Here is a 56,865-nt window from a genome sequence, read left to right on the forward strand (position 1 = left end):
TGCGCGGCACCGAAGGCGAACCGGTGGCCGATGCGCGCCGCACGCCGCAGATGGAAGCCTTCCGCAATGGCGAGCGCCACCTGCTGCAAGCCGCCCAGGGCGGCACCCTGGCCACCGTGCCCGACCTGCCCCGTGAGGTCGACGCCCACACCACGGCTGACTACATCCGAGCCGTGATGAATGGCGAGCGCCCGGTACCTTTACCCATCGCCCTGCAACTGGAACACATCTTGCAGGAGCTTTACCACCATGATTCCAATGTCCACGCCACCGCCCTCTGAATACCTGCCCGGCTCCGTGGCGCTCGTGGGCGCGGGCCCCGGTGATCCGGAGTTGCTCACCATCAAGGCCGCCAAGGCCATCGCGGCGGCCACCGTGCTGCTGGTCGATGATCTGGTCAGCGATGGTGTGCTGGCCCATGCATCCCCCAAGGTACGCATCGTGTACGTTGGCAAGCGCGGCGGATGCAAGAGCACGCCACAGGCCTTCATCGAGAAGCTCATGATCATGGCCTCGCGCGAAGGCGAGGTGGTGGTACGGCTCAAAGGGGGCGATCCATTCATCTTCGGGCGCGGCGGCGAAGAAGTGGAGCACCTGCGCGAAGCGGGCATCGAGGTCAAGGTGATCAACGGCATCACGGCCGGCCTTGCCGGCCTCACCTCGCTCGGCGTGCCGCTCACCCACCGCGAACACGCCCACGGCGTGGTCTTCGTCACCGGCCATGCCAAGCCTGGCGACACCGGCACGGACTGGAAAGCCCTGGCCGCCACCGCACGCGACGCCAAGCTCACGCTGGTGATCTACATGGGTGTTTCCAGCGCAACGCAAATACAAGCCGATCTGTTGACCGGTCTGCCCGCCAGCACACCGTTGGCCATCATCCAGCACGCCACCCTGCCGAATCAGCGCCACGCAGTGACCACGCTGGGCGAGTTGCGCACCACCATCGAGCACGAGCAACTAGGCAGCCCTGCCGTGATTGTGGTGGGTGATGTGGTCAGCGGTGTGGCGGCGCTGGCGCAGCCCGCTGCGCGCGCCCGCGCCGCTTGAATTGGCTCACCCCCGCCGCGCTTCGCGCGACCCCCTTCAAGGGGGCGATACCAGTGGCCCGGCAAAGCCGGTTCCACAGTATCTCTGGACTGGGACACTTCACTCCGGAAAGGCTTGGGTACACCTCGCCGCGCTTAGCGGCGCCCCATGCACGGCCACATCCGCCCGTTACACTGCGCGCTTGGAAAGGCCGAGAGGTTCGCGCCTGCCCAAGCTTTGCGGAGAGTTCGCCATGATCGAAAAACTGGTCGACCTGACGCGCAGTCATGGCGCTTTGCCGCCCGGGCGCGGCATGGTCACGGGCGTGATCGCGTTGTCGCTCGCCATCCTGTGCTTTCTGGGTGTGCTGGCTTTTCACTTTCCGCAGTACCTCACCACACCCGAACTGCGCCGCAGCTACGACGTGACCCTGATGCGCCAGTTGCTGTTCTGGTCGTTGGTGCTGGCCGGCGCGCTCAGTCTGGTGAACCTGGTGTTCCGCCGTGCGCCCTGGCTGGCGGGTGCGGCCTTCGCGCTGGTATTGCTGTCGGCCCTGCTGGGAGGGCATCAGGTAGAGGTCGACCCGAACTTCCCTGACCACACGCCCTACATCGGACTGGACTGGTTCATCCTCGATCTGCTGGGCTCGGCGCTGATCTTCATCTTCATTGAAAAGCTGTTCGCCCTGCGCAAAGACCAGCCGGTGTTTCGCCCCGAATGGCAGACCGACTTTCAACACTTCGTCGTCAACCACATGGTCATCGGCTTCATGCTGCTGGCCACCAACCTGCTGGTGCACCGCCTGTTTGGATGGGCGGCCGACGACGGCATACGCGGCTGGTTCGGCGCGTTGCCGTTCTGGGCGGGCCTTCCACTCATCGTGCTGGTGGCCGACCTGGTGCAGTACTGGACCCACCGCGCCTACCACGAGGTGCCTGTTCTCTGGCGCCTTCACGCCGTGCACCACAGCGCCAAGCACATGGACTGGATGGCCGGCTCGCGCCAGCACCTGATCGAGATCCTCATCACCCGCACCCTGGTGCTGGCTCCCATCTTCCTGTTGGGTTTCTCCAAGGAAGTGATCGACGCCTACATCATCATCGTGGGCTTCCAGGCGGTGTTCAACCACGCCAACGTGAGCGTGCGCCTGGGCCCGCTGCGCTACCTCATCGTCACACCCAACTTCCACCATTGGCACCACAGCCAGGACAAGGAAGCGCTCGACAAGAACTACGCTGCGCACTTCGCGTTTCTGGACCACCTGTTTGGCACCGCCGTGAAAAGCGACAAAGCCTGGCCTGAGCAATACGGCGTGCTGGGCGACTACGTGCCTGACGGCTTCTGGAAACAGATGAAGTTTCCATTCACCTGGAAAGGATGACCCCATTCATTTCACGGGATGAGGTCCCAGGCCCTGCGGGCAGGTCTCCTGTGCTTCATCTCCCAGGCAGAGCAGCATGAATTTGATGGTCGTGCGGGTGCTTCAGGAAGCGGATGCACGGAATAACAACTCAGTTCCATCCAGCACAACGGTATCGGGCTCGGTCGATGATGGCGACAGGCGCTGGGCGGCGACCGCTGACTTTGGCACCTGTGCGCAGGCCCTACACTGCCGCCCATGCAAGCATTTGATGTGGTGATCGTGGGGGCCGGCGCGGCCGGTCTGTTCTGCGCGGGCGTGGCCGGGCAGCGGGGATTGAAGGTGCTGGTGATCGACCACAGTGACAAAGTGGCCGAGAAGGTGCGCATTTCCGGCGGCGGGCGCGCCAATTTCACCAACCGAGACATCGACGTGCGACAGCCGCACAAGCACTTTCTGAGCGAAAACCCCAACTTCTGCCGCTCGGCCCTCTCACGTTACACACCGGCCGATTTCATTGAACTGGTGCAAAAGCACGGCATCGCCTTCCACGAAAAGCACAAGGGCCAGCTCTTCTGCGACCGCTCGGCGGAAGACCTGATCCAGATGCTGCTGCGCGAATGCGAAGCCGGTGGCGTGCAGCGCTGGCAGCCCTGCGCGATCAAGGCCGTGCGTGTCAACGGCGATGCGATCTACGAGATCGACACCGACCGCGGCACCGTGACCAGCCGTGCTGTGGTGATTGCCACTGGCGGCCTGTCCATCCCCAAGATCGGCGCCACCGACTTCGGCTACCGCATCGCCAGACAGTTCGGATTGCGGCTGGTTGAGCCCCGCCCCGGTCTGGTGCCGCTCACCTTTGACGGCGATGCGTGGGCACCCTATGCAGACTTGGCTGGACTTGCCCTGCCGGTTCAGATTGAGACAGGGGCCAAGAAACAACGCATGGCCTTCCTCGAAGACCTGCTCTTTACCCACCGAGGTCTCTCAGGTCCGGCCATCCTGCAGATTTCCAGCTACTGGCGCGACGGCACACCGATCCGCCTGAACCTGGCACCCGAAGTGAACCTGCCCGAAGCCCTGGCGCGCGCCAAGGCCACGTCGCGCAAGCTGCTCGCCAACGAGCTGGCCCACCTGGTGCCCAGCCGCCTGGCCGACGCCTGGGTGCAGCAAGACGCCGACTGGCAACGCCCGGTGGCCGAAACCACAGACAAAGCCCTGGCACGGCTGACCGAGCGCTTGTCACAGTGGGAAATCACCCCCACCGGCAGCGAAGGCTACAAAAAGGCAGAGGTCACCCTGGGCGGCGTGGACACGCGCGACCTTTCTTCCCAGACCATGGAATCCAGGCAGCCCGGGCTGTATTTCATTGGCGAGGTGGTGGATGTGACCGGCTGGCTGGGCGGCTACAACTTCCAGTGGGCATGGGCCAGTGCACATGCCTGTGCGCAGGCGATCGCTGCATAGGCCCTCTTTTTGCCCCAGTTTCGGCCGCGCAACCCCTTGCCGAAGGCTGCCGAAGGGCTATAATCCAAGGCTTTGCTGGCAAATACCCGTCTGCCAATACTAGTTAACGACGGGACTTTTTGCGGAAATGACGCCCGGGCCCGATCTTCCTGGTCATCCTCTTTCCGCGCAATCTGGATCACTTTCGCCAATGACGACCATCCGTGTAAAAGACAACGAACCCTTCGACGTCGCCCTGCGCCGCTTCAAGCGCACCATCGAAAAACTCGGCCTGCTGACCGATCTGCGCGCCCGCGAGTTCTACGAAAAGCCCACCGCCGAGCGCAAGCGCAAGAAAGCAGCCGCCGTCAAGCGCCACTACAAGCGTGTGCGCTCGATGCAGTTGCCCAAGAAGCTGTACTGATCATTGCTCAGACCAACAAAAAGCCCGCTCGGGACGCCGCAGCGGGCTTTTTGTTGTGCTTTTACACCCTTGTGACAGGAGTGGGTTGGAGCTGCCATGGATATCCTCGCCTTGACCGACCACCTGCTGCGGGGTGCCGTCATGGCCCTGGCCGGGCTGTTGGCCGTGCTGCTCTGGCGCCAACGGCCCAAGGACCCGGCGCCCCGCCTGGCCGTGGTGTTGCTCCTGTGCCTGGTCTTGCAGACCCTGGCCGCAAGCCCGGACCTGGCCGCCAGGATGCCACTGCCTGTGCTGGCCGTCCTGGTGGGTGTGTCGGTGGCCAATGCGGTGCTGTTCTGGGGCCTTTCGCTGGCGATGTTCGATGCCGATTTCCGCCCCGGCCCGGGCCTGCTGGTCGCCTGGGTGGGCGCCTTTGCGCTGGGCGTCTTCAACGTGCTGCTGGGCTGCGAGGGACGCACCGAGTCCTGGGCCATCGCAGCAGCGGCCGTGCAGCGCGTGCTGCCCCTGGTCTGTGCAGCAGGTGCGGTATGGGCCGCAGCGCGCCACTGGCGAGGCGATCTGGTGGAACTGCGGCGCCAGTTGCGCCCCCTCATCATTGCTGCGGGCGCCGGCTACTCGCTGCTGCAACTCACCATGCGGCTGGGCCAACCCCGTGGCGAACTCACAGGCGCCTGGGCGCTGACGGACACCGCCCTGATGGCCGCTGTACTGACGCTGGTGGCCCGGCACATGCTGACACTGTCTCCCGCTCTTGTCTGGTTTGCCCAACCAACACCCCCTGAGCGGGGATCAGCGCCGCAACGCGCCCCAGAGCCCCCACCTGATGCCGACGACGAGCTGGTGGCGCAGCGCCTGCACCGCGCCATGCACATAGACCACATTTACCGCGAAGGCGATCTGAACATCGCCGCGCTGGCCGACCGGTTGAACTGCCCGGAATACCGCTTGCGCCGCGTGATCCGGGAGCGCCTGGGCCACGGCCACTTCACGAGCTTTCTCAACAGCCACCGCATTGCAGAAGCGCAGACCATGTTGACCGACCCCGTCCGGCGCAAGGAACCGGTGCTGGCCATCGCCATGGCCGTGGGCTTTCAGTCCATAGGGCCATTCAACCGCGCCTTCAAAGCCGCCACGGGTTGCACGCCCACGGAATTCCGCAGTCAGCGACTGGCCGATTCCTGAAATCGGCTGGCCGCCAACGGTTGCTTTCAGCTTTCGGCGAGACGCGCCGACCTTGCATGGCGATCCTCTGCCTCGCCGGTGGCCTTCGCCACTGCAAGGAAACCCGGATCATGCTTCGCCCGCATCTTTTTCAACGCATTCACTGTCACCGTTTCAATCTGCACCGGTTCACACACGGCTTGACCGCCTGCGCCCTGGCACTGGGTCTGAGCCAGGCTGTGGCCGGCACCGGCTTCACCCGGCTCGCCACGGACGCCAGCCCGGTGACCGTGCTCTACCCCAGCGACGCGCCCGAGCAACCCATTCGCACCGGCTGGATGCACACACCTTTGGCACAAGATGGCCCGCCAGCTCAAGGTAACGGCCGACTGGTGGTGATCTCGCACGGATCGGGTGGCGGCCCCTGGGTGCACCTGGACCTGGCGCGCCGACTGGTGGCGGCCGGTTTCGTGGTGGCCTTTCCCCAACACCATCGCGATCACAGCGGCGACAGCAGCGACCCGGGCCCCAACAGCTGGTCGCTTAGACCCGACGAAGTGCGCCAAGCGATCGACGCGGTGCTGGCCGACGGCCGCTGGGGCGGTCTGGACGCCAGGCGGGTGGGGCTGTACGGAGGGTCCGCCGGTGGGCACACGGCGCTGAGCCTGGCCGGTGGCCGGTGGTCGCCGGCGCGGTTTGAGCGCCATTGCAACGAGCACCTCGACGAAGACTTCGCAGCCTGCTCAGGCCTTTACGTCTCCTTGAAGGGCAATGGGCTTGATGGGCTCAAGCGTTGGGGCGTGCGCCGGGTGATCCAGTGGCGTTTTGCCAGCGATGAACGTCTGCGCGAAGATCACGACCCGCGCATCGGTGCCATTGTGGCAGCGGTGCCGTTCGCTGCCGACTTCGACCCCGATTCCCTCCAGCAACCGCGTGTGCCGCTGGGCCTGGTGAACGCCTTGCAGGATCGCTGGCTGAAACCCCGATTCCACGGTCTGCGGGTGGCACAGGCATGCGTTCCCTGCGAAGACCTGGGCACGCTGCCGGACGCTGGACACAGTGCCATGCTTTCTCCCCTGCCACCGCTGGGGAACAACCCGTTGGGCGATCTGCTCAGCGATCCGTCGGGTTTCGATCGCGAGCACGAACTTCCGCAGGTAGACGCCCGCATCGTGGCCTTCTTTCAACGCCACCTGCTGCCTTGAAGCCCGTGTCAATCCCACCGGCTTCAGGCTCCAGCCAGGCGTTGCGCCAGCGCCTGCGCCGCCTCGCGCAAGGCGGCCTCGAAGTCGCTGCGCAGGGGGTGCGCATCACGCCAGCGTGGTGTCATCACCGCCACCTGAAAGGGAATGGCCGCCGTGAGCGGGCGCACCACCAGCCCATCGCCCGCCATGGCCAGTGCCGTCAGGGGATTGACGATGCCCAGGCCCAGCCCCTCGCGCACCAGCGCACAGACCGACACCGCGCTGGCTGTTTCCAGCCGCAATTCGCGCCGCACGCTGGCACCTTCGAACAAGTCATCGATCTGCAGGCGGTAAGGATCGGCCGGCGACAGGCTGATGAAGGGCTGTCCTTCGAAGTCGGTGGGGTCCAGTCGGGTGCGAGCGCACAGCGGGTGCGATGCTGGCAGCACCGCCACCTCGTCGGCCACCATCAGCGACTGCCAGTCGCATGCGCTGGGCGGATCGCGCCGTTCGCTCAGCCCTAGGTCAAATCGCTGTTCAGACATCGCCGCCTCCAGTTGCGGCGAGTCCAGCGGCAACAGACTCACCGCCGCTTCGACCTGACGACCAACGAACCGGCGAATCGCGTCTGGCAAAAGGGCATGGGCCAATGCAGGAAGGCAGGCCACCTGCAACCGGCCATGGGCATAGCTGCGCAATGCCAGGGCGGTGGCCGCGATACGATCCAGCCCCAGGTACGACAAGCGCACCTCCTCCATCAACGCCAGCGCCCGTGCCGTGGGCTGAAGGCGGCCCTTGCGGCGGTCGAACAGCACCAAACCCAGCACCTGTTCCAGACGTGCGATTTCGCGGCTCACCGTGGGCTGAGAGCTGTGCAGCAGTTCGGCAGCGTGCGTGACGTGCCCTGCCTGCATCACGGCGCGAAACACCTCGATCTGACGATGGGTCAATTTCATATCCAGAATGAATACAGTTTCAACAACAAAGCATTTTGCAACATGGGCGTAAAAGCGCATCATCCGGCACATGAACCCCTTTGACCCCGTCACCCTCACCCGCTTGGCTCAGGAGCACGGCACCCCCCTGTGGGTGTACGACGCGCCCACCATCCGGGAGCGCATCGCCGACCTGCGCGCGTTTGACTCCATTCGTTTTGCTCAAAAGGCCAACGCCAACACCCACCTGCTGCGCCTCATGCGCGAACAAGGCGTGGTGGTGGACGCGGTCTCGCGCGGCGAGATCGAGCGCGCGCTGGCCGCTGGCTACACATCCACCCCAGCAGCCTGCGGCGCCAGCGGCATCGTCTTCACCGCCGATCTCTTCGACCACGCCACGCTTGACACGGTGGTGCGCCACAACGTGCCCGTGAACGCGGGATCCACAGACATGCTCGACCAGTTGGGAGCGCGCTCACCCCGCCACCGTGTGTGGCTGCGCATCAACCCCGGCTTTGGCCACGGCCACAGCAACAAGACCAACACCGGCGGCGAACACAGCAAGCACGGCATCTGGCACACCGAACTCCCCCGGGCCCTGGCCGCCATCCAGCGCCATGGGCTGCACCTGGTGGGCCTGCACATGCACATCGGCTCTGGCGTGGACTACGTCCATCTGCAGCAGGTGTGCGCGGCCATGGTGACACTGGTGAAAGACAGCGGTTGCACGCTGGAAGCCATCTCGGCCGGTGGCGGCCTGTCCATTCCCTACCGAGAAGGGGAAGCGCACATCGACACCGCGCACTACTTCAGCCTGTGGGACGCAGCACGGCGCGACATCGCCACCCACCTGAAGCGCGACGTGCACCTGGAGATCGAACCCGGCCGGTACCTGGTGGCCGAATCCGGTGTGTTGCTGGCCGAGGTGCGGGCCACCAAGTGGCAAGGCGACCAGCACTTCACACTGGTCGACGCCGGTTTCTCCGACTTGATGCGCCCGGCCATGTACGGTGCCTTTCACGGCATGAGCCTGTTGGCACCGGACGTCGGGCGGCGGCCATTGCGGCACACCGTGGTGGCCGGACCGCTGTGTGAATCGGGCGACGTGTTCACACAGGAAGAAGGCGGCGTGGTTCTGACCCGCGAACTGCCCGAGGCACACGTGGGTGATCTGCTGGTGCTGCACGATGCGGGTGCCTATGGCGCATCCATGTCCAGCAACTACAACAGCCGCCCGCTTGCCGCAGAAGTGCTGGTGGATGGTTCGCATGCGAGGCTGATCCGGCGGCGCCAGCGGTTGGATGAGTTGTTGGAACTCGAAAAGGTATAGGGTCTCCCCCCTGCGCCGCTGACGCGGCTTCCCCCCTCCGTGGCGCGCCTGAAGGCGCTTCGAGGGGGGACGGCATCTTGGGCCGGCAAAGCCGTCCCGTGCTGCCCCTGGATGGGAGCCCCTCTCGCCGGAGGGCGTGTCGTCTCGGAACCGCAAAGCCGGTTCCTCGGGTGCCCTGGTCTGAGTCCCCGCACGCCTACTCCCTTGCGCGACAATTGGCGGTTCATCTGAACATTCAACGGATTTGCACCATGAGTCTCAAAGCACAGATCACTGAAGACATGAAAAACGCCATGCGCGCCAAAGACACGGAGCGTCTGGGTGCCATCCGCATGTTGACCGCTGCCATGAAGCAGAAGGAAGTGGACGAACGTGTGGAACTGGACGATGCGATGGTGGTGGCCATCGTGGACAAGCTGGTGAAGCAGCGCAAGGACTCCATCGCCGCGTTTGAACAGGCAGACCGCCAGGATCTGGCCGACAAGGAAAAGGCCGAAATGGCTGTGTTGCAGGCTTATCTTCCGGCGCGCCTGTCCGCTGAAGAAGTGGCGGTCGAAGTGCGTGCCATCGTTGCCACGCTGGACGCTGAACTCGGGCGCCCTGCCGGCCCGGCCGACATGGGCAAGCTCATGGCCGCTGCGAAAGCCAGCCTGGCCGGCAAGGCCGACATGGGACAGGTGTCTGCAGCCGTCAAGGCTGCACTGGCCCGCTGATGCGGCAGCAGGCGCGCCGAGAATGTCTCATGGACGGGTCGACTTTCTCGATCATCCCTCGCAACGATTGATGACGTCGTGCGGATGAAGAAACCCGTTATCGCCTGTGGCCAGGACATCACGGGACGCAAAACTTCGACCAGCGTGCACCCACTACCCGGCTGAACCGGTTCCCCAGTAACCTTGATCGGCGCTTCTCCGTGTGTGTGGTGGCAATATGCAGAGCAAACAAGGAGCATTTGTGGACTTCCCGATCAAGAAAACCGATGCCGAGTGGCGCGCGATCCTGGCGGCCAAAGGGGCCGAGCCTGTGGCCTTCGAGGTCACGCGGCAGGCACATACCGAACGCCCGTTCACCGGAAAATATGAAACCGTCTGGGCTGATGGCAGCTACCACTGCGTCTGCTGTGGCAACCATCTGTTCAACGCCGGTACCAAGTTCGATGCGGGTTGCGGCTGGCCCAGTTTCTGGAACGCGGTACCCGGTGCCATCACCGAAATCACCGACCGCAGCCATGGCATGGTGCGGGTGGAAACCGTGTGCAGCCAGTGTGGTGCGCATCTCGGTCATGTGTTTGAAGACGGCCCTGCGCCCAGCGGTTTGCGCTACTGCATGAACTCCGCCTCGCTGGAGCACACCCCGACGGTCGACGAAGGCTGACGCAGCGGGTCAGAGGCTTGTCGTCCAGGCCACGAACGCGCCGATGCCGGTGCCCAGCGCGAGCCCGGCGATCACATCTGAAGGGAAATGTGCACCGGCATACACCCGGGCCCAGCCGGTGGCCAGTGTGATCGCGAGCACGCCGCCCAGCACCCACGCCGGTGCCCCCAGATGCAGCAAGAAACCGAACACACACCCCATCACGGTGGCGTGCGTGCTGGGAAAGCCGGCGCGCAAACTGTGGTTGAGGTGGTTCGGGCTCAGCCCCACGGCAAAGGGGCGCGCCGATTGCCAGCGAGCCGACGTTTTCTTGCTCAGCACCTGCACCGCGCCTCCGGTCAGCACGGCGTGAAAGGCCACGCTGAGTGCGTCCATGCCCTGGAAGGCCCAAAGCGCCAGTACCGCCGTGAGCGGCACCCAGCTCCAGTGCGAAATGCCCTTGGCCACAGCCAGCCAGCCCGGCGACACGGCATGCCCGGCGCCCATCCAGGCAAAAATCCGGGCGTCGTGTCGGCGCCAGGTGGGCAGGCTTTCCGGGGTCGAGGCGTGAGAAGCAGGGATGGGCATGGGGTGTGGAGATGGCAAGTGGGCGCTTGCGCGAAAAGCGCCGCCGCATGGTACACGAGGGATTTCAGCCTTCTGGCCGAGGCGGAATGGCGCTTTCAGGCACGGCACGCAATAGAGATTGCTCAAGGGTGACGTCCCTCGGCACCGGCGATGCCTGAGCTAGCGCCATCCAGACGTGCAACGGCAAGCGGGGCATGGCCCGCCGGGGGGCCTCCCGCAGCACATCCAGGCGGTCCTCCCGGGCCACCATCACGCCGCATTCGGACGGAATATCGTCAGGCCCGCCCACGGGACGCCCCCGCGCGTCGAGCCCCAGCACGTACCAGCAAGCGCCGGCCATGGCAAGGTAAGCGGCGCGCTTGGCCGGCCTTTTCAGATCGCCCAGCAGATCGGCGCGGCTGACCTTGATCTCGTGCACCACCGGTTCCAGGTAGGCCTCGACCGTGCTGCGCCGGATCGAGAACACATCGGGGCAGGCCATGCACCAGGTGTGGTCGGGCGTTGTCTGCAGGGTTTCGGCTTCGTGTTCAAAAACACTCGCCTGCAATGGCGCGTCGGACGGCACCCCCGCAACTGTGCCGTCTGCTGGCGCGTCCTGCAGCAATGCCCGAGGCAGTGGCACGCGCAACGCAAGTCCGCGCCAGGCGAGTCGCCCTGCTCTCGCCATGGCCACCGCCACCTTTACCACCAGCGCTTCATGCGGACTGCGCGCCGCCTGATTGCGGGCAAAGGCTTGGGCAAGCGTCCGGACGCCGGCATCGGTCAGTCGCAGGGTTTCATGGCCTTCAGCCGAGCGCTGGCGCTGCACATGCCCGGTGGCAATCAACTCCACCTCCAGCGAGTCCTGGCAGGGCCAACCTGCGGAGCGGTAAATCTCGCGAAGGCGCTGGTGGTGGCGCCGGTTCAAGGTGGGCAGGATCGGATCCATGAGCTGACTATATATCCAGTACCATCCATGGCACCATGCCAGTGGCACCAACCGACGAACTGCTGCCCATGCCCGACGGCGCTGACGCGCCCCTGGGCGAAGTGGCGGTGCGAACCCTGTGCGATTTCGCCGCCCGCAACGGTGATCTGGACCTGCGCTTTTCAGCTTCACCCAGCGGCCAGGAAGGTGTGGCCGGTCACAACACGGTGGCCGCCCGGCGCGGCCCGGCTTACCAGCGTGAACTGCCCTTGTCTGCGACCTGGCGGGGTCTGCGCGTACAGGGCCGTGCCGACGGCTTCGACAACCAGGCGGGGCGACTTGAAGAGATCAAAACCCACCGCGGCGACCCGGCCCGCATCAAGCCCTCACAACAGGCATTGCACTGGGCGCAGGTCCGGGTGTATGGCTGGATGCTCTGCGACCAGCTCGGCCTGACCGAACTCGACATCGCGCTGGTGTATTTCCACATCGACACCGGGGTAGAGACGCCACTGCTGCAGCGCCACCAGTCTGACGATCTTCGCGCTCACTTCGAGGGCCTGTGTGAACGGTACATCGCCTGGGCGCGCAGCGAGTCGCTACACCGCTTCCAGCGAGACACAGCCTTGCGCGCCCTGGCGTTCCCGTTCCCATCCTTTCGGGCCGGCCAGCGCCCGCTGGCCGAAGCGGTGTACCGCCACCACGGTGCGGCACGCACGCTGTTGGCGCAGGCCCCCACCGGCATCGGCAAGACCGTGGCCACGCTTTTTGCGGCGCTCAAGGCAGCACCCGCCGCGAACACCGATCAATTGCTCTATCTGACCGCAAAAACCACCGGGCGAGCTCTGGCGCTGGACGGCCTGCGCCGCCTGGGTATGGCTGTCTCCGGCGCCACGGTGCGCGTGCTCGAACGCGTGGCGCGCGACAAAGCCTGCGAGCACACCGACAAGGCCTGCCATGGCGAGTCCTGCCCACTGGCACGTGGCTTTCACGATCGCCTTCCCGCCGCCCGGGAGAATGCGGCCCGCACCGGCTGGCTCGACCAGACCAGCTTGCGCGACGTCGCCCTGCGGCACCAGGTGTGCCCATACCACCTGGGCCAGGAAATGCTGCGCTGGAGCGACGTGGTGGTTGGCGATTACAACCACTTTTTCGACCTCCATGCGCACGCCTGGGCGCTTGCCGTGGACGAAGGCCGCCGGGTGGCCCTGCTGGTGGACGAAGCGCACAACCTGATCGAACGCGCACGCCAGATGTATTCGGCTGAACTGCATCCCGCCACCCTGGCCGCACTGCGCCTGAGTCCGCCGGCAGGGCTGGGTGCGTCACTGGACCGCCTGCACCGGGCCTGGGGAACTGTGGCCATCGCTTCTGGCGCTGAACACGCACTGCTCGATGAGCTGCCCGAAGGATGGGTCACCGCCCTGCAACTGCACAGCACCGACCTGACCGAGCACCTGGCCCGCGCCGATGACGCCGCGCACCCGGTCGATCCACGCGTGCAGGCCTGGTTGTTCGAGGTGCTGGGGTTTCTGCGTTTGGCAGAAAACTTTGCCGACCACTCCCTGGTGGAACTCACGCGCACACCCCTTACCGGGCGGGCGCGCAAGCCCCGCGCGGCGATCGCCATCCGCAACCTGGTGCCCGGCCCGATGCTCGCCGCGCGCTGGAGCGCAGCGCAAGCGGTCACCCTGTTCTCTGCCACGCTCACGCCCATGAACTACGTGACGGACCTGTTGGGCCTGCCCAGCGATACCACCCGGCTCGATGTGCCCTCGCCCTTCTCCACCGAGCAGCTCGCCGTGCGCGTGGCACCGCACATTTCCACCCGCTGGCGCGACCGCGCCGGCTCGCTCGATGAGCTGGTGATGGCGATCGCCACGCAATACCAGCACACGCCGGGGAACTACCTCGCCTTCTTCAGCAGCTTTGACTACCTGCAGCAGGCACTGGCACGCTTGCAGTCGCTGCACCCAACGCTTCCGGTCTGGGCACAGTCACGCGCCATGAACGAGCCGGAGCGTGAAGCCTTCATAGCGCGCTTCACCGAAGCCGGGCAAGGCGTCGGCTTTGCGGTGCTGGGTGGTGCCTTTGGTGAAGGCATCGATCTGCCCGGCCGGCGCCTGGTGGGTGCCTTCATTGCCACGCTGGGCCTGCCGCAGGTGAACCCGCTCAACGAACGCCTCCGCCAACGGCTGCAGCGCCGGTTCGGACGGGGCTACGACTACGCCTACCAGTTCCCCGGGCTGCAAAAAGTCGTGCAAGCAGCGGGTCGGGTGATCCGCAGCGAAGATGACCGCGGCGTGGTGTTGCTGCTGGACGACCGCTTTGCACGAGGGGACGTGCGCCGACTGCTTCCTGCGTGGTGGCATGTTGAAACCATGCCGAGCTCACTGTAGGCCATGCTCGCCGGGCAGCTGACCGTCAGGCGGAACGGTCAGCAAACAGCCGGCTCGCCAGGATGTCCGCGGGCATGAGGGTGGTGAGGTCATCGCGCGTGAGCGCACGGTCACGGTCCACAAACAGGCGGCTGGCCTGACGCAGCCGTGCGCGATCCAGCGCGTTGCGCACGCTGCGCGCATTCGCAAAGTGCGGCAGCGGGATGCGGCGCTGAACGTAACTTTCAAAAGCTTCGCGCGCGCCTTCGCCGAAGCGGTAGTTCATTGTGCCCAGCATGCGGTCGGCGATGTCCAGCAGCTCTCCCTGGTCGTAATCAGGGAAGTCGAGGTGGTGCGCGATACGCGACGACAAACCGGGGTTGGACTTGAAGAAGGTGTCCATGCGGTCTTTGTAGCCCGCCACGATGACGACCAGGTCGTCACGCTGGTTTTCCATCACCTGCAACAGGATCTCGATGGCTTCCTGGCCATAGTCTCGTTCGTTCTCGGGGCGATACAGATAGTAGGCCTCGTCGATAAACAGCACGCCGCCCATGGCCTTCTTGAGCACTTCTTTGGTCTTGGGTGCCGTGTGACCGATGTACTGGCCCACCAGGTCGTCGCGTGTGACGCTCACCACATGGCCCTTTCGCACATAACCCAGCCGGTGCAGGATTTCCGCCATGCGCATGGCCACCGTGGTCTTGCCGGTGCCGGGGTTACCGGTGAAGCTCATGTGCAGCGACGGCGTTTGCGCCTGCAGGCCCAGATTGAGCCGCAGCTTGTCGACCACCAGCAGCGCCGCAATGTCGCGGATGCGCGCCTTCACCGGCGCCAGCCCGATGAGGTCGCGGTCCAGCTCGTCCATGACCGCCTCGACCTGGCTCTGCGACAGTACCTCGTTGACGGTGCGTGCCGCTTTGTCAGGCGCGGCAGCTGGAGCCGGTGCGGCCGAGTCAAGAGCTGCGCCTGGGATGTGGTAACTCGGTGCATTCATGGCAAGCCTCCGGAGCGAGCTGTCTTCATCCAGAGATGCCGCGGAACCGGCTTTGCCGGGCCGCTGGCATCGCCCCCTTGAGGGGGAGCGCCGCAGGCGCGCGGGGGTGTCCTCAAGAATACCTTTCGGACTCGGGCGTGTCGGTGGCGTAGCTGTGCACCGTGTAGCGAATGGAGCGGCCTCCGACCTCTTGCCGCGAGAGGCCGAAGCCCGGCTCGGTGGCAGGCCGGTTCACGATGAAGCTCATCACGATCGACTCGGTGTTGCGCGTCGAGTCAAAAGCCATCATGCGGATGTAGTGGTTGGGGAACGTCTTGCGGCAGGCGTGCAACTCCACCATCACGCCGGCGGCGTCGTTCAGATCGAACATCGGGTTGCCGAACATTTCCCAGTAGGTGTTGCGCGGGTGTGGATCATCGGTGTATTCGACGCTCCAGGCGTAACCTTTCTTCAGACCGTATTCAATCTGCATCACGATCTCGGCGTCGGTGAGGTCGGGGAGAAAGCTGAACTGGCCCTGCGTCAGGCGGCCGGTGGGGTTGGTCATCATGGTGGTTTCTCCTTAGGCTACCGATGGCGTAATGGCGTAGTCCGACGTGTCGGTGCTGGTGTAGTTGAAGCTGATCTCGCCCCAGGTGTCGAGCGCGGCCTTCAGCGGGCTGCAACCCTCTGCGGCTTTGCGCAGGATGCTCGGGCCTTCTTCCAGGATGTTCTTGCCCTCATTGCGCGCCTTCACGATGCATTCCAGCGCCACGCGGTTCGCCACCGCACCGGCCTGAATGCCCTGAGGGTGACCGATGGTGCCGCCGCCGAACTGCAGCACCACGTCGTCACCGAAGAGATCGATCAGCTGATGCATCTGGCCGGCGTGGATGCCGCCCGAGGCCACCGGCATCACCTTCTTGATGTCGGCCCAGTCCTGCTCGAAGTGATTGCCTCGCGGCAGGTCCACCTTGGTCACGCTGTTGCGGCACACGTCGTAATAGCCCTGCACCGTGAGCGGGTCGCCTTCGAGCTTGCCCACTGCGGTGCCGGCATGGATGTGGTCCACACCCGCCAGCCGCATCCACTTGGCGATCACGCGAAAGCTCACACCATGGTTCTTCTGGCGCGTGTAGGTGCCGTGGCCAGCGCGGTGCAGGTGCAGAATCATGTCGTTCTTGCGCGCCCAGTTGCTCATGCTCTGGATCGCCGTGTAGCCGATCACGAGGTCGATCATCACGATCACGCTGCCCAGTTCCTTCGCAAAGTCGGCTCGCTCGTACATGTCCTCCATCGTTGCGCCGGTCACGTTCAGGTAGCTGCCCTTGACCTCGCCGGTGGCAGCGCTCGCCTTGTTCACCGCGTCCATCACGTACAGGAAACGGTCGCGCCAGTGCATGAATGGCTGCGAGTTGATGTTCTCGTCGTCCTTCATGAAGTCCAGCCCACCCTTGAGACCTTCGTACACCACGCGACCGTAGTTTCGACCCGACAGGCCCAGTTTGGGTTTGGTGGTGGCCCCTAGCAGCGGACGACCGAACTTGTCCAGGCGCTCGCGTTCGACCACCAGCCCGGTGGGCGGGCCCTTGAAGGTCTTGACGTAGGCCACAGGAATTCGGATGTCTTCCAGCCGCGCGGCCTTCAGCGGTTTGAAGCTGAACACGTTGCCGATCAGGCTGGCGGTCATGTTGGCGATCGAGCCTTCTTCGAACAGGATCAGGTCGTAGGCCACCCAGGCGAAGTACTCACCTGGGCGCCCCGGCACCGGCTCGACCTTGTAAGCCTTGGCGCGGTAGCTGTCGCAGGCGGTCAAACGGTCCGTCCAGACCACCGTCCAGGTGGCCGTGCTGGATTCACCAGCCACCGCTGCTGCGGCCTCCACCGGGTCCACGCCGTCCTGCGGGGTGATCCGGAACAGGCACAGCGTATCGGTATCCTTGATCTGGTAGTCGGGCACCCAGTAGCCCATCTGGCGGTACTTGAGCACGCCGGCGCTGTAGCGCTTTTTGGCATCGGTGATGATGCTGCTGGTGGAATCGGTCACGTCGTCTCCTCTGGGGTGGGTTGTGAAACAGGTGGGATGGAGGAACTATAGAAACGACTTCAGATAAGGTAAATTCAAGTTTGATACCAATTCAATTAATATTTACTGAATTGAAATGCACGCCGAGTGGCAACGGACAGCCAACGACGAGAACGAAATCAGGTGACGTGGCGCATGCATACGCTTCGTCCTGCTGGACCAGCGGCGCCTTGAGCGCCGACCCGTCCCGTTTCCGGACCCATCCCAAGCACATGCAGGCGCATCCCCTGAATATGTGAAACAGCGGGGTTCGCTCCCATCGAGTGAGGATGTGAGCGTTTGACTGCCGTCCCAGAATTGCCATGGCAGGGTCTCCGCCGCTCTGCACGCCCCTTCAGAGCGGACCCAAGGAGACGGACCATGGCCACAGACAAAAGGCCTGCACCCGGTAACCCGGACGCTGCCAGCGCGACGGACGAACGCGAGGGACTGAGCAACGCCAGCGTGTCCATCGATACCGCCATGCTGTCCCGGCGCTTCCTGCCCAGCATCGATCTGATCGACACCAACGAAAGAGAGCTGGCAAGCCTGAGCGACGACAACAAGCAGCGCCTGTTGGCCACCCGTGTGAGCGACGTCACCCACTTCAGGGTAGGGCTCGGCACCTTGCACGAGCATGCCAAGATCGCTCGCGAGCTGTTGCCTGAAGTGCGCGCGCTGCCCAGCCAGGTGCGAGGCATGCTGCTCAACCCGGACCGCAGTCCGGCGCCGCGTGTGAGCGTGCAGCCCACCTTGCCGCACCAGAGCTCGCCCCTGGGGCGCGGTGTGCTGACCGACGAGCTGGGCGTGTTCACGCTGGCCCTGCCCCCTGTGACCGAGGCGCAGCGAAAACAGTGGCTGGCCGAAGGCCTGGGGTTGCGCATCACTGGCGCAGACAACGCCACCGCCAGCGTGGTCGCCGTTCTGCCCGGCCAGGGCCGGCAGGCCCTGGGCGAACTGGTCATGTCTCGCGCGCTGCGCCCCTTGCCGCAAGGCATCATCGGCGCGCTGATCGATCTGGTGGAAGACCTGCCCGGCGTGACCGCTGGCAAGGACGTCGGTGGGCACCCGATCCCCACCGTCAAGGTGCAACTGGGCCACGACGCCTGCGGCATCACCTTCGAGCAGGACACCGCCGTGCGCCGCTTTCCCTACAAGATGCTGGTTCGCCTGATCGAACCCCGCACCACCACCGTCAACCGCGTGTTCATTCCACGGTTGCCTGGTACCACGGGCGCACCACCGACCACCGCACTGGCCATGATGGTCCCGGACTGGAACCCCTCGCTGACACTGGCACTGGGTGCTTCCACCACGCGCTTTGTCGAACGCCTGCCGGTGGACAAACCGATCAGCGTCGACGGCTTCCGGGACCAGCTCATCGGCGTACGGGGCAATACCATTGGCGCGGAACGCACCGTACCCATGGCCGGCACGCTGGGACTGGGCTATGTGCTCAATCTGGCACAGGTATGGAAGTTCCAGGGCCTTGCGCTGGGCAACCTGCTGTACTCCCTGCCACTGGCTCCCGGTGAGCAGCAGCGCATCGCCATCTCCGAACGCGTGGCCAGCGCTTCGGTGCGCGAAATAGAGCAACTCGACATCGCTGAACGACAGCATTCCTCGCTGCGCGAGGACGCGTCGTCACAGGCCGTGTTTTCCTCGGCTTTCGAAGAACATGTGGCGGCCTCATCAAGCTACCGCAACGAGGCGCGTTCGTCCAGCTGGGGCGTGGCGGGTGGTATCGGCGCCATTCTGGGCCCGGTGGCCATCGGCATCGGGGCCGGGGGTGGCGGCGGCAAAAGCAGCAACAACGGCAGCACCCGCAGCGCACTGGATGGCGCACGCAGCTACACCAGCACCGCCGCCGAAGACATGCATCGCAGCGTGGAGCGACAGGCCTCGGCACGCCGCAGTGCACAGCGCTCGTCGATCCGTCTGGCCACCGAGACCGATCGCGAAACGGTGACCACCAAGGTCATCACCAACCACAACAAGGCCCATGCACTGACCATGCAGTACTGGGAGGTGCTGCGCAAGTTCATCAGCACCACCGAGGTCGAAGGCGTCAATCTGGTGTGTTTCGTTCCGCTGGACGTGGTGCGATTCCTGCCGGCCGGGCAGCAACTGGAGCTCACGAACACAGCGGGCGTGGACACGCGCAGCGAGGTGCTTGCCCGCTACGCATTGATGCACCGCCACAGCGATGTGATCCAGCCCAGCCTGCCGCAACGCCACCGCGAGGGCTTGCGACTTCTGGAAGACTTCGCCGCCAATCCGCGATCGAACGTCAACATCGCTGGACCGGCAGCACAAACCATGGTGTTTTCCTTGCGGGGTCGCTTCATACCCTACGAGCGCTTGTCGGTGCGCGTGCTGCTGCGCGGCGGCAGGCAACTGGGGCCAGTGCAACTCGATTCACCCCTGACCGTGATTCCGGGCAAGCAGTTCGGCACGCAGATCGAGTTCGTGGGTGAGCTGCGGCGATTGCGGGAAGAGGGACCGATGGTGGGCATGACCGGCTCATTGCTGATTCCGGATTCGGTGGACCCAAGCGAGATCATCGCCTTTGAGATCCGGCGCTGGTTCGACACCCTGAACTACCCGCTGGACCCCGCCAAGAACCCGCAGTACCAGGCCCTGCTCGCAATCCAGAACCTGTTGCCGGGTTTCAATCCCGCCTCTATCGAAACCTCGGTTCGCCTCACGCCGGCCCAGCTTGAAGCCGAAATTGGAGGGCCAATGGTCACGACGTTTCGTGCCTTGCCCAACGGGGTGGCACCATCGCGCGCCGCCGATGGCCTGAGCAGCCTGGTCGAGCTTCCACCCGGGGGACTGCCGATTGCCGCCGTCGAAACCAACCCCAGCCTGAGTTTTCGCGACCTCATGAAAATCGAACGTACGCTGCAGCATGTGGTGCGCCATACGCTGGTCTATTCCAAGGCTGTGTGGTCATCGCTCACGCCTGAAGAGCGCGTGGTGATGCTGGAGGGTTACACCATCGGCCTTCCGGCCAGCGGACTGGACGCCGACGGCATGACCGACCCGAGCCAGCACGTGCCCTTGCTCAACTGCATCTGCAACCAGGTACTGGGTTACTACGGCAACTGCATGGTGATGCCCTTCTCCATCCCCGCTTCGCTGGCGGTGGCGCTTGCAGGCGATCCCGATGCCGAAGATGCCGAAGACCGTGAGCCGCTCACCACTGCGTCGGTGCAGGATGCACTGACCCAGTTCCACCGCGAGGCCTTTTCGCCACCCCAATCGCACTTCACCTTGCCCACCCGTGGCGTGCTGGGTGAAGCCGTCCTCGGGAACTGCTCCGCAGCAGAAAAGATCGATCTCACCCGCTTCTGGAACTGGCAGGACTCACCCGCAGACGAGGCCACAGCCATCGGCAACGTGGGATTTCGAACCAACAACCTCGCGGGCCTGAGCGCCGCTTCTGCCCTGGCTGCGACACCCACCATCGTGAACAATGTGGCGGGTGATGGCGGCAGCAATGGACTGGGAGCCCTCGCCCAGGCCCTGGCCACTGGCGGCGCCGCAGCGCAAGGCTTCTCCACCGACTTCCTGGGTCACAGCGTGCTCACAGCCCTGGGCGGCAAGACCATCGACAGCGCCGAGGCGGCACGCAAGGACGCACTGGCATCGGCCACCCAGATGGCCGACAAGGCACTGGCTGCGAGCGTGGACGTGTTCAAGTCGAAGACGGCAGCAGAAAAAGCGTCAGACGAAAAGAAGGCGGCTTCGTCACCTGTCGATGCGGCGCTCAAGGACCTCAAGGAAAACGCGCCGTCCTACCTGATCGCCGCCGGCAATACCGGCGACCCCACCAAGGCCTTGCTGTTTGCCGCCAGCAAGATTGGTGCGCTCACCGGTGGCGCCGGCCTGCCCAAAGACAAAGCCGAGCTGCTGCTGGCCGCCTACGACAAGAAGGAAGGCGGCAACCGAACACCGGCGAGCACCGCCTGGCTCACCGCCCTTGGCCTGATCTGAGGAGAACACCATGCCCGAGACCCAACCCGCTGCATCTGCGGCCACAGCCAGCGACCAGGCGTTCACCAGCATGATGGACGTGCTGATCGAAATCATGCGTTCGGGGGTGCGCCCCGACGTGCTCGAAGCCCAGCGCATCCTGCTGCAGCGACTGGCGCACCAGGGCGACGTGTTCCCCGCACGCATACCGGCACCGCTCAACATCACCGAGATCGGGGGTTACCTGAATCTGCTGGAGCGTGCCGGCCTGCACGAGACCCGCGCTTCTGCCGTGGCCAGTGCCCTGGGGGTGGCCGCGCCACCGCCGCAAAGCGTGTCCCTGATCGGCTCAACGCCAGTGGGCTTTGTCGACATCGGCAATGACCGGCCACCCGGCCCTGCACACCCCAGCGTGCTTCCCACGCTCCATGTGCGCGCCGACTTTGCCACGCCGCTGATGGAGGCGCGCGCTCAAGTGCAAGCCCTTGGATGCCAATTGCCACTTCGCGCGCCTCGCCCCGCCCTTCCCGCCAACCTCCCGGGGGCCGAGCCGACCGGTCTGGACGAATCACTCTTGATGGGTGTGCTCGGGCGACGGCTGGCAGTCTTTCCTGGCAACGTGCTGCACGATCCGACCGTGGACGCCGTGGTCATCGCGCGGCCTGAGTCGCCCGATACCGAACCCTTCCGGGCCGTGGCGCGGGAACTGGGTGAAGGGGCGCTGGTGCCAGAGGCCCGCTGGGTGGCCCTGCGCGCGTCAAGCACTGCTGTGGCCATTGATCCCGCAGAGGACCGCCGGTATGTGGATCTGGCCCCTTTTCTCTCGCAGGCCGGCTGGATCCATCCTTCACCCCTGGCGCTGCCGACATCGCTGGGCCAGGCAGGAACGCTGACGCAATGGATCAACCTCACAGGCCTGATCGCGGGTGAAACGCTGCTGGGCGACGAACTCGCGCTGCTCTACCCGCCGGCGATGATCGCGCGCTCTGCGCTGGCGGCTTTCATTGGCTGGCGCTGGAACGGTGATCGATTTGCCGCGCCCGCCTGAGATGGCATCCCACAAGGGGTCTGTGGTTCAGGTGGTGGCAGCGTCTTCGGACTCGTCGCCTTCTTGCAGGATCGCTGAAATCAGCACCTGGTCGATGCGACGGCCGTCCAGAACCAGCACCTCAAAGCGCCACCCCGCGCAGTCCACCTGCTGATGCAGGTCGAGCAGATCACCGGCCACCGTCTGCATCAGGCCGGCCACCGTGTTGTACCGGCCCTTGTCTTCATCTGGCAGTTCATCGATGGCCAGGCGGGACTTGAGTTCGGCCACAGGCATCGCGCCGTCGACCAGCCAGGCCCCGTCCTCGCGTTGGGTGGCCCAGGCATCGACCGATGCCTGTGGTGAAAGTTCACCCGTGATGGCCTCCAGCATGTCCAGCGGCGTGAGCAGCCCCTGCACCACGCCGTACTCGTCCACCACCAGGGCCATACGGGTGGAACGTTCGCGGAACTGTTCCAGCAACTCCATGCCGCTGAGGGTCTCGGGCACGAACACCGCTGGCTGCACATGTTCGCGAATGGCCCCGTTCACGCCATCGGCCTGCAACGACAGCAAGTGCGGCAAATGGATCACGCCCACCACATCGTCAAGGCCTCCTCGGCAAACCGGGTACCAGGAATGGCCCGTGGTCCAGGCCTTCTGCACGGCAATGTCGATGGTGTCCTGTGCATCGAGCCACTTGATTTCCGAATGCGGCACCATGATGGAAGTGAGCTGCCGGTCATCGAGCAGGAACACATTTCGCACCATCTGGTGCTCGTGCTCCTCAATGATGCCGGCGTCCACACCGTGCTCCAGGTGCGCCTGCAGCTCCGCTTCGGTCACGTCCTTGGGGGACTCTGAAGGAATGCGCAGCAGGCGCAGCACCAGATTGGTGGAAAGGGCCAGCAAGGCCACAAAAGGTTTGGCCGCGGTGGCCAGAAACAGCACGGGGCGTGCCATCCATCGTGCGATCTGCTCGGGTGCACTCTGACCGATGCGCTTGGAGACGAGTTCACCGAACACGATGGTGATGTAGGTCACGCCAATCACCACCACGGCCGTACCCAGGGCATTGGCGACCCCTGTCGACATGCCCCAGCGCTCGAAGGTGAGACTCAGTCCGGCGCCAAACGCACCTTCGCCCACGATGCCGTTGAGCAGGGCAATCGTGGTATTGCCCATCTGGATGGTGGAGAAAAACTGGGTGGGGTTGTCCTGCAGCCGCATCACGGCCACGGCGCCCTTGTCTCCGCTGGCCGCCAGCGTTTCGATCCGAACGCGACGACTGGACACCACAGCGATTTCCGTCATGGAAAAGACACCGCTGAGCAAGGTCAAAAAGGCAATCAGCAATATGTCCATAATTTGTGGATGGCACTTTACATGATCGGCGACGTGCAGGGCTGCGACGAGGCCTTGGGGCAACTGCTGGAAAAGGTCGGGTTCTCGCGCAGCAGGGACACGCTCTACCTGCTGGGGGATCTGGTCAACCGGGGGCCACTATCGCTGGCGGTGCTGCGCCGCCTGACCGCACTGGAAGGTTCGGCACACTGCCTTCTGGGCAACCATGACCTGCATCTGCTCGCCACCGCCCAGGGCGTGCGCAAGCCGCACCGCAGCGACACCGTGGGCGACATTCTGAGCGCGCCGGATCGCGGCGCATTGCTCGACTGGTTGCGCGCCCGTCCCATGGCCATGTTCGAACACGGCTGGCTGATGGTGCACGCCGGCGTGCTGCCGCAGTGGGATGTCGCGCTGACGCTGCAGCTGGCTGGTGAACTGGAAGCCGTGTTGCGAAGCCCGGACTGGGTGGACTTCCTGCACCACATGTACGGTAACGAGCCCTCGCAGTGGCAGGACGATCTTGCAGGGGCTGAACGCTTGAGGGTGGTGGTCAATGCCCTGACGCGGCTTCGTTTCTGTTCGGCGCAGGGCGTCATGGAGTTTGACAGCAAGGACAGCGCAGCCACTGCGCCTGAGGGATACATGCCCTGGTTCGACGTCCCGGAACGCCGGACCAGAGGGGTGTCGGTGGCTTTCGGGCACTGGTCCACGCTGCAAGGCGCAGGATCCGCAGGCGTGCTGCCGCTGGACACCGGCTGTGTGTGGGGAGGTAGCCTGACAGCAGCCCGCATCTCATCGCCTGGCAAGGTCAGCGAGATCATCTCTATGCCCTGTGCACAGACTTGTAAACCTGGCATGAACTGAGGCAATGCAACGCCTTCGACGCGCGCTGCCAGAGGGATTCAGCGCTCGCTCTGTTCGATGGCGGGATGCTGCTGCGGCTCCTCCGCCACTGCGGGCTCTGGCGGCGCTGCTTGCACCTCGGCACGCTTGAACAGGGCGGGGACCTTCTTGCGGCTCTTGATGTTGGGAGAGGCGCTGCGCGCCGCTGGCCGCTGGGATTGCTCCCACGATGGCGGCTGGGCATCCGCTGCGATGGTCGGCTCGTAGGGCTTGTCAAACAAGGGATCTGCGGGCGGGCGTGGTGCTCTCGGAGCACGTGGCGGTGGCGCTTCACTGCGCGGTGCTCGCGCTTCTCGCGCCGGTCGCTCGCTGCCTTCGCCCTGCTGCCATGCACGCTGCCCATCGTTGAAGTGGCCAGCTGGACGGCGGTCGGCTTCGAGCTCCAGGGCTTCAAGTTCGAGCTTCTTGCCCAGCAGCTTTTCAAGATCCCCCATGAGCCGGGCATCTCGCCCACTCACAAATGACACCGCCAGGCCCGACGCACCTGCGCGACCGGTGCGGCCGATGCGGTGCACATAATCTTCGGCGTTGAATGGAATGTCGAAGTTGAACACCGCAGGCACATCCTTGATGTCCAGGCCGCGCGCGGCCACATCGGTGCACACCAGCAGGTCGACCGCGCCGGACTTGAATGCGTCGAGGGCTTTCAGGCGTTCATCCTGGCTTTTGTCACCGTGCAGTGCGGTGGTGTTGAGGCCTTCACGCTCCAGCGAGCGGGCCAGGCGCGCGCAACCCAGCTTGCTGTTGACAAACACGAAGGCCTGCTTGAGGCCGCGATCGCGAAGGATCTGCTTGAGCACGGCGCGTTTGTCGTCGTCGTCCACGCGGTAGAAGTGCTGCTCCACGGTGGAGGCTGTGGCATTGGAGCGCGCGACCTCGATGGTCACCGGGTCTTGCAGGTAGCTGTTGGCCAGCCGCTTGATTTCAGGTGAGAACGTGGCCGAGAACAGCAGCGTGGTGCGCTGCTTGGGCAGATACGAGAGGATGCGCTGCAGATCGGGCAGAAAGCCGATATCGAGCATGCGGTCGGCTTCGTCGAGCACCACGTACTCGACCTGGTTGAGCACACAGTTCTTGGCCTCGATGTGGTCCAGCAGGCGCCCTGGCGTGGCCACCAGCACCTCCACGCCCTTCTTCAGTTCGGCGGTCTGAGGTTTCATGTCCATGCCACCGAACACCACCATGCTGCGCAGGTTGGTGTACTTGGCGTAGAGCTTCACCTGCTCGGCCACCTGATCAGCCAGTTCACGCGTGGGCAGCAGCACCAGCGCACGCACCGGGTGGCGTGCGGGCGACGTGGAACTGTTGTCGTGCTTCATCATGCGCTGCAGCAGCGGCAGTGTGAAGGCGGCGGTCTTGCCGGTGCCGGTCTGGGCTGCGCCCATCACGTCACGGCCTTGCAGCACCACGGGAATCGCTTGCGCCTGAATCGGCGTCATGTTCTCGTAGCCCATTTCGGCCACGGCCTTCTCAAGCAAGGGAGAGAGGGAAAGTTCGGAGAAAGATTGGGTCATTGGCTTCAAAGTTAGCCCGTTATTGTCTCACTTTGACGATTTTTCGCTGAAAAGCGCTCTAAATGACTCAAGCAGAACCGCCCCGGTCGCATTGGAATCGTCTCCGTCCGGCCACAGCCTGGGCGGCGAGTCACATTCCGAAGCAGGGAATGTCAAAGACTTTTTGAACTGAACGTGTCACAAGCCTGCACGCTGCCCGTCTGCAGACCGGTGTTGAACCAGCGCTGACGTTGCGCACTCGTCCCATGGGTGAAGCTGTCGGGCACGATCTGGCCCTGACTCTTGCGTTGCAGGGCGTCGTCACCGATGGCCGCAGCCGCGTTCAGCGCTTCCTCCACATCGCCAGGCTCCAGGATGGCGCCGGTTCTGTGATTGTGGTGGGCCCAGATTCCGGCGAAACAGTCGGCCTGCAACTCCAGCTTCACACTCATGGCGTTGTATTCGCGCTGGCTGACACGACCGCGCATCTGGTCCATCTTGCCGGTGATGCCCAGCAGATTCTGCACGTGGTGACCCACTTCGTGCGCAATCACGTACGCCTGCGCGAAGTCGCCCGGTGCGCCCAGCTGGCTGCGCAGCGTGTCGTAAAAACTGAGATCGATGTAGACCTTCTGGTCGCCCGGGCAGTAGAACGGCCCCATGGCCGACTGGCCGGTGCCACACGCCGTTGGCGTGGCACCCCTAAAAAGCACCAGGCGCGGTTTCTGGTAGGTGGATCCAGCCTGCTGGAACATGGGGCCCCACACATCTTCGGTGCCACCGAGCACGGCGGCCACGAAACGACCCATGTCGTCGGTGGGTGCCTGCGTTGGCCCGGGGGCGGTCTGGGACTGTTCGGTCGGCGCCACCAGATCGCCACCGCCGCTGAGCGCTCCCAGGATGGTGATGGGATTGATGCCGAATATCCAGCCCGCCACCAATGCGACCACGATGGTGCCCAGCCCGATGTTGCGGCCGCCACCACCGCGCCCCCCGCCACCGAACATGCCCCCTCGGCCGGTTTGCGAACGGCGGTCTTCCACCTGGTCAGACTGGCGGTTTTTTTCCCACTTCATGGACGCATTCCTCGGGTTGGGTGCCAGTTGTACTCATACCGTGGCGCACGGGGCAACGCCAGCCTCGCCGGGGCGTTTGCCTGAGCTCTTCAGGCCTTGGGCAATGTGACGCCGACCTGGCCCTGGTACTTGCCGCCGCGGTCGCGGTAGCTGGTTTCGCAGACTTCGTCACTCTCGAAGAACAGCACCTGGGCACAGCCCTCGCCAGCATAGATCTTGGCCGGGAGTGGCGTGGTGTTGCTGAACTCCAGCGTCACGTACCCCTCCCATTCGGGCTCGAAAGGTGTCACGTTGACGATGATGCCGCAGCGCGCATAGGTGCTCTTGCCCAGGCAGATCGTGAGCACGTTGCGCGGTATGCGGAAATATTCCACCGTGCGCGCCAGCGCAAAGCTGTTGGGCGGAATGATGCAATAGTCGCCGTGCATGTCGACGAAGCTCTTTTCGTCGAAATTCTTCGGGTCGACCACGGTGCTGTGGATGTTGGTGAACACCTTGAACTCGGGCGCACAGCGGATGTCGTAGCCGTAGCTGCTGGTGCCATAGCTGATGACGCGCTTGCCGTCGACCTCGCGCACCTGACCGGGCTCGAAGGGATCGATCAGGCCGTGCTGCTCGGCCATGCGCCGAATCCATTTGTCGCTTTTGATGCTCATGGGGAGTCATTGTAGGGAGATGCACGACATGAAAGTCCGGTTCCTGCAACGCCATCGGCATTCTCTGACGCTCAGGCTGCGCCAGCCTTCCAGAAATGGCCTCACAACTGCTCATGTATTTTCAGTAATTACTGAAAATTCAGACGGAACTGGCTACATTTCTGGCATGTCACTGCAAGAACACCTCCCTCCTCTGAACCGCGAGTTCGTGGCCCATTTCGGCGAAATGGGCAGCCGATGGGGCATCAACCGCACCGTTGGCCAGATCTATGCCCTGCTGTTCATTTCGTCGCGCGCGCTCAATGCCGACGAAATCGCCGAGACCCTGGAGTTCTCCCGATCCAACGTGAGCATGGGCCTGAAGGAACTGCAGGCGTGGCGCCTGGTGCGCCTGCGCCACCAGCCGGGCGACCGGCGCGAATATTTCGAAGCTCCGGCCGACGTATGGGAGATTTTCCGTGTGCTGGCGGAAGAACGGCGCCGACGCGAGGTGGAGCCCACGTTGTCGATGCTGCGCACGGCCTTGCTGGAAAAACCCACCAACGATGCCGAACGCCATGCGCAGGCCCGCATGCGCGAAATGCACGACCTGATCGACCGCCTGATGACCTGGTTCGACGACGTGCAGAAGCTCGCGCCGGAAACTGCCATGCAGCTGATGGGTATGGGCACCAAGGTGACACGCGTGCTGGAACTGAAGGACCGTCTCACAGGCAGGTCGTCCAAGCGCACGGAGCCGCCACCGGAACCGTCGCTGGACGCCGCCGCCTGATTGCCTGATTCTCTGACACGCCCAACCGGAAAACCCCCATGGACGCCTTGATCCTGTCGCGCATGCAGTTCGCGGCCAACATCAGCTTTCACATCCTGTTTCCCACCATCACCATCGCGTTGTGTTGGTTCCTGTTGTTCTTCCGGCTGCGCTTCATCAAGACGCGCGATCCCGCCTGGGAAGAGGCTTATTACTTCTGGACCAAGGTGTTTGCGCTGACCTTCGCATTGGGCGTGGTCTCCGGCATCGTCATGAGCTTCCAGTTTGGCACCAACTGGCCCGGCTTCATGGAGCGCACAGGCAACATCTCCGGCCCGCTGCTGGGCTACGAGGTGCTCACCGCGTTCTTCCTCGAGGCCAGCTTCCTCGGCATCATGTTGTTCGGCCGTGGACGGGTGTCGGAACGCGTGCACCTGATCGCCACGTTTCTCGTGGCGTTTGGCACCACCATGTCGGCATTCTGGATCCTGAGCCTGAATTCCTGGATGCAGACACCGGCCGGCTTTGAAATCGTGGACGGTCAGTTCATCCCCACCGACTGGTTCGCGGTGGTGTTCAACCCCTCGTTCCCCTACCGGCTGGCCCACAAGCTGCTGGCCTCTGCACTCACGGCATCGTTCCTGATCGCCGGTCTGTGCGCCTGGCAGATCATCAAGGGCAGCGCCACCGCCGGCACCCACAAGGCCATGCGCAGCGCCCTGGTGGCCGCGGCCTTGGTGATTCCGGTCCAGTTTTTCGCGGGCGACCTGCACGGCCTCAACACGCTGGAGCACCAGCCCGCCAAGGTGGCGGCCATGGAAGGCATCTGGGAAACCGAATCCGGTGCCCCGCTGACCCTTTTCGGCATCCCGGACCAGGCCTCCGGCACGACCCACTACGCGATCAAGATCCCCAAGCTCGCCAGCCTCATCCTCACGCACGACCTCAACGGCGAGGTCAAGGGAATCAACGAATTTCCAGACGCTCACCCACCGGTTGCGCCGGTGTTCTGGGCGTTTCGGGTGATGGTGGGCGTGGGCACGCTGATGCTCGCCGTGGCCTGGTTCGCCGCCTGGCAGTTGTGGCGCCGGCGTGGGCAAAGTGCCAGTGGCAAGGTGCAACTGCCACGACCGCTGCTGTATGTGCTCGCGGGCATGACCTTCTCGGGCTGGGTGGCCACGCTCTCGGGCTGGTACGTGACTGAAATCGGTCGACAGCCCTTTGTGGTGCACGGCCTGCTTCGCACCAGCGAGGTGGCGACCCAGATCGCGCCGCCCATGATCGCGCTCACCCTCACCGCCTACCTGATCGTCTACGGGCTGCTGCTGGTCACTTACATCGGGGTGCTCAAGTACATGGCCGAAAACCCCTTCAAGCACGCCCCTTTGCCCGGTCACGAAGCCGACCTCGGCAAAGCCGGCGTCTGAAGTCAGGAGCATCCGATGAACATGACCTGGGCCGAATGGCTTCCCCTGATCTTTCTGGCCGTGATGGGCCTGTCACTGCTCGCCTACGTGGTGCTCGACGGCTACGACCTGGGTGTGGGCCTGCTGCTACCGCTGGCGGATGATGCACAAAAGGACATCATGATCGCCAGCATCGGTCCGTTCTGGGATGCCAACGAAACCTGGCTGGTGCTGGGCGTGGGCGTTTTGCTGGTGGCGTTCCCGTTTGCCCACGGGTTGGTGCTGCAGGCCCTGTACCTGCCGGTGGCCGTGATGCTGATCGGACTGATCCTGCGAGGCGTGGCGTTCGACTTCCGGGTAAAGGCGCCACTTGCCTACAAGGCGTTCTGGAACCGGGCGTTCTTCGCTGGTTCGCTCCTGGCCAGCAGCGCGCAGGGCTGGATGCTGGGCAGCTACATCACCGGCTTCGACAAGGGCCTGCTGGGTCTGGCATTCAGCCTGGGCATCGCCCTCACGCTCCCGGCGGCCTACACACTCCTTGGAGCGGGCTGGCTGATCATGAAGGCCGAGGGTGAGCTACAGGAACGTGCGGTGCAATGGGCCCGGCGCGTGCTCTGGCCCATGGGTTTTGCGCTGGTAGCCATCTCCGCCGCCACCCCACTGGTGAACCCGGCAGTGATCGACAAATGGTTCGGCTTTCCCGAGGTGTTTGCTCTGCTGCCGGTGCCGCTGAGCTGCGCCGTGGCGTTCTTTGCGGTGCGCTGGGTGGTGACCCACCCGGACGTGGTGAAGGCCGGCTACGGCTGGGTGGTGTTCGTGGCCACGGTGCTGATCTTCGTGCTGGCCTTCTTCGGTCTGTCGTACAGCATCTACCCGGACATCGTGATCGGACAGATGACGGTGTGGGAAGCAGCCATTGCGACCGAGTCGCTCACCGTGATCTTCGTGGGCGTGGCGATCACGCTGCCCGTGATCATCGGCTACACCATCTTCATGTACCGGGTGTTCTGGGGGAAAGCGCGGGCATTGACGTATGGCTAGGAACACCCCCCTGCGCCGCTGACGCGGCTTCCCCCCCTCCGTGGCGCGCCTTCGGCACTTCGAGGGGGGACGCACCTGGTGGCCCGGCGAAGCCGGTTCCACAGGTGCCCTGGATAGGGACATTTCGCTCCGGAAACGCTGCATGTTCTTCCCTTGCTGGCGAGCCTGCACTTTTCCAGGATGGGTGGGTTGGGTGCGCGGGCGCAGGGACGATTCGCGGTTGCCACAGAGCCTGTGTGCCAATCAAGGTATTGACGCAGTCACGGCAGCGTCCACTGAAAGCCGCCCGCGAGCTGGACCGGAGAACGGACACCCGGCCCACCCGCCCCGCCACAAAAGCCACTCACAATAAGTCGCACCAAAAAGAACGTGCGAGACAAGGCGACAGGGAAGTCAGCCCCCAGCCACCACCGTCTGAACCACAACCCGGTCATCCCCCAGCACGATCAGCGCGAACAGCAATTCATCGAGGCTGTTGGCCTGAGAGGTTTTGCGGGCCAGCAGCGGTGTGGCGTTGGGATCGAGCACCACGAAATCGGCTTCGCAGCCGGGCTGCAGGTTGCCCACCACACCCTCGAGCCCCAGCGCCCGCGCAGCGCCTGCGGTGTGCTGCCACCACAGCTGCCCGGGGGACAGGCTCAGGCCGGGTTTGGTCTGGTTTTCGCGGCCCACGTAATAGGCGGCCAGCATGGTGTGGAAGGGCGAGAAGCTGGTGCCACCGCCCACGTCGCTGGCCAGGCCGTAGCGCATGCCGGCGGCGTCGGCCGCGAGGTAGTCGAAAAAACCGCTGCCCAGGAAGAGGTTACTGGTGGGGCTCACGGCGGCCACGGCGCCGGTGCGGGCCATCTGGGCACGGTCTTCTGCGTCCAGATGGATGCAGTGGGCGTACACCGCGCGCTGACGCAGCAGTCCGAAGTCGCCGTACACACCGAGGTAGCTGCGCGACTGCGGGAACAGTTCGTTGGCCCATCGCACCTCGTCGAGGTTTTCAGCCACATGCGACTGGATCCACACATCGGCGTATTTCGCGGCCAGCGCGCCAGCGCCGCGCAGCTGTTCGGGCGTGCTGGTGGGCGCAAAGCGCGGGGTGATTGCGTAACCCAGCCGGTCCACGCCATGCCAGCGCCGGATGAGCGCCTCGGTGTCGATCAGGCTTTGCTCGGTCTCGTCCCGCACACCATCAGGGCTGTGGCGATCCTGCAGGACCTTGCCGGTAATGAATCGCAGACCACGCGATCGGGCCTCATCGAATGCGGCGTTCACCGATGCCACGTGGGACGTGGCGAAAGTGAGCGCAGTGGTCACGCCTTGCCGGAGCAGTTCATCGAAAAAAATGACTGCGACCTCGCTGGCGTAAGCCGGTTCGTGAAAGCGAGATTCGTGTGGATAGGTGTAGTCCTCCAGCCAGGGCAGCAGACCTGCAGCGGGCGCGCCAATCACGTCGGTCTGTGGGTAATGCACATGCATGTCCACAAAACCCGGCGCGATGATGCGGCCGCGAAGATCCTGCACCGCCAGACCAGGAAACCGCGGCGCCAGGGATCCGTGGTCGCCCACGGCCAGCACCATGCTCACGCCTGTGCCGGACGGACCGACCACCAGAAGGCCGTCCACATCGAAGACCGGAATGGCGTCGTCGGTGAATCGCAGGATGGAAGCGCGAAAGCCTTGCATGGGTGGTGAACAGGATCGGTTGGCGGGGCGGTTACCGGCCAGCGGAGGATCAAAAGTGCCAAGCTTAACTGGCCGAGAGCGGTCAGTCATGCAGGAACTTGCATGGGTCAGATGGCATGCGCACCGGCCCGCAACGGTTCAGCGCGCCAGCTTGCCCACCACACCTTCGACCAGCCAGTTCATGTTCAGGATCTCGGCATCGCTGAGCACGGTGTTCTCGGGTATGGCGATACGGCCTTCGTTGTCCCTGATGGCGACCTTGGCTGCAAACGGGTGCAGCTTGCCAGCGGCCATGTCGGCCTGGCGGGCCGTCACTTCGTCGCGCACCTCCAGCGGCACCTTGCTGCCGAAGCCGCTCACGCGGATCATGCCCTCCTTCACGCCACCCCACACGCTGCCGCTCTGCCAGGTGCCATCCAGCACCGCCTTCACCCGCGCGGTGTAGTAGTCCGACCAGATATGGGTGATTGCAGCAATCTGGGCATCCGGTGCCACCCTGCGCATGTCGGAGTGATAGGCCACGGCCAGCCGGCCACGGTCCTGTGCCGCCGCCATGACCGCAGTCGAGCCGGTGTGGAAGGCCAGCACCTCTGCGCCCTGGTTCATCAGCGACATGGCCGCATCACGTTCGCGCGGCGGGTTGAACCATTCGCCCAGGAACACCACACGCAACTGCGCCTTGGGGTTGACCGAGCGCATGCCCAAGGTGAAAGCGTTGATGCCCTGAATCACTTCCGGAATGGGAAAACCCGCGACATAGCCGGCCTGCGTGGCCAGGCGACCTGCCGCCACACCGGCGAGGTAGCGGCCTTCGTAGTAGCGTGCGTTGGCCGTGGCCACGTTGCGCGCGGTCTTGTAGCCGGTGATGGATTCGAATTTCACGTCCGGGAAATCGCGCGCCACCTTCAAGGTGGGCTCCATGTAGCCGAAGCTGGGCGTGAAGATGATGTTGTGGCCCTCTTGCGCCAGGTCGCGAATCACGCGTTCGGCGTCGGCACCTTCGGGCACGTTCTCCACATAGCGTGTCTGCACCTGGTCGCCCAGCGCGGCCTGCACGGCCAGGCGGCCCTGCTCGTGTTGACGCACCCAGCCAGCGTCGGTCAGCGGTGCCACATAGACGAACGCCACTTTCAAGGGCTTGTCTGCTGGCTTGGGCGCCTGGGCGTGGCTGGAAATGGGAATGAAAAAACTGGCGGCCGCCAGGACGCAGGCGCGCCGGGCCACGAGGTTTTTGTACATGGTGTTCCTCTACATGGCTTCCGTGAATGAAAACGCGAGCCGGGGAAGCACCGGCTCGCGTGTGGTCGATTTTAGTCGATCAACCCGATGTGGCCCTGCCTGTCGGCGATCTGCCTACGCAGCAGCCACCGCCCGATCCAGCGCGGCCATGAGTTCGGCGCGGCGCGGCTCGCTGACAAAGCTGGCTTCGAAGCTGTTGCGCGCGAGGGCGATCACGTCGTCGGCCGACAGGTTCAGCGCCTGCACGGTCTGCGTGAAGTTGGCATTCATGTAGCCGCCAAAGTAGGCCGGGTCGTCCGAATTCACCGTGGCGCACAGCCCGGAATCGAGCAGGCGCTTCATAGGGTGCTGCTTGAGGTCATTCACCACACACAGCTTGAGGTTGGACAGCGGGCACACGGTGAGCGGCACCCGGCGGCGCGCCAGCTCGGCCACCAGGGCCGGGTCTTCCAGGCAGCGCACGCCGTGGTCGATACGTTCCACCTGCAGATCGTTCAGCGCTTCCCAGATGTAGGCCGGCGGACCCTCTTCGCCCGCGTGCGCCACCAGGCGCAGCCCCAGCTCGCGGCAACGCGCAAACACGCGCGAGAACTTGGACGGCGGGTGGCCCACTTCGCTGGAATCGAGCCCCACGCCAATGAAGTGTTCGCGGTAGGGCAGCGCGGCTTCCAGGGTGGCCATGGCGTCTTCTTCGCTCAAGTGGCGCAGGAAGCACAGGATCAATGAAGCGCTGATGCCCAACCGAGTTTGCGCATCGGCGCAGGCACGCGACAGACCCTGAATCACGGTGGCCATGGACACGCCGCGTGCGGTGTGGGTCTGCGGGTCGAAGAACAGTTCGGCGTGCACCACGTGGTCGGCCTGGGCGCGTTTGAAATACGCCCAGGCCATGTCGTAGAAGTCCGCTTCCTGCAGCAACACACTGGCACCCGCGTAGTAGATGTCCAGGAAGCTTTGCAGGTCGGTGAAGGCGTAGGCGGCACGCAGGGTTTCCACATCGGCGTACGGCAGTGGCACGCCATTGCGTTCGGCCAGCGCAAAAATCAGCTCGGGCTCCAGTGAGCCTTCAATGTGGATGTGCAGTTCGGCCTTGGGAAGGCTGCGGGCGAGTTCGATGGCGTTCATGGGGCAGCGATGTTTGCATTCGTGGATGGTTTGCATGATACGGCGCACCCCGCCAGTGACCGGTTTCCGATACAGCATTTGCCTCTAAACATACCAAACGGTATGGTATGCTTGGCACTCATTGACTCCTCAAGCGCCCCCATGCAACTGAGCCGCACCGACTGGCTGGAACAAGGCCTGCAATTGCTGAGCACCGACGGTCCCCAGCATCTGAAAATTGACACCCTGTGCAAGGCGCTGGGCGTCACCAAAGGATCCTTCTATCACCACTTCAAGCACCAGGCCGCCTATGTCAGCGCCCTCCTCGAACACTGGAAAGCGACCTACACACAGCAGCTCATCCAGGCGGTGGCGGGCATCGATGACCCCCATGTTCGCAGCCAGCGACTGAGCGAACTGGTCTACCGCAAGGACATGCGTCCCGAAGTCGCCATGCGCGCCTGGGCCAACAGCCACCCGGAAGTGGCTGTCACCGTTCGCGAGGTGGACGCGCAGCGCATCGAATACCTGGTGGAGATGTCCCAGCGCATGGGTGTCCGCCACGAACAGGCCGTGCTGCTGGCCAAGATGGCTTACGCACAGCTCGTCGGCATGCAGCACCTGCAGGCCTTCATTTCACCGGCAGATGCCGTCAGGATGGACCATGCGCTGCACGCCATGGCCTTCGCCTCCGTGGGGATCTCTTCATGAATGCGTGGACCCTGGCCGCCGGGCTGGACTTTCTCGCCGCCGCTTTGCATGTCGGCATCGTGTTAGGTGGGCCTGCCTGGTACCGATTCTTTGGCGCGGGTGAGCGCATGGCACGCATGGCCGAACGTCGCCACCCTTGGCCCACCGTGGTCACGCTGGCCATCGCCAGCGGACTGTGCGTGTTTGGTGCCTACGCCATGACGGCAGGCGGTCACTTTCCCGCCCTGCCTCTGGCCCGTGAAGCGCTCATGGCGATCACCGCCATCTATGCACTGAGAGCCGTCGTGCCGTTGCTGCTCGCGCCGCTGATGGCGTCCATGCGAACTCGCTTCATGATTGTGTCTTCACTGATCTGTGGGGTCTACGCACTTGCCCACGGCATGGCCTGGAGCGCTTGAACCCTCAGCAAACCCCGTACGCGATACCAGCCTTCTGAAGGTAACGCCGGTACGCCGCGCTGAGCCTGTCGGCCGCGCACATCACCTCACCACCGTTGACCGGCAATCTGCGCGGTTGCTGCGATTCAAGAATGGGTTGGTCTTGCGAAAAGATCTCGACCTGGAAATCACGCAATGTGTCGTCACTGGAAGTCTCGTCGGAGGTGTACTGGGCAAACCACAGGCGACAACTCTCTTCGCTGGTGGGGCAGGCCCAGATCACGTAGCTGTCTTCGGGTCCGCCCGCGTCGGCGCGCTTGCTGAGCAGTGCGCTGTAGGGGCTGAGCACCTCGTAGCGGTAGGTCACCCAGCCGCCTTCCGCCGCACTGGCGGTGGCACGCGGCTGCCAGGTCTTGTACTGCTCGATGACGGGGCGCCCGTCGGCCGTATGGGTCACGTCGTAGTGAGGCACTTCCGGATGCCCTGCCTCACCCAGCCAGCCGCGATGCACATAGGCAAAGTGGGCCGTGTCCAGAAAGTTTTCAACCGCTCGGGGCGCGCTGGTGGCCACGTCGAACGGGCCATAGATCAAACGGCGCGTCGGCAGACCCGCCAGCGCAGGAGGATCGAACTGCGCGCCACCCATGTTGGCCCACAGCAAGCCGTGCGCTTCACGCAGTTCGTGTCGGCAGGCCTTGTGTGTGGCCGGCGGCACAAACCCTGGCAAGGCAGGAATGCTGGCGCATTGCCCGGTGCCATCAAAGCGCCAGCCGTGGTACGCGCATTGCAGCTGCCCGCCCTGCACCGATCCCAGCGAGAGCTTCGCGCCCCGGTGCGGACAGCGGTCGGTCATGAGCACGGCCTGCCCTGCGCCATCGCGCCAGAGCACCAGCGACTCGTCAAACAGCTGCACGGCCAGCGGTTCGGTAGCCAGTTCGCTCTCGGTGGCCACCGGCCACCACCATGTCTTTTCGTGCATCGTGGGAATCTCCAAAAAAAAGCCACCCAGCCGGTGAACCGGTCGGGTGGCCGTGCCTGGGCCCGAAATGTCGTTCGGACCGGCCCTGTGAGCCAGTGGGAAAGCGCGTTCAGTTGCCGGCGGGCACGCGACCTTCCACGCCTTTGACGAAGAAATTCACGCTGTCGCGCCAGGCCTGGTCGCCCACGGCGCCCGCGGCCAGCACTTCCTTGCCGGTGTTGTCCATGATCGGACCGGTGAACACCTCGAAGGTGCCAGCCTTCATGCCGGCCTTGATCTCGTCGATCTTGGCGCGCGTTTCTGCGGGCACGATCTCGGGGATCTTGATCAGGTCGTTCAGGCCTTCTTTCACGCCCCAGACGGTGCGCTTGGTTTCCCAGGTACCGGCCTTGAGTTCATCAATGGTCTGGATGTAGTACGGCGCCCAGTTGACGACCGCCGAACCCAGGTGTGCATTGGGTGCGAAAGCGCTCATGTCGCTGTCCCAGCCAAAGGCGAATTTGCCGTTGCGCTCGGCGGTCTGCAGCACGGCGGTGGAATCGGTGTTCTGCAGCAGCACGTCGGCACCCTGGTTGATCAGGCTTTGTGCGGCTTCGGTTTCCTTGGGTGGATCGAACCAGGTGTTCACCCACACCACGCGCAGCTTGATCTCAGGATTGACGCTCTGTGCCCCCAGGGTGAAGGCGTTGATGTTGCGCAGCACTTCGGGGATGGGGAAAGAACCCACCAGACCCAGGGTGTTGGTCTTGGTCATGGTGCCCGCGATCACGCCGGCCATGTAGGTGTCCTGGTAGAAGCTGGCATCGTAAATGCGCATGTTGGGCGCGGTCTTGTAGCCGGTGGCGTGTTCGAACTTCACATCGGGAAAATCTGCCGCCACCTTGAGCATGGGTTCCATGTAGCCGAACGAGGTCGCGAAGATGATGTTGTTGCCCTGCTGGGCCAGATCACGGATCACGCGCTCGGCGTCGGCGCCTTCTGGCACGCTCTCCACAAACGTGGTCTGCAAGCCGTCGCCAAAGTGGGCTTCGGCTGCCTTGCGGCCTAGGTCGTGAGCGAAGGTCCAGCCGGCCTCTCCGATGGGGCCGACGTACACGAACGCAGCTTTGATCGGCTCGGCCTTGGGTGCCTCGGCAGCGGCTGGTGCAGCCGCTGGTGCGGCAGCCTCTTCTTTCTTGCCGCAGCCAATCAGCACGGCGCTGGCCAGCGCACTCAGCGCGACCGCCTTCATCAGGGAACGTTTGCTCAGGTTGGTCATGTGAACCTCTTATTGGGGAGAGTGGAGTGAAATCAAAGGGACGGTCGACAGGGAAAAGATTATGCGCCGGGGTAGAACGGCTTTCCAATGGAAGTGGGCATGTTGATGCGGATCCAGGTGGGGTTGCGGGAGATCAGCACCAGCACCACGATGGTGGCCAGATAGGGCATCATGGTCAGGATCTGGCTGGGCACGTTCACGCCGATGCCCTGCAGATGGAATTGCAACATGGTCACCCCGCCAAACAGATACGCACCTAGCAACACCCGTGCCGGGCGCCAGGTCGCAAACGTGGTCAGCGCCAGGGCGATCCAGCCCTTGCCGGCGATCATGCCTTCAACCCACAGCGGGGTGTACACCGTGGACACATAGGCGCCCGCCAGTCCGCACAGGGCACCGCCGGCCACCACCGCCATGAGACGGATGCGGCGCACCGGGTAGCCCAGCGCATGGGCAGACGTGGGGTTCTCACCCACACTGCGCAACACCAGGCCCGCGCGGGTGCGGTAGAGGAACCAGATCAGGCCCAGTACCATCAAAACGCAGGCGTACACCATGGGGTGGTGACGAAACAGGGCCGGGCCGAGAAACGGAATGTCGGACAGAAACGGGATGGCGTAGCTGGGCTGTTCGGGCAGATTGGCCCGCACGTAGCTGGAGCCGGCAAAAGCGGAGAATCCGCCGCCAAACAGGGCCAGCGCCAGCCCTGTGGCGTACTGGTTGGTGTTGAGCCAGATCACCAGAACGCCAAAGATTGCAGCCAGCAACGCACCCGCAACCATGCCCGCAGCGAACCCAGCCAGGCTGCTGCCGGTGTGCACCACCGCCGCAAACCCGGCCAGCGCCGCACACAACATCATGCCTTCCGTACCCAGGTTGACGATGCCTGCTTTCTCGTTGATCAACAATCCCAACGACGCCAGCGCCAACACGGTGCCAGCATTGAGCGATGCGGCGATGAGCAATGCGTAGGCCTCCATCACGGACCCTCCTTGACATGTGAAGCAGTGCCTGCGGTGCTGCCGATCGCAGCGGGCGCCGGTGCGCGGACCGTGGTGGGAGCACCCGTGAACCTCAACCGGTAGTTGATCAAGGTGTCACAAGCCAGCAGTGTGAACAGCAGCAAGCCCTGGAAAACCCCGGTGATCGACTTGGGCAAACCCAGGCGCGACTGCGCCAGTTCGCCACCGATGTAGAACATGCTCATGAGCAAGGCCGAGAACACAATGCCCACCGGGTGAAGCCGGCCCACAAAAGCCACGATGATGGCGGCGAAACCATAGCCAACCGGGATGTGGGGCGTGAGCTGCCCCACGGGGCCGGCCACCTCCAGAGCACCCGCCAGCCCGGCCGCACCACCGGAGGTGAGCAGCGCCAGCCACAAGGCCTTTCGCGACGAAAAGCCCGCGTAGCGCGCCGCCGCCGGTGCCAGGCCGCCCACCTGCTGCGCATAGCCCGAGTAGGTGCGGAACAGAAAGATCCAGACCGCCACCACACCCGCCAGGGCCAGCAGCAGTCCGATGTTCACCCGCAAACCGGTCATCAGCCTGGGCATCTGCGCGGCGGACTCGAAGGTCTTGCTCTGCGGGAAGTTGAAGCCAGCCGGGTCTTTCCAGGGGCCGTAGACCAGGTAGTTCAGCACCTGGATGCCCACGTACACCAGCATCAGGCTGACCAGGATTTCGTTGGCGTTGAAGCGGTCGCGCAACAGCGCCGTGATGCCCGCCCAGAACATGCCCCCCAGCACACCGGCCAGCAGCACCAGCACAAAGAATGCGCTGCCGCTGGACTTGTCGGCCATGAGGGCCACACCCGCCGCACACACCGCGCCGATGACAAACTGACCCTCCGCACCAATGTTCCACACGTTCGAGCGGAAACACACCGCCAGCCCCAGCGCGATGATCAGCAGCGGCGTGGCCTTGACCAGCAGTTCGGAGATGGCGCGCACGTTCCTGACAGGTTCCCAGAAGAACACCTGCAGGCCGCGCACGGGGTCCTTGCCCAGCACAATGAACAGCAGAACACCCAATGCCACTGTGACAGTCAGTGCCAGCAAGGGCGAGGCCAGGCCCCAGGCTTTGGAGGGTTGCGGTCGGACTTCAAGCCGCAGCATGTTCGCTCTCTTTCTGATGCGTACCTGAGCCATCCCACAGACCCGACATCCACTCACCGATGCGTTCGATGGTTGCCTCCGCCCGGTCCAGGCTGGGCGACAGGCGGCCCTTGGCGATCACATGCAGGCGGTCGCTGATTTCGAACAGCTCGTCGAGCTCTTCACTGACCACGAGCACCGCGCAACCCGCGTCGCGCAGCGCCAGGATCTCACCCCGGATCTGGGCCGCCGCCCCCACATCCACGCCCCAGGTGGGCTGACTGACGATGAGCAATTTCGGCTTGGCTTCGATCTCGCGGCCCACGATGAATTTCTGCAGGTTGCCACCAGACAGCGACTTGGCCGCTGCGTCCGGCCCGTTGGCCTTGACGTTGTAGCGCCGGATGATGTCGGCCGCCTGTGCACGGAGTGCACCCAGCCGCAACCAGCCGCCCTGCCCCACCGCGTCGCGCCGGGTCAGCAGCAGGTTGTGCGCCAGTGAAAGCGTGGGCACCGCACCACGACCCAGGCGCTCTTCGGGCACGAAGTGCAGCCCCAGTGCGCGGCGGCGGCCCGGGCTCAGTCGCGCGGCATCCTGACCCGCCACGCGGATGCTGCCAGCGGGGGCGCGAATGTCTTCGCCTGAAAGGCAGACCATCAGTTCGCCCTGCCCGTTGCCAGACACACCCGCAATGCCCACCACCTCGCCGGCACGCACCGTGAGGGCGATGTCACTCAGGTGGGTGCCGAACGGATCAGCACTCTGCAGGCTCAGCCCGCTCACCGCCAGCACGTTCGCCCCAGCGTGCAAGGCCCGCACGTCGAGCGCCGGCGGCTCGGCACCAATCATCAGGCGCGAAAGAGAGGCGTTGCTTTCCTGCCGGGGGTCGCACACCCCGGTGACCATGCCACCGCGCAACACGGTGCAGGCGGTGCACAGCTCGCGGATCTCGTGCAGCTTGTGGCTGATGTAGAGGATGCTGCAACCCTCGGACGCCAGCTTTTTCAGCACCACGAAAAGCTTCTCCACTGCCTGCGGTGTGAGCACCGAAGTGGGTTCGTCCAGAATCAGCAACTGCGGATTGGTCAGCAGCGAACGGATGATCTCCACCCGCTGCATCTCGCCCACGCTGAGCGTGTGCACCGGCCGCGCGGGGTCGATGTCCAGCCCATACTCGGCCGCCTTGGCAGTGATGCTGGCACTCACCTCGGGCAGCGACAGCGACTTGTCCAGCCCCAGCCAAACGTTCTCGGCCACGCTGAGCGTGTCGAACAGGCTGAAATGCTGAAACACCATGCTGATGCCCAGCGCACGCGCTTCCTGCGGGTTGCGCACCTGCACCTGCCGGCCATTGAACATCACCGAGCCTTCGTCGGGTTTGATCGAACCGTAGATGACCTTCATCAGGGTCGATTTGCCGGCACCGTTTTCACCCAGCACGGCATGGATTTCACCCGGCGCCACGGTCAGCGACACCTCGCTGTTGGCTACCACGCCGGGATAGCGCTTGGTGATGCCGGTGAGTTGGAGACGGGGGGTCGTCAAGGCGGTGTCCTTTTTTTGTTTCAGGCCAGCTCTGCTTCAGGCCGCCGCAAAGACGCCGCCACGCTCTTGATCTGCTCGCGCAACCAGCGCGCCGCATTGGACGAATGGGTGCGTTCGTGCCAGAGCTGGTAATACATCATGCGGGGAAACGGCACCGGGCAAGGCAGGATCTGCACCGGCAGGCTGCCCACAAAGCGTTCGCAATACTGGCGCCCGGTGGTGAGCACCAGCAGGCTGCCGGCCACCATGGCGGGAATCAAGCCGAAATGCGGGCAGCGGGCGGTGATGTTGCGCACCAATCCCTGAGCGGCCAGGTGGTCGTCGATAAACCCGCGCGCACCGGGGTGGGTGGGCGTGGGAGCGATGTGCTCTGCCGCCAGCCAGGCCTCCACGTCCCAGCCGCGCCGCGCCGCCGGGTGCTGGGTGGACACCAGACACACCACCTCGTCGCCGAACAGCCGGCCCAGGTGCAGGTCGTCGGGTGGCTTGGGCCAGTTGCCCACCACCACGTCCACATCGCCCTGGGCCAGATGGTTGCGGTAGTCGGAATCACGCGACAGGGGGTGGATGTCGATCGGGCAATGGGGTGCCAGCGTCTTGATCTGCACCACCAGCTGCGGCAGGAACAACGGGTCGAGGTAATCGCTGGCGGCCAGGCTGAAACTGTGCTGGGCGGTGGGCGGGTCAAAACTGCGGGCGTCCGAGAACAGCACTTCGGCACTGCGCAGGATGTCTGCGGCCGGCTCGATCATGCGCAAGCCAGCCACGGTGGGCACCATGCCGGCGCCCGAACGCACCAAAAGAGGGTCTCCGGCCAGCTCGCGCAGGCGCTTGAGCGACGCACTGACCGCCGGCTGGTACATGCCCAGCCGCAATGCCGCACGCGAAACACTGCGCTCGGTGAGCACCGTGTGCAGCACGCGGATCAGGTGCAGGTCAATCTTGTCGAACATCGACATGTATTTCATACCCGGCGACTATGCGTGAGGATGGTGGTTTTGGCATTCTGACCATACGGCTGAGCATATGTTGTGCCATGGGGTAAACGCTATGCTGGCGCGCATGACGCTCGAAAAAACCACCCGCCCCCTGACTTTTTTGCGGCGCGGCCAGCCCGTGACGGTGGGCAATGTACCACCCGACCGCACCCTGCTGCAGGTACTGCGCGAAGACCTTCATTGCACCGGCACCAAAGAAGGCTGCGGAGAAGGCGACTGCGGCGCCTGCACCGTGGTGATTGGGGAGGCGGTGGACGGGAAGCTCACGTACCAGGCGGTGAACAGCTGCATCAAGCTCGCGCACTCGGTGGATGGCATGGCGGTGTTCACAGTGGAAGATCTTTCCTCCGACTCTGGCGAACAACACCCATCACAGGAAGCGCTGGTGCAATGCCACGGTAGTCAGTGCGGTTTTTGCACGCCGGGCTTCGTCATGAGCCTGTTCGGCATGTACCAACGCTACATCGCCCCCACGCTCCCCACTGCGTGTGGTTCGCTGCCCCCCGAGGGGGCTCTCGCGCCTAGGGGCGGCCCGTCGGCGCTCGGCTCAGGCGGAAAAGGCATCACCCGTGAACAGGCCCAGGTCGACCTGTCCGGCAACCTGTGCCGCTGCACCGGCTACCGCCCCATTCTGGATGCGGCGCAGCAAATGGGCAGCCTGCCACTGCCGCCCGGCTGCGGGGTGGACGAAGCCGTCACGCTGGCAGCATTGAAATCCATTCGTCCCAAAGACCAGGCCGGTGATGCCTACCTGCGCCCCGCCACCCTGCGCGCCCTGCTGCAGGCACGCTCATCCCACCCCAAGGCCCAGATTGTGGCCGGTTGCACCGACGTGGGGCTTTGGGTCACCAAGATGCACAAGCGGTTCAGCCAAGTGCTGGACGTGACCGCCGCGCGCGAGCTGAGGCGCGTTGAGACGTACCCTCACCACTTCGCCATTGGCGCCGCCGTGAACCTCACCGACGCTTTCGCTGCACTGGTGAGCGAGTACCCGCCTCTGAAGACATTTGCCCAGCGCTTCGCCGGCCTGCCGGTGCGCAACGCCGGCACCCTGGGCGGCAATGTGGCCAACGGCTCGCCCATTGGCGACGCCATGCCGCTGCTGATTGCGCTGGGCGCGAATGTGGTGCTGATGCGCTGGGACAGGAAGCGGCAACAGATCGCACACCGGGAGCTGCGCCTGGAAGATCTGTACACCGGCTACCGGACGAATGTGATGAAGGCCGATGAATTGCTGTGCTGGATCAAGGTGCCACGTGCGGTACGGCCCTCACCCCAGTCCTCTCCCGCAAGCGGGAGAGGGGGTAAGACAGGCCGCCCCGCCAGTGAGGTGTCGTCAATCCCTCTCCCGCTTGCGGGAGAGGACTGGGGTGAGGGTCGCACCAAAGAAGGCCAGGCTTTCCTCCGCGTCTACAAAATCAGCAAACGCTTCGACGACGACATCTCCGCCGTCTGCCTGGCCATCCACATGTCGGTGGCAGGGGGCGTCGTGACCCAGGTTTCCATCGGCGCGGGCGGCGTGGCCGCCACCCCGGTGCGCGCCTGCCAGACCGAAGCCGCCCTGCTCGGCCAACCCTGGACGGCCGACACCGTGATGGCCGCGACCGCCACCCTGCGGGCAGAGTTCAAACCCATTTCCGACATGCGCGCCAGCGCCCACTACCGCCAGACCGTGCTGGGCAACCTGCTGCAGCGCTACTGGCTGGAGAGTCAGGGCATGCAGCACATCAACCTGGAAAGCCTGAACGCGGCAACGCTGGAAGCGATGGTATGAACGCACGAGACCAGAAGGCAGACGCCGACACGCCGATGGTGATTTCGTCCCGGGCAGATGCAGTGGCAGAACCCGATACCGCCCCCGCCTCTCCGACAAGCCCAGCGCGAGCAGAGCCCGCCGCCGGCGTCTCGCGCTTTCACGAAAGCGCCCGCGCCCAGGTGGCCGGCGCCGCCACCTACATCGACGACATTCCCGAAGTGCGCGGTACGCTGCACGCCGCACCCGTGTGCTCGCCCGTGGCCCATGGCGTGCTCAAAGGGATGGACGCCAGCGCGGCGCTGGCACTGCCCGGCGTGCGCGGCTTCGTGAGCGCGGTCGACATCCCGGGCGACACCCTGCTGGCCGCCTTTGCGCACGACGAGCCGGTGTTCGCACAAGACACGGTGCAGTTCCTGGGCCAGGTCGGCGGGCTCATTCTGGCGGACGACGTGATGACCGCGCGCCGCGCCGCGCGTCTGGTGAAGTGGGACATCGACGCACTGGAGCCGGTGCTCAGCGTGCACGAGGCTCACGCGCTGGAAAGCTATGTGTTGCCGCCGGTGCATGTGAAGCGCGGCGATGCGAAAGCTGCGCTCAATCGCGCGCCCCGCACGCTGGAGGGCACCTTTGAAGTGGGCGGCCAGGAACACTTCTACCTGGAAGGCCAGGTGGCCTACGTGCTGCCGCTGGAGCAGAAACAGTGGTGGGTGTACAGCAGCACACAGCACCCGGGCGAAGTGCAGCACTGGGTCTCGCATGCGCTGGGCTTGCACAACAACGCAGTGACGGTGGAATGCCGGCGCATGGGCGGTGGCTTCGGCGGCAAGGAAACACAGGCCGGCCATCTGGCTGTGTGGGCAGCCATTGCGGCCAACAAGCTCAAGTGCCCAGTGAAGCTGCGGTTGGACCGCGACGACGACTTCATGGTCACCGGCAAGCGCCACCCCTTTGCCTACCACTACCGCGCAGGCTTTGACGACACCGGTCTGCTCTGCGGGCTGGAACTGGAGATGCTCGCCAACTGCGGCTTCAGCGCCGATCTTTCCGGCCCCGTGGCCGACCGCGCCATCTTCCACGCCGACAACGCCTACTTCCTGGAAGACGTGGCGATCAGCTCCTACCGCTGCAAGACGAACACGCAAAGCCACACCGCGTTCCGTGGTTTTGGCGGGCCGCAGGGTGTGATCGTGATCGAACGCATCCTGAGTGACATCGCTCTCACGCTGGGCCTGGACCCGCTGGATGTGAGGCTGCGCAATCTGTACGGCATTGAAAGCCGCAACACCACCCACTACCAGATGAAGGTGGAGGACAACATCCTCGAACCCCTGATGACGCAACTGGCGCTCACCAGCGGTTACCGCGAACGCCGCGAGCAGATCGCCGCGTGGAACGCCCAAAGCCCCGTCATCAAAAAAGGCATTGCACTGACACCGGTGAAGTTCGGCATCAGCTTCACCGCCACACTGTTCAACCAGGCCGGCGCACTGGTGCACGTGTACACCGACGGCAGCGTGCAGGTGAACCACGGTGGCACCGAGATGGGCCAGGGGCTGAACACCAAGGTGGCGGCCATCGTGGCCGACGAGCTGGGTGTGCCCTTCGAGCGCGTGCTCAGCACCGCCGCTGACACCAGCAAGGTGCCCAACGCCAGCGCCACCGCCGCCAGCAGCGGAACCGACCTGAACGGCCGTGCGGCACAGTTCGCCGCGCGCAACGTGCGCGACAACCTGGCCGCGTTTGTGTCCGGACTGGACGGCTGCGGCGCGGGTGCGGTGAGGTTCGAAGGCGGCCAGGTCATCACACCCTCGACCACCCGCCAGTTCGAGGATGTCGTGAGCGCAGCCTACGCCAACCGCATCCAGCTCTGGAGCGACGGCTTCTACCGCACACCCAAGATCCACTACGACAAGACCACCCTCACTGGCCGGCCGTTCTACTATTTCGCCTACGGCGCGGCAGTCAGTGAGGTGGCCATCGACACCCTCACCGGCGAGAGTCGCGTGCTCAAGGTCGACATCCTCCACGACGTGGGCCGCAGCATCAACCCGGCCATCGACATCGGGCAAATTGAAGGTGGCTTCGTTCAGGGCATGGGCTGGCTCACCATCGAGCAACTGGTGTGGACCGACAAAGGCAAGCTGGCCACCCACGCCCCCAGCACCTACAAGATCCCCGCCACCGGCGACATTCCCGAGCATTTCAAGGTCGAACTCTGGCCCGAAGCCAACCGGGAAGACAACGTGCACGGCAGCAAGGCCGTGGGCGAGCCGCCGTTCATGCTGGCCATCAGTGTGTTCGAGGCGCTGCGCGACGCGGTGGCACAGGCTGGTGGAAAACCTGAAAGCATGAACGCACCGGGCACGGCGGAAGAGGTCTTGCGGGCTGTGTGTGGCTGAGGCTCCGCTGCAGTCGCCCGATCAGGCGACTGGAGGCGCTGCCTGTGGCCGGGCACCAGCGGCGAAGAAGCGGGCGATGTCATCGATGTCGCGCCCGTCGTGCCAGTCGGCCTGCGGTGCCAGCACGAGTCGGCCGAGCAGATAGCCCAGATTGACCGACAGGAACAGCCTGGCCAGCGTGTCGGGCGGACAAGCCGCCTGCACGCCTCCGTTGCGCTGCAGGCCCGCGAACAGGTCGACCAGCGGCTGCCACACGGCTGTGCGCCATTGCGCTTCGAAGTCGGCCCGCAGTTGTTCGTCGCGCAGCAGCTCCATCAACAGCAGCCGGGTCAACTCTGGCTGCCCCTCCAGCGCCGCGCGGCGGCTTTGCAGCAAGTGGGTGTGCCAGGCAACGAGATCGCCGGGATCGCGCTGAATCGCAGTGCGCAGGGCGGCGAGCGACACCGGGGCCAGGTGCGGCAGCACCGCCTCGGCGATCACTGCGCGCACCAGCCCCTCCTTGGAGCCAAAGTGTTTGAACAGCGTGCGCTCGGTGGTGGCGGCTGCGGCGGCAATCTCGCGGGTGGTGGTGTGTCCGACGCCCTGCCCTGCGAAGAGTCGCGCAGCGGCCCACAACAAATCGCGGTGCTTGCGCTCGCTGCGGGTGGACGGCGGGGCGGACGGGTCGGTGGACGAAGGGGTGGATTCGGGCTGGGACATGGCGGGCGTGGGATTGGTGGGAAAAGTATAGCGTTCGCTTGACTTTTTCAAAAACTTTTGTATAGTACTCGCTATACATTGATTGGAGCGACCATGCTGACTGCCACCGCCCTGCACTGGAATCAAACCCCTCACACCTACCCCGCGTCGCACCCGCAACCGCCCAAGCCCCTGGCACTGCCCTGGGCTCTGAAACCCATGGGCAGTGCCGATTTCGGCGTGGACACCCTGCCGGACGGCCGCACCCGGTACTGGATCCGCCACGACGTCGTCCATGGCGTGACACCTCGCATGCTGGCTTGGTGGTTCGCGAACCTGGAGGGCGATATCGAGATCGAGGGTCAGCGCTACAACCGCTACCGTGTGTGGCACCCCTACGACCATGTGCACGCCAGCTATGCCCAGCGCCTGCCCGACGGCAGCGTGGGCCCTGGCGCGGTGATCCGCCTGCGCGAATACATCGGCGCCAACCGGCGCTATCTGGTGAACATCCACACCCGCATCGAAAAGCTCGACGAAGAGGGCTACATCCACAATCCCATGGTGCACGGCATCGGTGGCCTGGCGCGCATGGAATACCGCTTCACGCGCGTGCCTGGCGGCACGCTGTACGAGAACTGCCTGATCTTTGGACACGCCTCGCCATGGTTTCGCGTCGCACGTCCATTGGTGGCGGCACTCGCGTTCCCGCAAGGCAAAGGTGAGGCCTGGCTGCGCCACAACATCGAAGAGGTCGGGGCGCTGGAGCATTTTCTGCCTGGGCTGTATCACGCGCACAACATGGCCTGAGCGGCCGTTCGGAACGTCGGACCAGGCGGCTGTGCCTGGCCCGAAGTGGAAACCAGTACCGCAAGCAAGCGCGGTGGGCATGGCGTGGCACCACGCCACATCCTCAAGGCTTGATCGCCACCTTCAGCACCCCATCGCGCTGGTTCGCGAACAGCTCGTACGCAGCCACGATGTCGTCGAGTTTGAACTGGTGCGTAACCATCAGGCCCAGGTCGATGCGGCCCGATGCCACCACGTTCATCAGTCGGCGCATGCGCTCCTTGCCGCCCGGGCACAGCGCGGTGACGATGCGGTGGTCGCCCAGTCCGGCGGCGAAGGCGCCCAGCGGAATGGTGAGGTCGCTCGAATACACGCCCAGGCTGGACAGGGTGCCGCCGGGTTTGAGCACCCGCAGCGCGGACTCGAATGTGGACTGCAATCCCAGCGCTTCGATGGACGAGTCCACGCCGCGCCCGCCGGTGATCTTCATGATCTCGTCCACCACGTCGCAGTGGTTGAAGTTGAGCGTGAGGTCGGCACCCATCTTCTTCGCGATGTCCAGGCGGTGGTCGTTGCCGTCCACCGCGATGATGGTGGAGGCGCCCAGCAGGCGCGCGCCCGCCGTGGCGCACAGGCCGATGGGGCCTTGTGCAAACACCACCACGGTGTCGCCGATGCGGATGCCGGCGTTCTCCGCGCCCTTGAAGCCGGTGGACATGATGTCGGGGCACATCAGCACCTGCTCGTCGGTCAGGCCGTCGGGGATGGGCGCGAGGTTGGCCTGCGCATCGGGCACCAGCACGTACTCGGCCTGGGTGCCGTCGATCAGGTTGCCGAAGCGCCAGCCCGCCGTGGCCTTGAAGCCGTGGCAACCGCACAGGCCCTGGGGAATCAGGTAGCTGCCGTCCTGCGAGGGCGCGCCGTCCTGCGCCGCGTACGAATTGAAGTTGGGGCAGATGGCGCCGGCGATCACGCGCTGGCCTTCGGTGTAGCCCATCACGGCGCTGCCCAGTTTTTCGATCACGCCCACCGGCTCATGGCCCACGGTCAGGCCCTGGGCCACCGGGTACTCGCCCTTGAGGATGTGCACGTCAGTGCCGCAGATGGTGGTGGTGGTGATGCGCATCAGGGCGTCGTTGGGCCCCACATCGGGGATGGGCTTGTCCACCACCTCGATGCGGTTTTTTTCGACAAAGACGGCTGCTTTCATCATGGTGGCCATGGGAACTCCTGAAGGGTGGGATGGCGGGGCGGGTGGTATCTGGCTGGCCTTGTGCAGGCCACCCGCTGCACCGCTGCTGCACGCCGAGCCCAGAAAACACCCAAAGGGGTAGCTTGGGCGGGATGGGCCCTGCCATCTGTGCGCCAGCGCCCGGACGGCCGCCCGGCGATGCGATTCAGTGCGCCCAGGCGGTGCTCGTGGCCTTACCCCGCGATGATGGTAAACATCCATCACGACGCAGGACGCGGGACGCAGCATCCACCCGACCATCGACATCGGTCAGGGCCAAGGGATGCTCTGCATAACCCGCGCCGTGCGCGGGGGTTATGCAGAGCATCCCAAGGAGGCATCCCTGCAAGGCATGGGCTGGCTCAACACCGAACAGCTGGTGTGGACGGAACAATATCCCGCTGAGGTGACCCAAGCGTCCGCCCCAAAAGTGGACCATTTTTCTTCGGACAGCCCGACAAAAAAATCACCATGCCTCCTACAAACACAAACCCACGCCCCCAACACATAAAAGATCCCGGCCATCAGCGACATCCCGGAACACTTCAAGGTGACCTCTGGCCCAAAACCAATCGCGACGACAACTTGCACGGCAGCAAGGCCGTGGGTGAGCCCCCATTCATGCTGTCCATCGGTTTGATTGGAGCGCTTCGGGATGCGGTGGCACAGGCGGGGGGAAGGTTGAAGACAGGAATGCGCCGGGAGCGGCGGAAGAGGTTTTGCGGGCTGTGGCTCGCTGAGAGACAAGTCCATCAGGACAGTCTGGGTTCGACCCGTTGCTGGCGATGGATCATTCACAAGCTTTTCCAACGGGAACGAATTTCGCATTGCGGCCTTTTTTGGCAATGATTTTCGTCACCAGCGGTGCAAACCGGTGAGGTGCATCTACAGAACGATTGCATCTTGGGCGCTGAAAAAGTTCGCTTCAAGTCTGCCGTGTTCAGCCGTCCGGTAAGTCGCTGGCCGCATCGTCATCCCTGAGGGCCAAGCCGCCCGATTGAGGGGACATCACGGAATCCACTATCCCGCAGTAGCGGTTTCCCGTTGCCGACTACCGTGGATTGCGCGATTTTCAGCGCCCCCGCCCGAATCTAGAGTCACACCGTAGCGTCCCACCGGGGCGGAAGGATCACACGGTGCACATTCAGATGAAGGGTATGCGAAAGCGCTTCGGTGGCACGCTGGCGGTGGATGGCGTTGACTTCGAGGCCCACCCAGGCAAGGTCAGCGCGCTGCTGGGTGAGAACGGCGCCGGCAAGAGCACCTTGATGAAACTGCTGTACGGCGTTCACAGGCCCGACGACGGTGAGATTGCGCTGGACGGGAGGCCCATGGTGCTTGGTTCGCCACGGGACGCGATGCGGCTGGGCATTGGCATGGTGTTCCAGCAGTTCAGCCTCATTCCTGCATTGACCGTGCGCGAAAACCTGGCGCTCGTGACACAACAGGCTCCATGGTGGATAGGGCGCGGCGCACGCCGGCTGCGTGTCCTGGAGCGGCACGTGCGAAGCATCGTACCGGAGGTGGATGTCGACAGCCGCGTGAGTGATTTGTCTGTGGGACAGAAGCAGCTCGTTGAGCTGGCCAAGGTACTGCTGCTGGACGCACGCTGCGTGATCCTGGACGAACCAAGCGCCGTGCTGGCGCCACCAGAGGCCCAACGCCTGTGGACGCTGGTGCGAGATCTTGCTGCACGCGGCCTCAGCGTGGTGCTGATCACACACAAGATCAAGGACGTGCAGGCCTGCGCAGACGAGGTATTCGTGATGCGGGGAGGCCGATTGGCTGGCCGTGGACGGGCTGCTGGACTGAGCGATTCGGCCGTGGTGGAAATGATGGTGGGCCAGGCGCCGCGCGCAGTGGAGAACAGCCAGCCGTTGCCGGTAGCTGCCTTGACGCGTCTGTGGCTCAAGGGAATCGATGCCGGTGGCGCCCGTGACATCGATCTGCAGGTTCGAGCCGGTGAGATCGTCGGGGTGGCTGGGGTATCCGGCAACGGCCAGACGGCGCTCGCCGAAGCGGTCGCCGGGGTGCTGCCGCTGGAGATGGGCGAGGTGATTCTGGATGGCGAGTTGATCCGTGCTCCGCGCATGCGACCGCGCATTGATCCCCGTCTGGGCTACATCCCCGAGCAGCCAATGGTCAACGCCGTGGCCCCTGAACTGCCTCTGGCGCTCAACCTGGTCTTGAAGCGCTTGACCGCTCTGCCTTTCCTGCCAGATACCGGTGCGCTGACGCGTCAGGCCACCGAGCTGCTGAAACGCTTCGATGTTCGCCCTGCCAACCCGCAGGCGCAGGCTCAATGGTTGTCTGGGGGCAACCTGCAGAAGCTGGTGGCCGCGCGTGAACTGTCAGAAACGCCTGCTGCGGTTGTGGCCTGCTACCCGACGATGGGGCTGGACGTTGCTGCTTCCGCACAAATCTACGAGGTGTTGTTCGGACTCGCGTGCCAGGGCAGCGCGGTACTGTGGTTCTCGGAAGACCTGGACGACCTGCTTCGGTACGCGCATCGCATTGTCGTCATGCTGGACGGGCGCATCGTTCAGGACGTCGACTCATCCGCTACCAACGTGATGCAGCTCGGTGCCTGGATGACAGGCACTGCACCTCCCGCTGTGTCAGAACTTGCCTCCGGTCGCGTGCCTGCGCTGGCGGAGCCAGCATGAACGCTCGCCTGACCGACCTGCGCCGCGCCGCACTAAGTGCTGGCCTGAGCATGACCGTCTTCTTGCTGTTGACGGCACTGTTCTTCGTTGTCATCGGGCGCGAACCGGTTGCCATGTTGCTGGCGATCGGCAAATCGGCTCTGGGAGACGGCTACGCCATCAGTGAGTCGCTCCTGCGCACCACGCCCATTTTGCTGTGCGCGCTGGCGACGATGGTCCCAGCCCGGCTCGGTCTCATCTCAGTGGGCGCCGAGGGGCAGCTTTACCTGGGTGCGTTGGTCGGCACCGGGGTGGTGCTGGCGTTTCCGGATGGCTCCATGCCAATGCTGTTACCGGGCGTGCTGTTGGCAGGTGCTGCTGGAGGGGCTCTGTGGTCGCTCTTGCCTGCCCTGTTGCGGACGGTCGCGCGGGTGAACGAAACGATCTCGACGCTGCTGTTGAACTACGTGGCTGCACTGCTGGTGACATGGCTGGTCTACGGCGCCTGGCGCGACCCGCAAAGTCAGGGCTGGCCCGCGTCGATGTCGTTTCCGGAAGCTGCGCGTCTGCCCAGCATGTGGGACAGCCGCGTGCACGCCGGATTGTTTCTGGCTTTGGCCGCTGCCGTGCTGTTGCACCTGTTGTTCACGCGCACCCGCTGGGGGATGACTCTGGACGTGCTGCGCAGCGGTCCTCGCGCGGGTCAGGCGGCGGGGCTCAACCTTTCCCATCAGATTCTGATCACGATGCTGGTGGGTGGCGCTCTGGCCGGTCTTGCCGGCATTGCCGAAACCGGGGCCGTACAGGGACGCCTGCAAGCAGATTTTTCCAATGGTGCCGGTCTCAGCGGCTTCCTGGTCGCTTGGCTGGCCCGCAATCACGCCCTGCGCGCGGTGGGGCTTGCCTTCGTCGTGGGGGCATTGCTCGCCGCTGGCGACGGGCTACAGATGAGCGCAGGTATCGCATCTTCCGCCACGCTGGTGGTGCAAGGCCTGTTGTTCGTGGCGGTGCTCGGGGTGGGCGGTTGGCGCACCCGCCATGGGGGCGCATATGTCGGGCGTTGACATCCTGTTTTCGGGTCTGCTGGTGTCTGCGATTCGCAGTGCCACACCGTTGCTGTTCGCTCTCCTGGGTGAGTGCATCACCCAGCGTGTGGGCAAGATCAACCTGGGTGTCGAAGGTCAGATGCTCGTGGGTGCCGTGGCAGGCTATGGTGCTTGCGTGGTGAGCGGCAACGCCTGGCTCGGCTTGCTTGCCGGGGCACTGGCTGGTGCGCTGTTGTCCTGCGTGTTTGCCTTGCTCACCGTGGCGGCGGAGGCGAACGCCTTTGCCAGCGGCCTGGCCGTCTGGATGCTGGGTGCTGGGCTGAGCGCCTACGCAGGCACGCGCCTAGTGGGTCAGCCCATCGAAGGTTTCACACCCCTGGCGGGCGGGCTGACGCCCACCATCCTGCTTGCACTGGCGCTGGTTCCGCTGATCGGGCTCTGGCTGTATCACACGCGCAGCGGCCTGCGTTGGCGCGCGGTTGGCGAATCGACCGCCAGTGCGCGCGCTGCCGGTATCGCAACATGGCCAGTCGTGGTCGGCGGCATCGTTGTCGGGGGCCTGTTGTCTGGTTTAGGGGGTGCTGCACTGTCGGTCGATTACACGCGCACCTGGGCCGAGGGCATGACCGACGGTCGAGGACTCGTCGCCGTGGGCCTGGTCATCGTAGCGCGCTGGAATCCATGGCTCACCTTGCCCGCAGCCCTGCTGTTCGGCCTCACCGAGGCCTTGTCGCTGAGGCTTCAGGCCGCCGATAGCGCCATCTCCGCGCACCTGCTGCACACGCTTCCCTACCTCGTGAGCCTGCTGGTGTTCGTCGTCACCTGCATACGCCTGCGCGCCCGACCTGGGCATGGCGGTGCACCCGCCGGCCTGCAGGCGGTCTTTGATCGCTGACCCAGTCCTTGTTCACCTTTCCCGCTCCCTGTTTCCCGTCAACCACTGTTCAAAGGAGAACGTTATGACACTCACCCGCACCTTGGCAGCCATCTCACTGTCTGCCTGCGCCACGCTAGCGAGCACGGCCATCCATGCGACGACGATCGGCTACATCTACGTCGGACCTGAAAAGGACCATGGCTACAACGCCTCCATGGACATGGGGCGACAGTACGTCGAGCAAAAACTGCCTGGCACGAAGACGCTGCACGTCGAAAACATCCCCGAGACGGCCGAGGTCGAGAAGGTGATGGAACGGATGATCCGCTCTGGCGCCAGCATCATATTTGCCACCAGCTACGGTTACCTCGACTACGCCATTGGGCTGGGCAAGAAGTATCCGAAGGTGTCTTTTCTACACGCTGGTGGCCTCAAGCTCGGTGACAACGTGGGGACCTACTGGGCCAACTCCGATGACGCCATGTACCTGGCCGGCATGGCGGCCGGCGCAGTGACCAAGACCGGCAAGCTCGGCTTCATAGCAGCTTTTCCGATTCCGCAGGTCATTCGCTCAGCCAACGCGTTCACGTTGGGCGCTCAGGCCATGAACCCCAATGTGACGACGACCGTGGTCTGGACCGGTGGCTGGCTGCTGCCAGCCAAAGAGGCCGAGGCCGCCAACTCGCTGCTCGATGCGGGTGTGGATGTCATTGGTGGTCAGGTCGACAGCCCCATCACCTATGCACAGACCGCCGAGAAGCGCGGCGCATACGCCGTCGGCAAGGATGTTGACGTTTCGAGTCTGGCCCCTAAGGCGGTGCTCACAGGCGCCTCTTGGAACTGGGGCCCGACCATGCTCAAGCTGACGCAGGAAATCCAGGCCGGGACCTGGAAGCCCAGCCATGTGCGGGGTGGTCTGGCAGACGGTACCGTGCGGCTGGACCCTTTCGGCCCAGCGGTACCTGAGTCGGTGCGCAAGACCATCATGGACAAGAAGGCCGACATTCTGGCCAACCGCTTCCAGGTCTGGTCCGGCCCGCTCGCAGCGCAGGACGGCCGGTCGTTGCTGCCAGCAGGCCAGCCCATGCCCATGGAGCAATTGGAGAGCATGAACTTCTTCGTACGCGGTGTGATCGGCACGATTCAGTAAGGGGCGCAACATGACACCCATGGGATCGCATATCGCCAACCGATGGCGAGTGGATGAAACAACGGTGGATCTTTCACGAGCCGAGTCGCGGCCTGTGAGGCCCATGAAGGTGGACGCTGAACCCCAGTCCGTCGTGGTGGACGCGAACCGGTGTGCACTGGTGGTCGTCGATATGCAGAACGATTTCTGCAGCAAGGGCGGCTACCTGGACTACCGAGGTATCGACATCACACCGGATCGTGCACCGATTGCGCCGTTGCAGGCCCTGGTGCCTGCCATGCGCGCACAAGGTGTGCCTGTCGTCTGGCTGAACTGGGGCGTTCGCAAAGACCTGCTCAATATTCCACCTTCTCTGCTGCATGCACACACACACGACGGCAATGGTGCCGGTCTGGGCGAAAAGATTCCGGGCGGCGCCGAGATCCTGCTGAAAGGATCGTGGGGAGCACGTATCGTCGACGAACTGGACCCGGGGGACCAGGATATCCACGTGACCAAGCACCGCTTCAGTGGTTTTTGGGACACCGAGCTGGACAGCATCCTGCGCAACATCGGCGTTCGCACACTGTTCTTTGCCGGCGTCAACGCAGACCAGTGCGTGATGACAACGCTGGAAGATGCCAGCTTTCTTGGCTACGACGTGCTGATGCTGCGCGACTGCGTGGCTACCACGTCTCCTGACTACTGCATGCAGGCGACCGAGTACAACGTCAAGTTGCTGTACGGCTTCATGACAGAGTCGAATGCCCTGATGACAGGGCTGGAGACAGCATGACCAGCCGCATTGAACATCGTCTGAGCGAAATGGGCCTCACCCTGCCCACACCGCCAACGCCGATCGCAAACTTCGTACCGTTTCAGCGCCACGGTCAGGTGATTTACCTGGCTGGGCAGGTCAACGAGTGGAACGGCACGGTCCCTTTTGTCGGCAAGCTTGGCCGCGAATTCGACATTGCTGCCGGGCAGGAGGCGGCGCGGTTGTGCGCTTTGAATCTGCTGGCCTGCTTGCGGATGGCCTGCGGCGGTGACCTCAACAAGGTGCAGCGTTGCCTCAGCGTCCGCGGCTTCGTCAACTGTGACCCCGAGTTTGAATTCGTACCGACCGTCATCAATGGCGCCTCAGACCTGTTCGTCGCTGTGCTGGGAGCAGCCGGTCTACACGCCCGGACGGCAGTGGGGGTGGCCAGTTTGCCGAGGCGTGCCGCAGTGGAGGTGGATGCCGTGTTTGAGATCGTTTGAGCCTGTCAACGCACCTGACTCGGCACGATACTTGCAGAAGTGTGCGGACTCATGAACGCGCGATGAAGATGAACCTGCTGCCTGGATGGCGCCACGCCTGGGCGACCCGCGACGAAGCGGGTCCTGCTTGGCCGCGCCTGCTGGCGGAGTGCCTGTTGTTTGGGATGGTGTATGGCGTTGCCGCGAGGGTAGGCCTTGCCTACTCTTCACTCGCACCGAACGTCACGTTGCTGTGGCCACCCACCGGCATCAGTCTGTTC

The 56,865-nt window shown here is 64.3% G+C and carries 50 protein-coding genes (2 of these 50 running past the window's edge); 29 read left to right on the top strand and 21 right to left on the bottom strand.

The window, feature by feature from the left end; translation table 11 throughout:
- The 7 genes from ybiB to Q7V46_RS00635 form a co-directional block, all read left to right on the top strand.
- A protein-coding gene (gene ybiB, locus Q7V46_RS00605) for a DNA-binding protein YbiB (protein ID WP_304911557.1) crosses the window boundary here: on the top strand, positions 1–281 show its 3' portion. 652 nt of this gene lie to the left of the window's left edge; the window shows 281 of its 933 coding nt (coding positions 653–933); its start codon lies off the left edge, out of view; it ends in the stop codon at positions 279–281.
- Positions 259–1,050, top strand: a complete 792-nt coding sequence (gene cobA, locus Q7V46_RS00610; RefSeq protein WP_304911558.1) for a uroporphyrinogen-III C-methyltransferase — start codon at positions 259–261, stop codon at positions 1,048–1,050. The genes ybiB and cobA overlap by 23 nt, the downstream gene beginning before the upstream one ends.
- A 232-nt stretch (positions 1,051–1,282) precedes the next feature.
- A complete protein-coding gene (locus Q7V46_RS00615; RefSeq protein WP_304911559.1) occupies positions 1,283–2,410 on the top strand; it encodes a sterol desaturase family protein in 1,128 nt (375 codons plus the stop codon).
- Positions 2,411–2,647: 237 nt separating this feature from the next.
- Positions 2,648–3,856 (top strand): NAD(P)/FAD-dependent oxidoreductase, encoded by a 1,209-nt coding sequence (locus Q7V46_RS00620; RefSeq protein ID WP_304911560.1) that lies wholly within the window; start codon positions 2,648–2,650, stop codon positions 3,854–3,856.
- Between the two features lie 190 nt (positions 3,857–4,046).
- Entirely contained in the window at positions 4,047–4,259 is a 213-nt protein-coding gene (gene rpsU, locus Q7V46_RS00625; protein WP_056273869.1) for a 30S ribosomal protein S21, read from the top strand.
- Between the two features lie 96 nt (positions 4,260–4,355).
- Entirely contained in the window at positions 4,356–5,441 is a 1,086-nt protein-coding gene (locus Q7V46_RS00630) for an AraC family transcriptional regulator (RefSeq protein WP_304911561.1), read from the top strand.
- 110 nt (positions 5,442–5,551) lie between these two features.
- Complete coding sequence (locus tag Q7V46_RS00635) at positions 5,552–6,625, top strand: dienelactone hydrolase (RefSeq protein WP_304911562.1); 1,074 nt, start codon at positions 5,552–5,554, stop codon at positions 6,623–6,625.
- A gap of 23 nt (positions 6,626–6,648) precedes the next feature.
- On the opposite strand, the gene Q7V46_RS00640 is transcribed toward Q7V46_RS00635, so the two are convergent.
- Positions 6,649–7,560, bottom strand: coding sequence for a LysR family transcriptional regulator (locus Q7V46_RS00640; RefSeq protein WP_304911563.1), 912 nt, complete (start codon positions 7,558–7,560; stop codon positions 6,649–6,651).
- Positions 7,561–7,630: 70 nt separating this feature from the next.
- Between Q7V46_RS00640 and lysA the strand changes: the two genes are divergently transcribed.
- The 3 genes from lysA (at position 7,631) to msrB (ending at position 10,243) form a co-directional block, all read left to right on the top strand.
- Entirely contained in the window at positions 7,631–8,869 is a 1,239-nt protein-coding gene (gene lysA / locus Q7V46_RS00645) for a diaminopimelate decarboxylase (RefSeq protein ID WP_304911564.1), read from the top strand.
- A gap of 251 nt (positions 8,870–9,120) precedes the next feature.
- Positions 9,121–9,582 (top strand): GatB/YqeY domain-containing protein, encoded by a 462-nt coding sequence (locus Q7V46_RS00650; RefSeq protein ID WP_304911565.1) that lies wholly within the window; start codon positions 9,121–9,123, stop codon positions 9,580–9,582.
- A 241-nt stretch (positions 9,583–9,823) separates the two neighbouring features.
- Entirely contained in the window at positions 9,824–10,243 is a 420-nt protein-coding gene (gene msrB, locus Q7V46_RS00655) for a peptide-methionine (R)-S-oxide reductase MsrB (RefSeq protein ID WP_304911613.1), read from the top strand.
- A gap of 9 nt (positions 10,244–10,252) precedes the next feature.
- Here msrB and Q7V46_RS00660 read toward each other — a convergent pair whose 3' ends face one another.
- The gene (locus Q7V46_RS00660; protein WP_304911566.1) at positions 10,253–10,810 is read right to left on the bottom strand and encodes a phosphatase PAP2 family protein; all 558 of its coding nucleotides are present in this window, start codon (positions 10,808–10,810) and stop codon (positions 10,253–10,255) included.
- Positions 10,811–10,874: 64 nt separating this feature from the next.
- Complete coding sequence (locus Q7V46_RS00665) at positions 10,875–11,738, bottom strand: hypothetical protein (protein WP_304911567.1); 864 nt, start codon at positions 11,736–11,738, stop codon at positions 10,875–10,877.
- Between the two features lie 35 nt (positions 11,739–11,773).
- Between Q7V46_RS00665 and Q7V46_RS00670 the strand changes: the two genes are divergently transcribed.
- Positions 11,774–14,116 (top strand): ATP-dependent DNA helicase, encoded by a 2,343-nt coding sequence (locus tag Q7V46_RS00670; protein WP_304911568.1) that lies wholly within the window; start codon positions 11,774–11,776, stop codon positions 14,114–14,116.
- Positions 14,117–14,141: 25 nt separating this feature from the next.
- Here the strand turns inward: Q7V46_RS00670 and cbbX are convergent, their stop codons facing one another.
- The 3 genes from cbbX to Q7V46_RS00685 form a co-directional block, all read right to left on the bottom strand.
- Entirely contained in the window at positions 14,142–15,092 is a 951-nt protein-coding gene (gene cbbX, locus Q7V46_RS00675) for a CbbX protein (protein WP_304911569.1), read from the bottom strand.
- Between the two features lie 112 nt (positions 15,093–15,204).
- A complete protein-coding gene (locus Q7V46_RS00680) occupies positions 15,205–15,642 on the bottom strand; it encodes a ribulose bisphosphate carboxylase small subunit (protein WP_304911570.1) in 438 nt (145 codons plus the stop codon).
- A 12-nt stretch (positions 15,643–15,654) separates the two neighbouring features.
- Positions 15,655–17,118: a form I ribulose bisphosphate carboxylase large subunit gene (locus Q7V46_RS00685; RefSeq protein WP_304911571.1), complete on the bottom strand. Its 1,464-nt coding sequence runs from the start codon at positions 17,116–17,118 to the stop codon at positions 15,655–15,657.
- Positions 17,119–17,517: 399 nt separating this feature from the next.
- Here Q7V46_RS00685 and Q7V46_RS00690 point away from each other — a divergent pair, with 399 nt between their 5' ends.
- Together Q7V46_RS00690 and Q7V46_RS00695 are read left to right on the top strand one after the other, a co-directional pair.
- Complete coding sequence (locus Q7V46_RS00690; RefSeq protein ID WP_304911572.1) at positions 17,518–21,135, top strand: hypothetical protein; 3,618 nt, start codon at positions 17,518–17,520, stop codon at positions 21,133–21,135.
- A 10-nt stretch (positions 21,136–21,145) separates the two neighbouring features.
- Positions 21,146–22,162, top strand: a complete 1,017-nt coding sequence (locus tag Q7V46_RS00695) for a hypothetical protein (protein WP_304911573.1) — start codon at positions 21,146–21,148, stop codon at positions 22,160–22,162.
- Between the two features lie 27 nt (positions 22,163–22,189).
- On the opposite strand, the gene Q7V46_RS00700 is transcribed toward Q7V46_RS00695, so the two are convergent.
- Entirely contained in the window at positions 22,190–23,506 is a 1,317-nt protein-coding gene (locus Q7V46_RS00700) for a hemolysin family protein (protein WP_304911574.1), read from the bottom strand.
- Positions 23,507–23,515: 9 nt separating this feature from the next.
- Between Q7V46_RS00700 and Q7V46_RS00705 the strand changes: the two genes are divergently transcribed.
- Positions 23,516–24,352, top strand: a complete 837-nt coding sequence (locus Q7V46_RS00705; RefSeq protein ID WP_304911575.1) for a symmetrical bis(5'-nucleosyl)-tetraphosphatase — start codon at positions 23,516–23,518, stop codon at positions 24,350–24,352.
- Positions 24,353–24,390: 38 nt separating this feature from the next.
- On the opposite strand, the gene Q7V46_RS00710 is transcribed toward Q7V46_RS00705, so the two are convergent.
- From Q7V46_RS00710 to dcd, 3 genes are all read right to left on the bottom strand, one after another.
- Positions 24,391–25,905 carry a DEAD/DEAH box helicase gene (locus tag Q7V46_RS00710; protein ID WP_304911576.1) on the bottom strand — a complete coding sequence of 505 codons (1,515 nt, stop codon included), beginning with the start codon at positions 25,903–25,905 and terminating at the stop codon, positions 24,391–24,393.
- Between the two features lie 152 nt (positions 25,906–26,057).
- On the bottom strand, positions 26,058–26,960 hold the full coding sequence (locus tag Q7V46_RS00715) for a neutral zinc metallopeptidase (protein WP_304911577.1): 903 nt from the start codon (positions 26,958–26,960) through the stop codon (positions 26,058–26,060).
- An 89-nt stretch (positions 26,961–27,049) separates the two neighbouring features.
- Entirely contained in the window at positions 27,050–27,616 is a 567-nt protein-coding gene (dcd, locus tag Q7V46_RS00720; protein ID WP_304911578.1) for a dCTP deaminase, read from the bottom strand.
- Positions 27,617–27,782: 166 nt separating this feature from the next.
- Here dcd and Q7V46_RS00725 point away from each other — a divergent pair, with 166 nt between their 5' ends.
- From Q7V46_RS00725 to Q7V46_RS00735, 3 genes are read left to right on the top strand one after another with little or no spacing between them, the layout of a single operon-like run.
- Entirely contained in the window at positions 27,783–28,388 is a 606-nt protein-coding gene (locus Q7V46_RS00725) for a GbsR/MarR family transcriptional regulator (protein ID WP_304911579.1), read from the top strand.
- A gap of 38 nt (positions 28,389–28,426) precedes the next feature.
- Positions 28,427–29,794 carry a cytochrome ubiquinol oxidase subunit I gene (locus tag Q7V46_RS00730; protein ID WP_304911580.1) on the top strand — a complete coding sequence of 456 codons (1,368 nt, stop codon included), beginning with the start codon at positions 28,427–28,429 and terminating at the stop codon, positions 29,792–29,794.
- Between the two features lie 21 nt (positions 29,795–29,815).
- Positions 29,816–30,814, top strand: coding sequence for a cytochrome d ubiquinol oxidase subunit II (locus tag Q7V46_RS00735; RefSeq protein WP_304911614.1), 999 nt, complete (start codon positions 29,816–29,818; stop codon positions 30,812–30,814).
- A gap of 393 nt (positions 30,815–31,207) precedes the next feature.
- On the opposite strand, the gene guaD is transcribed toward Q7V46_RS00735, so the two are convergent.
- From guaD to Q7V46_RS00750, 3 genes are all read right to left on the bottom strand, one after another.
- Positions 31,208–32,488, bottom strand: a complete 1,281-nt coding sequence (gene guaD / locus Q7V46_RS00740; protein WP_304911581.1) for a guanine deaminase — start codon at positions 32,486–32,488, stop codon at positions 31,208–31,210.
- A 138-nt stretch (positions 32,489–32,626) separates the two neighbouring features.
- Positions 32,627–33,727 (bottom strand): BMP family ABC transporter substrate-binding protein, encoded by a 1,101-nt coding sequence (locus tag Q7V46_RS00745; RefSeq protein WP_304911582.1) that lies wholly within the window; start codon positions 33,725–33,727, stop codon positions 32,627–32,629.
- 114 nt (positions 33,728–33,841) lie between these two features.
- Positions 33,842–34,852, bottom strand: coding sequence for an adenosine deaminase (locus Q7V46_RS00750; RefSeq protein ID WP_304911583.1), 1,011 nt, complete (start codon positions 34,850–34,852; stop codon positions 33,842–33,844).
- A 141-nt stretch (positions 34,853–34,993) separates the two neighbouring features.
- On the opposite strand from Q7V46_RS00750, the gene Q7V46_RS00755 reads away from it, so the two are divergent.
- Complete coding sequence (locus tag Q7V46_RS00755) at positions 34,994–35,542, top strand: TetR/AcrR family transcriptional regulator (protein WP_304911584.1); 549 nt, start codon at positions 34,994–34,996, stop codon at positions 35,540–35,542.
- Entirely contained in the window at positions 35,539–35,940 is a 402-nt protein-coding gene (locus Q7V46_RS00760; protein WP_304911585.1) for a hypothetical protein, read from the top strand. The genes Q7V46_RS00755 and Q7V46_RS00760 overlap by 4 nt, the downstream gene beginning before the upstream one ends.
- Positions 35,941–35,944: 4 nt before the next feature.
- On the opposite strand, the gene Q7V46_RS00765 is transcribed toward Q7V46_RS00760, so the two are convergent.
- The 6 genes from Q7V46_RS00765 to Q7V46_RS00790 form a co-directional block, all read right to left on the bottom strand.
- Positions 35,945–36,898 (bottom strand): aromatic ring-hydroxylating dioxygenase subunit alpha, encoded by a 954-nt coding sequence (locus Q7V46_RS00765; protein WP_304911586.1) that lies wholly within the window; start codon positions 36,896–36,898, stop codon positions 35,945–35,947.
- A gap of 109 nt (positions 36,899–37,007) precedes the next feature.
- The gene (locus Q7V46_RS00770; protein WP_304911587.1) at positions 37,008–38,156 is read right to left on the bottom strand and encodes a BMP family ABC transporter substrate-binding protein; all 1,149 of its coding nucleotides are present in this window, start codon (positions 38,154–38,156) and stop codon (positions 37,008–37,010) included.
- Between the two features lie 59 nt (positions 38,157–38,215).
- A complete protein-coding gene (locus Q7V46_RS00775; protein WP_304911588.1) occupies positions 38,216–39,136 on the bottom strand; it encodes an ABC transporter permease in 921 nt (306 codons plus the stop codon).
- Positions 39,136–40,272, bottom strand: coding sequence for an ABC transporter permease (locus Q7V46_RS00780; protein WP_304911589.1), 1,137 nt, complete (start codon positions 40,270–40,272; stop codon positions 39,136–39,138). Before Q7V46_RS00780 ends, Q7V46_RS00775 begins: the two co-directional genes overlap by 1 nt.
- Complete coding sequence (locus tag Q7V46_RS00785; RefSeq protein ID WP_304911590.1) at positions 40,259–41,797, bottom strand: ABC transporter ATP-binding protein; 1,539 nt, start codon at positions 41,795–41,797, stop codon at positions 40,259–40,261. Before Q7V46_RS00785 ends, Q7V46_RS00780 begins: the two co-directional genes overlap by 14 nt.
- Positions 41,798–41,817: 20 nt before the next feature.
- The gene (locus tag Q7V46_RS00790; protein ID WP_304911591.1) at positions 41,818–42,765 is read right to left on the bottom strand and encodes a LysR family transcriptional regulator; all 948 of its coding nucleotides are present in this window, start codon (positions 42,763–42,765) and stop codon (positions 41,818–41,820) included.
- A 94-nt stretch (positions 42,766–42,859) separates the two neighbouring features.
- Between Q7V46_RS00790 and Q7V46_RS00795 the strand changes: the two genes are divergently transcribed.
- Together Q7V46_RS00795 and xdhB are read left to right on the top strand one after the other, a co-directional pair.
- Positions 42,860–44,569 carry a xanthine dehydrogenase small subunit gene (locus Q7V46_RS00795; protein ID WP_304911592.1) on the top strand — a complete coding sequence of 570 codons (1,710 nt, stop codon included), beginning with the start codon at positions 42,860–42,862 and terminating at the stop codon, positions 44,567–44,569.
- Positions 44,566–46,950, top strand: a complete 2,385-nt coding sequence (xdhB, locus tag Q7V46_RS00800; protein ID WP_304911593.1) for a xanthine dehydrogenase molybdopterin binding subunit — start codon at positions 44,566–44,568, stop codon at positions 46,948–46,950. Before Q7V46_RS00795 ends, xdhB begins: the two co-directional genes overlap by 4 nt.
- Before the next feature lie 21 nt (positions 46,951–46,971).
- Here the strand turns inward: xdhB and Q7V46_RS00805 are convergent, their stop codons facing one another.
- Positions 46,972–47,649, bottom strand: coding sequence for a TetR/AcrR family transcriptional regulator (locus tag Q7V46_RS00805; protein WP_304911594.1), 678 nt, complete (start codon positions 47,647–47,649; stop codon positions 46,972–46,974).
- Positions 47,650–47,742: 93 nt separating this feature from the next.
- Between Q7V46_RS00805 and Q7V46_RS00810 the strand changes: the two genes are divergently transcribed.
- Positions 47,743–48,438 (top strand): DAPG hydrolase family protein, encoded by a 696-nt coding sequence (locus tag Q7V46_RS00810; protein ID WP_304911595.1) that lies wholly within the window; start codon positions 47,743–47,745, stop codon positions 48,436–48,438.
- Between the two features lie 103 nt (positions 48,439–48,541).
- Here the strand turns inward: Q7V46_RS00810 and Q7V46_RS00815 are convergent, their stop codons facing one another.
- Entirely contained in the window at positions 48,542–49,639 is a 1,098-nt protein-coding gene (locus Q7V46_RS00815; RefSeq protein WP_304911596.1) for an NAD(P)-dependent alcohol dehydrogenase, read from the bottom strand.
- A 1,157-nt stretch (positions 49,640–50,796) separates the two neighbouring features.
- Here Q7V46_RS00815 and Q7V46_RS00825 point away from each other — a divergent pair.
- The 7 genes from Q7V46_RS00825 to Q7V46_RS00855 form a co-directional block, all read left to right on the top strand.
- Positions 50,797–52,314, top strand: a complete 1,518-nt coding sequence (locus Q7V46_RS00825) for an ABC transporter ATP-binding protein (RefSeq protein WP_304911597.1) — start codon at positions 50,797–50,799, stop codon at positions 52,312–52,314.
- On the top strand, positions 52,311–53,357 hold the full coding sequence (locus Q7V46_RS00830) for an ABC transporter permease (protein WP_304911598.1): 1,047 nt from the start codon (positions 52,311–52,313) through the stop codon (positions 53,355–53,357). Before Q7V46_RS00825 ends, Q7V46_RS00830 begins: the two co-directional genes overlap by 4 nt.
- Entirely contained in the window at positions 53,344–54,234 is an 891-nt protein-coding gene (locus Q7V46_RS00835; protein ID WP_304911599.1) for an ABC transporter permease, read from the top strand. The genes Q7V46_RS00830 and Q7V46_RS00835 overlap by 14 nt, the downstream gene beginning before the upstream one ends.
- Positions 54,235–54,298: 64 nt before the next feature.
- The gene (locus Q7V46_RS00840; protein WP_304911600.1) at positions 54,299–55,366 is read left to right on the top strand and encodes a BMP family ABC transporter substrate-binding protein; all 1,068 of its coding nucleotides are present in this window, start codon (positions 54,299–54,301) and stop codon (positions 55,364–55,366) included.
- 10 nt (positions 55,367–55,376) lie between these two features.
- Positions 55,377–56,141 (top strand): cysteine hydrolase family protein, encoded by a 765-nt coding sequence (locus tag Q7V46_RS00845; RefSeq protein ID WP_304911601.1) that lies wholly within the window; start codon positions 55,377–55,379, stop codon positions 56,139–56,141.
- On the top strand, positions 56,138–56,605 hold the full coding sequence (locus Q7V46_RS00850; RefSeq protein ID WP_304911602.1) for a RidA family protein: 468 nt from the start codon (positions 56,138–56,140) through the stop codon (positions 56,603–56,605). Before Q7V46_RS00845 ends, Q7V46_RS00850 begins: the two co-directional genes overlap by 4 nt.
- Positions 56,606–56,667: 62 nt before the next feature.
- Positions 56,668–56,865: the beginning of an MASE1 domain-containing protein gene (locus Q7V46_RS00855; protein WP_304911603.1), read on the top strand. Its footprint extends 1,902 nt past the window's final position; only the first 198 of its 2,100 coding nucleotides appear in the window; it begins with the start codon at positions 56,668–56,670; its stop codon lies beyond the right edge, outside the window.

The organism is Hydrogenophaga sp., assembly GCF_030651625.1.
Lineage (GTDB): Bacteria > Pseudomonadota > Gammaproteobacteria > Burkholderiales > Burkholderiaceae_C > Hydrogenophaga.

Excerpts from the sequence above, each read along its gene's own strand:
- cobA (WP_304911558.1), top strand. The coding sequence starts at position 259 with ATGTCCACGCCACCGCCCTCTGAATACCTGCCCGGCTCCGTGGCGCTC.
- Q7V46_RS00615 (WP_304911559.1), top strand. The coding sequence starts at position 1,283 with ATGATCGAAAAACTGGTCGACCTGACGCGCAGTCATGGCGCTTTGCCG.
- Q7V46_RS00620 (WP_304911560.1), top strand. The coding sequence starts at position 2,648 with ATGCAAGCATTTGATGTGGTGATCGTGGGGGCCGGCGCGGCCGGTCTG.
- rpsU (WP_056273869.1), top strand. The coding sequence starts at position 4,047 with ATGACGACCATCCGTGTAAAAGACAACGAACCCTTCGACGTCGCCCTG.
- Q7V46_RS00630 (WP_304911561.1), top strand. The coding sequence starts at position 4,356 with ATGGATATCCTCGCCTTGACCGACCACCTGCTGCGGGGTGCCGTCATG.
- Q7V46_RS00635 (WP_304911562.1), top strand. The coding sequence starts at position 5,552 with ATGCTTCGCCCGCATCTTTTTCAACGCATTCACTGTCACCGTTTCAAT.
- Q7V46_RS00640 (WP_304911563.1), bottom strand. The coding sequence starts at position 7,560 with ATGAAATTGACCCATCGTCAGATCGAGGTGTTTCGCGCCGTGATGCAG.
- lysA (WP_304911564.1), top strand. The coding sequence starts at position 7,631 with ATGAACCCCTTTGACCCCGTCACCCTCACCCGCTTGGCTCAGGAGCAC.
- Q7V46_RS00650 (WP_304911565.1), top strand. The coding sequence starts at position 9,121 with ATGAGTCTCAAAGCACAGATCACTGAAGACATGAAAAACGCCATGCGC.
- Q7V46_RS00660 (WP_304911566.1), bottom strand. The coding sequence starts at position 10,810 with ATGCCCATCCCTGCTTCTCACGCCTCGACCCCGGAAAGCCTGCCCACC.
- Q7V46_RS00665 (WP_304911567.1), bottom strand. The coding sequence starts at position 11,738 with ATGGATCCGATCCTGCCCACCTTGAACCGGCGCCACCACCAGCGCCTT.
- Q7V46_RS00670 (WP_304911568.1), top strand. The coding sequence starts at position 11,774 with ATGCCAGTGGCACCAACCGACGAACTGCTGCCCATGCCCGACGGCGCT.
- cbbX (WP_304911569.1), bottom strand. The coding sequence starts at position 15,092 with ATGAATGCACCGAGTTACCACATCCCAGGCGCAGCTCTTGACTCGGCC.
- Q7V46_RS00680 (WP_304911570.1), bottom strand. The coding sequence starts at position 15,642 with ATGATGACCAACCCCACCGGCCGCCTGACGCAGGGCCAGTTCAGCTTT.
- Q7V46_RS00690 (WP_304911572.1), top strand. The coding sequence starts at position 17,518 with ATGGCCACAGACAAAAGGCCTGCACCCGGTAACCCGGACGCTGCCAGC.
- Q7V46_RS00695 (WP_304911573.1), top strand. The coding sequence starts at position 21,146 with ATGCCCGAGACCCAACCCGCTGCATCTGCGGCCACAGCCAGCGACCAG.
- Q7V46_RS00700 (WP_304911574.1), bottom strand. The coding sequence starts at position 23,506 with ATGGACATATTGCTGATTGCCTTTTTGACCTTGCTCAGCGGTGTCTTT.
- Q7V46_RS00705 (WP_304911575.1), top strand. The coding sequence starts at position 23,516 with ATGGCACTTTACATGATCGGCGACGTGCAGGGCTGCGACGAGGCCTTG.
- Q7V46_RS00710 (WP_304911576.1), bottom strand. The coding sequence starts at position 25,905 with ATGACCCAATCTTTCTCCGAACTTTCCCTCTCTCCCTTGCTTGAGAAG.
- Q7V46_RS00715 (WP_304911577.1), bottom strand. The coding sequence starts at position 26,960 with ATGAAGTGGGAAAAAAACCGCCAGTCTGACCAGGTGGAAGACCGCCGT.
- dcd (WP_304911578.1), bottom strand. The coding sequence starts at position 27,616 with ATGAGCATCAAAAGCGACAAATGGATTCGGCGCATGGCCGAGCAGCAC.
- Q7V46_RS00725 (WP_304911579.1), top strand. The coding sequence starts at position 27,783 with ATGTCACTGCAAGAACACCTCCCTCCTCTGAACCGCGAGTTCGTGGCC.
- Q7V46_RS00730 (WP_304911580.1), top strand. The coding sequence starts at position 28,427 with ATGGACGCCTTGATCCTGTCGCGCATGCAGTTCGCGGCCAACATCAGC.
- Q7V46_RS00735 (WP_304911614.1), top strand. The coding sequence starts at position 29,816 with ATGACCTGGGCCGAATGGCTTCCCCTGATCTTTCTGGCCGTGATGGGC.
- guaD (WP_304911581.1), bottom strand. The coding sequence starts at position 32,488 with ATGCAAGGCTTTCGCGCTTCCATCCTGCGATTCACCGACGACGCCATT.
- Q7V46_RS00745 (WP_304911582.1), bottom strand. The coding sequence starts at position 33,727 with ATGTACAAAAACCTCGTGGCCCGGCGCGCCTGCGTCCTGGCGGCCGCC.
- Q7V46_RS00750 (WP_304911583.1), bottom strand. The coding sequence starts at position 34,852 with ATGAACGCCATCGAACTCGCCCGCAGCCTTCCCAAGGCCGAACTGCAC.
- Q7V46_RS00755 (WP_304911584.1), top strand. The coding sequence starts at position 34,994 with ATGCAACTGAGCCGCACCGACTGGCTGGAACAAGGCCTGCAATTGCTG.
- Q7V46_RS00760 (WP_304911585.1), top strand. The coding sequence starts at position 35,539 with ATGAATGCGTGGACCCTGGCCGCCGGGCTGGACTTTCTCGCCGCCGCT.
- Q7V46_RS00765 (WP_304911586.1), bottom strand. The coding sequence starts at position 36,898 with ATGCACGAAAAGACATGGTGGTGGCCGGTGGCCACCGAGAGCGAACTG.
- Q7V46_RS00770 (WP_304911587.1), bottom strand. The coding sequence starts at position 38,156 with ATGACCAACCTGAGCAAACGTTCCCTGATGAAGGCGGTCGCGCTGAGT.
- Q7V46_RS00775 (WP_304911588.1), bottom strand. The coding sequence starts at position 39,136 with ATGGAGGCCTACGCATTGCTCATCGCCGCATCGCTCAATGCTGGCACC.
- Q7V46_RS00780 (WP_304911589.1), bottom strand. The coding sequence starts at position 40,272 with ATGCTGCGGCTTGAAGTCCGACCGCAACCCTCCAAAGCCTGGGGCCTG.
- Q7V46_RS00790 (WP_304911591.1), bottom strand. The coding sequence starts at position 42,765 with ATGAAATACATGTCGATGTTCGACAAGATTGACCTGCACCTGATCCGC.
- Q7V46_RS00795 (WP_304911592.1), top strand. The coding sequence starts at position 42,860 with ATGACGCTCGAAAAAACCACCCGCCCCCTGACTTTTTTGCGGCGCGGC.
- xdhB (WP_304911593.1), top strand. The coding sequence starts at position 44,566 with ATGAACGCACGAGACCAGAAGGCAGACGCCGACACGCCGATGGTGATT.
- Q7V46_RS00805 (WP_304911594.1), bottom strand. The coding sequence starts at position 47,649 with ATGTCCCAGCCCGAATCCACCCCTTCGTCCACCGACCCGTCCGCCCCG.
- Q7V46_RS00810 (WP_304911595.1), top strand. The coding sequence starts at position 47,743 with ATGCTGACTGCCACCGCCCTGCACTGGAATCAAACCCCTCACACCTAC.
- Q7V46_RS00815 (WP_304911596.1), bottom strand. The coding sequence starts at position 49,639 with ATGGCCACCATGATGAAAGCAGCCGTCTTTGTCGAAAAAAACCGCATC.
- Q7V46_RS00825 (WP_304911597.1), top strand. The coding sequence starts at position 50,797 with ATGAAGGGTATGCGAAAGCGCTTCGGTGGCACGCTGGCGGTGGATGGC.
- Q7V46_RS00830 (WP_304911598.1), top strand. The coding sequence starts at position 52,311 with ATGAACGCTCGCCTGACCGACCTGCGCCGCGCCGCACTAAGTGCTGGC.
- Q7V46_RS00835 (WP_304911599.1), top strand. The coding sequence starts at position 53,344 with ATGTCGGGCGTTGACATCCTGTTTTCGGGTCTGCTGGTGTCTGCGATT.
- Q7V46_RS00840 (WP_304911600.1), top strand. The coding sequence starts at position 54,299 with ATGACACTCACCCGCACCTTGGCAGCCATCTCACTGTCTGCCTGCGCC.
- Q7V46_RS00845 (WP_304911601.1), top strand. The coding sequence starts at position 55,377 with ATGACACCCATGGGATCGCATATCGCCAACCGATGGCGAGTGGATGAA.
- Q7V46_RS00850 (WP_304911602.1), top strand. The coding sequence starts at position 56,138 with ATGACCAGCCGCATTGAACATCGTCTGAGCGAAATGGGCCTCACCCTG.